Raw genomic sequence first — 57,671 nt, forward strand, 5'->3', positions numbered from 1 at the left:
CAGTACGTAACCTGAAGATTTCTGCAGGTGCCGGCTTCATCGTAGCACTTACCGGCGAGATCATGACCATGCCAGGACTTCCCAAGGTACCGGCTGCTGAGAAGATCGATGTAGACGAAACAGGAAAGATCACCGGATTATTCTAAGGTCAAAATGAAATAATTTGGGAATATTCTAAAGGCAAAGGAGAACAAAAAGATGGGTTTTTCAACCAGTACATGTACTGAATTCGTGGAAGTATTAGCTTCCAAGGCTCCGGTTCCAGGCGGCGGCGGAGCATCAGCCCTTGTGGGAGCTGTTGGTACAGCTCTTGGCAACATGGTAGGCAGTCTTACTGTAGGCAAGAAGAAATATGCAGATGTAGAAGAGGAAATGTGGGAGCTGAAAGGGAAATGTGATCAGCTTCAGAAAGATTTCCTTCGTCTGATCGAGCGTGATGCAGAGGTTTTTGAGCCATTATCAAAAGCTTACGGCATGCCCAAAGAGACAGAAGAAGAGAAGGCTGAGAAAGCAAGAGTTATGGCCATCGTATTAAAGGATGCCTGCTCTGTACCTATGGAGATCATGGAAAAATGCTGTGAGGCACTGGATCTGATCAAAGAGTTTGCAGCAAAAGGTTCCAAGCTGGCGATCAGCGATGCCGGTGTTGCAGCTACCTTCTGTAAGGCAGCTTTAAAAGGGGCAAGCTTGAATGTGTATATCAATACAAAATCCATGGCTGACCGTGCATATGCAGAAGAGCTGAACGCAAAAGCCGATGCAATGCTTGAGAAATATACAAAGCTTGCAGATGAGACTTTTGACAGTGTGCTTGCCAGACTGAAATAATTTATAATTATTTATATAATATAAGGAGATAATCAAAATGGCTAAACAGTTATTAGGTAAAGAAGTAACTGCTGCATTAAATGAGCGTATTAAAGCAGATGTGGCAGCTCTTCAGGCAAAAGGTGTAAATCCTACTCTGTGCATTATCCGTGTAGGTGAGAATCCAAGTGATATTTCCTACGAGAGAGGCGCAACAAAAAGGTGTGAAACTCTTGGAGTTGCATGTGAGAAGATCCTTCTTCCGGAGGATGTGGCTCAGGAAGAATTGCTGAAAGTGATCGATGATGTAAACAAAAATGACAAGATCCATGGCGTTCTGTTATTCCGTCCTCTTCCAAAGCATCTGGATCAGGCAGTGATCGAGAACGCACTTGCACCGGAGAAAGATGTTGACTGTATGACAGATCTTTCCATGTCAGGTGTATTTACAGGCAAGAAGCTTGGCTTCCCGCCATGTACACCACAGGCATGCATGGAGATCCTGGATCATTATGGTATTGACTGCACAGGCAAGAAAGCAGTTGTGATCGGAAGAAGCCTTGTTGTTGGAAAACCGGCAGCTATGATGCTTGTAAAGAAAAATGCAACGGTTACCATTTGTCATACAAGAACCGTAGATATGCCGTCTGTGGCAAGAGAAGCAGATATCATTATCGTTGCAGCAGGCCGTGCAGGTGTTGTTGGCGCTGAGTATGTAAGAGAAGGTCAGACCATTATTGATGTAGGTATTAACGTAAATGCAGAAGGAAAGCTTTGCGGAGACGTTGACTACCCGGCTGTTGAGCCAATCGTAGATGCCATCACACCGGTTCCTGGCGGAGTTGGAAGCGTGACTACTTCTGTACTTGTAGGACATGTTGTAGAAGCAGCAATGAGAAAAACAAAATAAAAGAATAGATCGAAGCCTTTTTGCATAAATATGTAACAAGATACCAGGATTGTGGAAGCGGATAGTACAAAGCAATCCGCAGGTGTTATCTCAGTCGAGAAGACTCCCACCTCTTTCAGGTGGTGAGTAACAGCAAGTTCGTCTCAGTGGGAGTCCAATCTCCGACTGAGATAAACGCTCCGCGAGGATGCGCAGTGATTCTGTAAAGAATATGTCAGCTTACGCTGACCAGAATCACGCGCCAAGTCTCGCGGCTGCTCGACTTGAACTTGGGGGCATTTGCCCCCGGCATTATAACAGTACATGGGACTGTGTGTGAATGATTTGTGCAAGGGGGCTTTTTCTATGGAAAATTTTCAGGTGTACCGGGATATCCAGGCCAGGACCGGCGGAGATATATACATAGGGGTCGTAGGACCTGTCCGCACTGGAAAATCCACATTTATACGAAGGTTTATGGAACTGGTGGCACTTCCCGGAATGGAGGAGAAAAAGCAGGCAGAAGTACGGGATCAGCTGCCATTAAGCGGAATAGGTAAAATGATCACCACTGTGGAGCCTAAATTTATTCCAAAGGACGCAGTGGAAGTTACACTGGAAGGAGATCAGAAGGTAAGGGTACGGCTGATCGACTGTGTAGGATTTCTGGTAAAAGATGCTTCCGGCCATATTGAGGACGGTAAAGAGCGAATGGTAAAAACACCATGGTTTTCAAAGCCGATTCCCTTCCATGAAGCAGCAGAAGAGGGTACCAGAAAGGTGATCCAGCAGCATTCTACCATTGGACTTGTGGTCACTGCTGACGGAAGCTTTGGGGAGATCCCAAGGGAAAACTTCCGGGAAGCAGAAGAAGCTGCCGTTAAAGAATTGAAAAATCAGGGCAAACCGTTCCTGGTGATCCTGAATTCCCAGATGCCATATAAAGAAGAAACCATAAGGCTTGCAAAAGATCTTAAGGAGAAGTATCAGACAGCCGTTGTGCCTGCCAATTGTGAACAGCTGCGGAAAGAAGACATTACCAGAATACTGGAAAAAATACTGTATGAATTTCCAGTTAGTGAGGTGAGTTTTTTTATCCCCAAATGGGTTGAAATGCTGCCATTAGATCATCCGGTAAAAAGCCAGATCCTGGCACAGATCCGGGAGTTGATGAAAAAGATGACTCATATCCGTGATCTGTGTGGAGGCATTCATCTGGATGGGCCTTATGTAAGAGATACATTTCTGGAAGAATGCAGCCTTTCCAACGGAAAGGTATCTATACGGGTAGATGTGGATGATAAATATTACTATCAGATGTTAAGTGAGCTTTGCAAGGTTCCCCTGGAAAGCCAGTATGATTTGGTTAATACCATGAAAGAGCTTTCCGGCATGAGGGAAGAATATGTAAAAGTAAAAGAAGCACTGGAATCAGTACGCAGCTGCGGCTACGGGGTGGTAGTGCCTCAGCTTTCAGAAATCCGTCTGGAAGAACCGGCTGTGATCCGTCAGGGAAACAAATACGGGGTAAAGATCAGGTCTAAAAGCCCATCCATCCATATGATCCGGGCAGAGATCGAAACCGAGATCGCCCCCATCGTAGGAACTGAGCAGCAGGCAAAGGATCTGATCACCTATATTGGCGATAATGCATCCGGTGAAGATGGGATCTGGGAAACAAATATATTCGGCAAATCCATTGAACAACTGGTGCAGGATGGTATTCGCAGTAAGATTTCTTCTATCAGTCAGGAAAGTCAGTTAAAGCTGCAGGACACCATGCAGAAGATCGTCAACGACAGCAAAGGCGGAATTGTCTGCATTATTATATAAAGGCTTTTCTCTGTGTGGCACGCCCCTAGCGGGGGGCGTGTTTTTTTGCCCATGCAGACAGAAATTCCATTTGTTCTCTGTCTGACAGAAGCTGGGAATCCAGGTCATTGCCGGCTGCAAGGCAGCAGCACAGTACCAGGGACTGCAGCAGAAAGAATAGAAAAAGAAACACTAGCATGCATATACCTCCTGAAAAATTCAAGTCGAGCAGCCTGACAGAATCTGACTGTGATAAGCAGGTGACAGTTACAAATATTACTATTCATAGGATTTATTTCTAAGGGTTTCCTTTTCAGCATTTTTTATACATATGATACAGAAACAGGTGATTAAATACAAGAGTAATATAGTACACAATAAATTTACAACCAGTATAGACTTTGAGAAAACCCTGTGCTATAATTCATAAAAGATATGCCATGGTTTGCTGTTTATTGCTTTATGCCAGGCATTCTGTAATCGATAACTAAATTTTCAGGAGGGAAATGAACATGAAAAAGTTCAGCAAGAAACTTGCAGTATTGGTTCTGGTACTGTGCATGGTGTTTGGGACACTGGTACCTGTATCTGCTGCGACCCGTACATCCAAGGCTGACAAGCAGCTTCAGACTGCAGTTACCAAGGTGATGAAGAACCGTAAGATCACATCTTCCACATCCAAGACAGTAGCACTTAACAGAGTGTTTACTTATGTATCAAAGCTTAAATATGGCAGAGCACCCCTTGGATTCAAGCCTGCCACAACTAAGAAATGGGAGATTAATTTTGCAAAGCAGATGCTGAAATCCAGAAGAGGAAGCTGTTATCATTATGCTGCAGCTCTTGCATTCTGTGCAAAGAAAGCAACCGGATATCCGGTACGTATTGGCTTTGGTACCAGCAACTTCATTAAGAAGACCAACTGGCAGCCTCATGCATGGGTTGAAGTGAAGATCGGGCGCACCTGGTATGTTTATGATGCCAATGCAGCAGCTGTAGCATCCAAGCAGAAGATCAATGGTACCAAATGGTCCAAGGTTAAGCTTTCTACAGTGAAGAATAAAAAATACAAACCGACAAATTACATTAACGTGGAGATCTAAAAGATGGTTTTCAGTTCTATGATTTTTTTGTGTATTTTTTTGCCGGTAACCTTTGGTCTGCATCTCCTTCTTCCGGGGATGCGGGCCAAAAATATGTTACTGGTTATTGCCAGTCTCCTTTTCTATGCATATGGAGAGCCGGTTTATGTACTGCTTCTTATAGGGTCATCCTTTTTTAATTATCTGTTTGCCTGGCTTGTAGAGCGGGATCCGGGTCACAAAAAGGTTTGGGTCGTGGCAGCTGTGCTTGCCAATCTTGCAGTTCTTATCATTTTCAAATACACAGGATTTTTAATCAGTTCATTTAATTCTATTACAGGTGCGGCAGTTCCAGTACCGCAGATACGTATGCCTATCGGTATTTCATTTTTTACTTTCCAGGCATTGTCTTATGTGATCGATGTATACCGCGGTACCACAAAGGCACAGAAGAATTTTGGCAAGGTACTTCTCTATGTATCCTTTTTCCCGCAGCTGATCGCAGGACCTATAGTAAAATACCATGACATAGAGGTTGAGGTAAATACAAGGACTCAGACACTGGAGGGAACCTTTACAGGGATCCGCAGGTTTGCAGCAGGTCTTTGTAAAAAGGTTCTGATCGCCAATACCATGGGACTTGTGGCAGATAACCTTTTCGGGGCGGCAGCGTCTCAGATCAATATCCTGGGAGCATGGGCAGGTGCCATTTCCTATATGCTGCAGATTTATTTTGATTTCAGCGGATACAGTGATATGGCTATCGGTCTTGGATGGATGTTTGGTTTTCATTTCAAAGAGAACTTCAATTATCCTTATATCAGCAGCAGCATTAAAGAGTTCTGGAGAAGATGGCATATTTCTCTTTCCGGATGGTTCAAGGAATATTTGTACATACCCCTTGGCGGCAACCGTAAGGGTCGCACCAGGACAGTGATCAACAAGATGATTGTATTTCTGGCTACCGGTATATGGCACGGGGCAGCCATCAACTTCCTTTTCTGGGGTGTTTATCACGGCTTGTTCCTTATGCTGGAAGAGTATGTACCAGCCATTGTGAAAAAGGGTGGTAAGGTAAAAGGCTTTTTCCAGCATATATATGCTCTGCTGGTAGTGTGCATCGGATTTGTATTTTTTAGGGCAGAAACTATGGGACAGGGCGTTTTCTGGCTTAAGCAGATGTTTACAGGATTTTCTTTTTCAACATCCGCTGTAAGCCTTGTACTTCAGCAACTGACACCGGTTTATCTGGTAACACTGGTGTGTGCGGTTATTGCAGCTACCCCTGTAAATGCTTCCCTGAAGAAATGCAGGGGCTATGAGGTGCTTGTTTCCCTGCTTAGCTTTGCAGGACTTCTTCTTTGCATTTTAAGTCTTGCTGGCGGTACCTATAATCCATTTATTTATTTCCGTTTCTAGGAGGACATGACAAATGAAGAAAAGTAAAATATTATACAGTATTCTGTTTTTTGGAATCTGTCTTGTTCCTTCTGTGGGCATGTTTTTTACCCACCAGGAAAGCTCTTCAGAGAACCGTACCCTGGCAGAATTTCCTTCCTTCAAGACAGAGGATGGAAGCATTAATTTTGACTGGCTTTCCCAGGCAGGAGACTACTTCCAGGATCATTTTGCATTCCGTAATGAGCTGGTTACAGCCAATGCTGTGGTAAATGGCAAAGTTCTTGGCGTATCCACCGCGTCCGGTGTGATCCAGGGTACTGACGGATGGCTTTATTATAAGGATTCCCTTTCTGATTATCTGGGCACAGACCCGCTTTCTGAGAGAAGCCTTTTTAATATTGCACATACTCTTTCCATGATGCAGACCTATCTGGAAGGAAGAAATGTGGATTTTCTTTTTACAGTTGCACCAAATAAAAATTCGCTGTATGATGAACATATGCCTTACTATGATAAGGTAAAGGTTTCAGATGAGAAGAATCTGGACAGGCTGGTACCCTGGCTTTCCAGTGAAGGCGTCCATTACGCAGATCTGTACCATATGCTTTTGTCACAGGATGAAACTTTGTATCATAAGAGGGATTCCCATTGGAATAATAAAGGAGCTGCCATGGCTTCAGACCTGCTTTTGGATACTCTTGAAAAGGAGCATGATTCCTGGGACGAGGAGCCATATCAGGTACGTACAGACTTTGAAGGGGATCTGGATACTATGCTGTATCCCTCCATGCCTCAGCTTGAGGATGAGGTTTATTATGACCGTCAGACCACCTATGCGTATGTAGGAGAGGTGGGCAGCAATTTTGATCCTAAGATCACTACTGTCAATCCGGTGAAATCCGATAGTCTGGTGATGTACAGGGATTCTTTTGGAAATGCACTGCTGCCTTTTATGGCAGATGCTTATGCCAATGCATATTTTTCAAGAGGTATCCCATATCAGCTTAGTGATATTGATACCACAGGGGCAGATACAGTTGTTGTGGAGAGGGCAGAAAGATTCCTGCCTGAGATGGCTGCGTCAGCACCGGTGATGGCCGGACCGGCGGTTGTACCGGAAAGCCTGCTGAACCAGGATGCTGAGGACGGAGCCACTGATCTGGCATCTAAGAACGTTGGAACTATGGTACAGATCACAGGAAGGATCAAGCCGGAATATCTGGATACAGATACCCAGATCTATCTGCGGATCAATCAGGCTGGTGTATATGAAGCCTTCCCTGTAGATGTGAAGCTGGAGGACGGCACACTGGATGATGGAGGCTTTTGTCTGTATCTTTATTCTGCATCACTGGCTCCGGGCGAAAACAACCTGGAGGTTGTGACCAAGGACGACCAGGGATATCATATTATTTACAGTCACACATTTGAGCCTGCAGCATAGGGCTTCAAAGGATTAAGCCTGCAAAAAAAGGCTCTAAAGGAGGAACAAATCATGAAGATGAAAAGCGTGAAAGCATTTTTAAGTATTATGACAGCTGCTTCCCTTGCAGTTTCTGCACCGGCAGCCGTATTTGCTGAGGACGCAGCAGCACAGGAAGCGGAGGCACAGGACAGTGATGGAGAAGCAACCGCAGAGGATTTTACGATTGCCTTTGACGGAGGAGAGTTATCAGTAACCAATCAGACAACACAGACCATCAAAGAGGCAAAGCTTGTAGAAGCTGCAGCAGATGACAGCGAAGAAGCAGATAACAGCGAAGAAACTGCAGATGCTTCCAAAGAAGCAAAGATGGATCTTGTGCTTACAGAGGAAGATGGTACAGAGCATACTTTCCAGGATGTAACTGTAGACAAATGGAAAGATGCAGTCCTTGTGAATTCCTATGAATTTCTGTACATCAATTATAAGGATGAAAGCGGCAAGGATCAGGAAGCGGCAGAGACTGCAGACGAGCGTACCTTTGATGAGCCTATCACCATGTACGTATCTGCCAATGTGCATGTACGTAAAGAGGCTGACAAGGAGTCTGAATCCTTAAAGGTTGCAGCACTTGGCGATGAATTTAAAGTGATTGCAGCAGTTCCGGGATGGTTCAAGGTAGAGAATGGGGATGATACAGGCTATGTATTCCACAGCTATCTGACAGAGGACAAGGCAGCGGTAGATGCACTGGTAAAAGCAAAACAGGAAGCAGATGCAGCAGCAGCTCAGGCAGCCGCAGCGGCAGCAGCTCAGGCAGCACAACAGCAGGCAGCCGCAGCGGCAGCACAGCCGGCTCAGAAAACAGAAGTAAGCAGGCAGGCATATGATGACTGCGATGGAAGCGGGCACGGATATTATGAAATCACCTGGTCTGACGGAAGTGTGACATATGAGAACTATTGATTTTCACAGAAGCTTGAAGAGATGTTTTATGGTACTTTGCGGGGCAGTTCTTCTGCCCCTTGGTGCCGGCCAGGTTTATGCTTCAGAAGAAGCTCCCCAGGAAACCGTTTCCCAGGAAACACCTGTAGTAAAGAAGGGCCTTTTAAAAGAAGGCAGATACTACTGCTATTACAAAAAAGGAAAAAAAATCCGGAACCGGTGGGTGAATATTGGCTCTAACCGTTACTTCTTTAATGCGAAGGGTCATGCAGTGACAAACAGCATGAAAAGAGGCCGGTATGTGTATGTATTTAATCTGGAAGGTAAGCTGATGCGCCCTAAGAAGCCATCTGTTGTAAAGGTGGGACAGAACCTGTACTATGTGGACCGCAAGGGTCACGCCATTGTGGGCTGGTTTGTGCTGAACAACCGTCTTTACAGAGGTGATCCTAAAGGCAGGCTGTGTAAGAACCGTGTATATGACGGAATTACCTTTGGGAAGAAAGGCTATGCAGTAAACGATACCAATTCCCAGCTGAAGATGCAGACCATGAAGATCTTGTCCAGGATCACAAATGACAGCATGACCAGTTATCAGAAACTGAATGCCTGCTGGAATTATGTGGTAAATAATGTTTATTATTATGGATGGTATCCGGGCACTGCAGCAGGATGGCAGAGAAGGTGTGCATTAAATACACTGGCTACCAGCAGAGGAAACTGTTATGGTTATGCCTGTGCTTTTGCAGCTCTTGCAAAAGAAGCCGGATTTAGCCCTAAGGTGGTAGCCGGCCGTGTTTCCGGTACAAGAGACGGCGCCGGAGATGGTATGACCCGCCATTGCTGGGTGATCATTAACGGAGCTTATTATGATCCGGAAGCCCATGCAGCAGGCTGGTATCGAGGAGTATACGGCAGCGGCAGCTATAATATTAACCATCAGATCAGCCAGATCGTGGATTTCTGACAGATCAGGTAAGACTTTCAAAAGCATCTGAGAAAATTTTTATAAAGATTTTAAAAAGCATCCAGGGAGTTTTCTTCCTGGGTGTTTTTTTAGATAGTAATGGACATGGATCCCTGCTTGCAGAAAGTGGTTCTAAGATAATCGTTCAAAATTTGGAAGAAAATTCGATTGATTATGTTCGTTTCTTGGAGTAGAATATAAATGAAAAATTTTAACTTGCTGCGAGTGACTTTAGACATCGAAAAAGAGGTTCCGTATGGATTTCATGACGATTAAGCAGGCTTCTGAAAAATGGGGAATCTGCACAAGGAGAGTACAGACATTATGCACGGAAGGGCGAATTGATGGTGCCGAGCGTTTAGGCCATCAGTGGGTCATTCCTATTAACGCCGAAAAGCCGAAGGATGCCAGAATCAAAAGCGGCAGATACATTAAAACAAAATCCGGAAATGGAGAGAACGAAGATGGAAAGAAAACCGTATAGTGCCGGAGCCGTGAAATTTTCGTTCTGGTTCATGGAATTTCGGAAAACCGTGCAGCTTTTGAGTGAGGGTAAGAGCTTTGCAGACATTAAAAAGTTGAATGAAGAGACAAACATTTATGGCGCACCGACAAAACTACGAGCGCAGCAGATTTATTCTACCGTAACAGCCCGTATCAAGACATTAGATGAAAGCTTTTACCCAATCTTTCTGAGCAGTGATCTTGCTACACAAAAATTATTTGTGCTGACTGCGGCTCTTTTGCATGACACGCTGTTCTTTGATTTCGTGTATGAAGTAGTGCGGGAAAAAATGATTCTTGGTTCCGACGAGCTGACGGATGCAGATATCCGGATATTCTTCAAAAATAAGCAGGAACAGAGTGAGAAAGTGGCTTCTCTTCAAGACTATACGCTGCACCGCCTCGGCTCCTGCTATAAAACGCAGCTTTATGAAGCTGGGATTTTAGAAAGCAACCGGGCAAACAGCACAAGAAAAATACTGAAGCCAATTCTTGATATTGCATTTGAGCATTGGCTTTATGACCATGACCTTGGCATCATGGTAAAAACACTGACGGGGGTAAGATGAAATGGACAAGGTGAATTTCTCCGCAGGAGAAAGAGAGGGTGGCCTGGGCCATTTAAGCCAAAGACTGGATGAGATGGAGCTTGCAATCCATAAGCCATCTTTCCGAAAAGGAACAGGCCGTGCAAATGAGGTCAACTATTGGGTGTTTGATTATCCACCGGAAAAGGAACTGGAAGTTCGGGAGCGTGTAGAGTATCTGAAAAATAAGAACGACCGGGGCGATGATGATTTTGAGCTTGTGGTCTTTGACCTGTATGATATCATCATTGACTTTTTGGAAAAGAAAAACTTCATGGAAAAGTGCTATGACTTTGAAAAAAAGCGAGGAATCGAGCGTATCGTCAAGGCAGTGACCAACTCCATGAAGGTAAATGACGATGACAGCCTGATCGTGCAATATATCAAAGAACATACGCCGGAGAATGCTGTTGTGTTCCTGACCGGTATCGGCAAGTGCTATCCGATTTTGCGCTCCCACAAGGTGCTTAACAACTTGCACCAGGCGTTTGTGCGCTGCCCGGTCGTGATGTTCTTTCCGGGAACTTATAATGAGCAGGAGCTGATCCTGTTCAATGAGATTAAAGACGATAACTATTACCGGGCATTCCGACTGGTAAAGTAATGGATGGAGGAAACTGTTATGCAGATCAAGGACATGTTCCGAAAGAAAATTGACCGTGAGATACAGGGCGTTATCATTGTTGGTCAGGGTGAAGAAACGAATGTAGCGCAGGAGCTGGAAGAGTATGTTGTGACCCGTGAGCTTCAGCGTCATTTTGCAGATTTCTTTGCAGCATATAAAAAAGGTATTCAGGGAACCACACCGAAAATGGGTGTCTGGATTTCCGGCTTCTTTGGAAGTGGTAAATCTCATTTCCTGAAAATTTTGTCCTATCTGCTTCAGAATAAACAGGTCGGAGACAAACATGCCATCGACTACTTTATCGAAGATCAGAAGATTACCAATCAAATGGTGCTGGCAGATATGCAGCTGGCAGCAAACACCCCATCGGACGTAATTCTTTTCAACATTGATTCCAAAAGCGATTCTAATGGCAAGGAGAATAAAGATGCCATTGTGAACGTATTCCTGAAGGTTTTCAATGAGATGCAGGGCTTCTGCGGTTCCATGCCGCACCTTGCTGACCTGGAGCGCAGGCTTTCCGAGGAAGGTCGTTTTGAAGAGTTTAAGGAAAAGTTTGAAGAAGAGTATGGCGATCCGTGGGAAAGCTCTCGTCAGGACTTCGATTTCATTCAGGATTCCGTTGTCAATGTTCTTTCTGACATGGATTTCATGAGCGAATCGGCTGCCCGTAACTGGTGTGAGAAAGCAACCGAGAGCTACCAGATCAGCATTGAGGATTTTGCCAAGCGTGTGAAGTCCTATATTGATAAAAAAGGTAACAACCACCATGTTGTTTTCCTTGTAGATGAGATCGGTCAGTACATTGGTGATGATTCCAAGCTGATGTTGAACCTTCAGACAGTGACGGAAGAACTGGGCAAGGAATGCATGGGTAAGGCTTGGGTAATCGTAACGAGCCAGCAGGATATCGACTCCATTACCAAGGTGAAGGGTAACGACTTTTCCAAGATTCAGGGACGTTTCGATACACGCCTTTCTCTGTCCTCTGCCAATGTAGACGCTGTTATCAAAAAGCGTATTCTGGATAAGACTGAGACCGCAGCACAGAGCCTGCGTCTGCTCTATGACCAGAAAGCAACCATTATCAAAAATCTGATTGTCTTCAATGACGGTGTGGAGAAAAAATTGTACGCCAACGCTGAAGATTTTGCAGAGGTTTATCCTTTTGTTCCGTACCAGTTTAATTTGCTTGCAAGTGTACTGACCAGCATCCGTACCCACGGTGCATCCGGCAAGCACCTGTCCGAAGGTGAACGTTCCATGCTGGCTCTGTTCAAAGAGTCTGCCATGCAGCTGATGGACGATGAGATGGGGGCAATCGTGCCGTTCTATCGGTTCTATGATGCATTGGAGAACTTCCTCGACCACAGCCACAGCAGCGTGATTATCCGCGCTTATGATAACAGCTATATCAACCCGGAAAATAAGGAAAAAGATGTCTTTGCGATCAATGTGTTGAAGACCCTTTTCCTGATTAAATATGTTCTGGAGATCGAAGCCAACGTGGACAACATCGTCAGCCTGATGATTACCAACATTGACGATGATCGCATCTCTCTGAAAGCACAGGTGGAAGATGCACTGAAAGTGCTGATGCGCCAGATGCTGATCCAGAAGAATGGCTCCATCTATGTATTCCTGACCGATGAAGAACAGGAAATTAACAACGAAATCGAAAAAGAAAATGTAGAGATGCCGGAGGTCATCACGAAGATTGCGGAGATGATCTATGAGGACATTTTCTCCAGCAAGAAGTATCAGTACCCCAGCTTTGGTGGGCGGTATGCGTTCTCCTTCAATCAGACAGTGGATGACCGCCCCTATAAGGCAAACCAGAATTACGATATCGGCCTCCGTGTGCTGACCCCATGGTATGAGGGCGGCACCGATGATGGTACGCTGCGCCTGCTCTCCGGCCAGGGCAAGGAAGTCCTTGTGGTTCTGCCGAACGATGATGCGTTCCTGACGGAAATGCGGGCATACTTGAAAATTGAGCGGTTCCTGCGCAAGAATACTTCTGTGCAGCTTGCCAAGTATGAGACCATTAAGGAAGCAAAGCGCGTGGAGATGCGGGAACGCAACGGTAACGCCAAGCTTTATCTGACGGAAGCTCTGAAAGAGGCTACCATCTATGTCAATGGCGATGTGCTGCACACTTCCGGCAAGGAAGTGACCAGCCGCATCAACGAGGCAATCGGAAGATTGGTGCAGACGGTTTACCACAAGCTGTCCTACATTGACGCAGCGATGGGCGAAGCAGACATCCGGAAGATGTTCAAGACCAGCAATCAGCTGTCACTGGCACTGGGAGATACCGGAGAATCCAATGTTCACGCGCTGGATGATGTGCTGCAATTCGTGGCGGGCAATTCCCGGATGCACATGAAAACTTCTATGAAAACCATCAAGGATCGCTTTATGAAAGCACCCTATGGCTTTGTAGAAGATGATATCCATTGGCTGGTGGCACGGCTTTTTAAGCGTGGAGACCTGTCCTTTACGGTCAACGGTGAGAGCGTCAATCTGAACAACCGTTCCGAGGAAGAAATCATCGGCTACATCACGAAGAAGCAGTTTGTGGATAAGCTGCTGACGGAAGTGCGCGTCCGTGTGCCGGAAAACCAGAAAAAGGCCGTCCGCACCGTGATGAAAGAGCTGTTCAAGGTGGCACCGCCTGCCGATGACGAAGATACCATCATGAAGAACTTCCAGCACTACTGTGAGAATCGGATCACCGAGATTGAGCGGATGGAACCGAAATATGAGAATTACACCTATCCCGGAAAAGAACTTCTAGAAAAGGGCAAGAAGCGGCTTTCCGCACTAGTACAGATTCAGGCACCGCTTGAATTCTTTAAGACTGTATTTGACGAGCAGGACGATCTGATGGATTTTGGCGAAGACTATGAGCCTATCCGAGATTTCTTTGGCAGTGAACAGCTGACTATCTTCACTCGTGCGCTGGATATGCTGAATATCTACGAGGACAGTAAGACCTACATCGTGGATGCAGAACTGGAAGACGTGGTGGCTAAGATGCGTACCATCGTCCGGATGGCGAAGCCCTACAAGGAGATTCCGAAGCTGCCGGAGCTGCGCGAGAAGTTTATGAACTGCTATATGCGCATTCTGGAAGAGCAGGCAGAGCCGGTCAAGGATTCCATCAATCAGGATCGGAACCGTGTCTTTGAAGTGCTGAACACCAAGCCCTATAAGGATGCAAAGTTTAACCGTTATCTGGAACTCTTTAAGGAGATCATGGACGGTGCGGAGCACTGCAACAATGTCTCCACTCTGCGCAGCTATGCAGATAAGGCGGAGGCACTGAAGCTGCGCCTGCTCAACGAGATGAACGCAGAGGACATTCGCCTTGTGCAGGAAGCAGCAGCAAAGGCCGAGGCAGAGCGCAAGCGTCAGGAAGAAGAGGCGAAAAAGCGCGGCGAGACCGTGAAACCGGAAGAAAAGGTGGCAGAACCACAGCCGGTATATAAGGTGCGCACCACGAAGAATGTTTCCATCAAGACGGTTGCCAAGACTGCTTCGTGGCGGCTGGAGAGCAAGGATGATGTTGATAAATACCTTGCTGCATTGCGCGAAAACCTGCTGAAAGAGATGGACGAAGACACAATCGTCAACATTGAACTGTAAAGGAGGAATCTTTTTGTCAATAAGTCAAATTGAAAGTAAGATAAAGTCATTGCAGTCTGAAATTACACGGTTAAATAAAGCGTATACAGATGAGGCTAAAAAGGAATGCGGATATTTAACATCAGCTAGTAGGACGCAAAAATCAATAACAAAGAATACTTCGCCGAGTATGTTAAAGACAAAGTTGAAATCAATATCATCCGATAGTGAAAAAGCGGAGAAGTCAAGAAAGAAGCAGGCAGAACTGCAAGAGAAAGCGGCGAAAAAGAAGACAGAGTTGGCAAAACAGCAGGCTCTGTTACAGAAGGAACAGGATAAAGTATTTCAGGAAATGACCAAAAGGCAGAATGAGGCTTTGAATAATCAACGGAAATTAGTTGAGGAGACAGAAAAAATGCAGGAGGAGATTGGAACGAAAGAATATGATTTCTTTATTTCCCATGCATGGGAAGATAAAGAAACCGTAGCAAAACCGCTTGCGGATGCTCTTATAGCTAAGGGCGCAAAGGTGTGGTTAGATAAGTACGCCATGCAAGTTGGGGATAGTTTGCGTCAGTCCATTGATGATGGTTTAGTGCATTCACGGTATGGTATTGTTGTACTATCGGAAATTTATTTCAAAAAATTTTGGACAGGAAAAGAATTGAATGGCCTTTTTGCAAAACAGGAAGAGGGAAGAAAAGTGATTCTTCCGGTTTGGCACAATGTGTCAAAAGATACGGTCAAGCAATATAGCCCGATTCTGGCAGATATGGTGGCGTTGAAGACAGCAGACTTTACGATAGATGAGCTGGCAGAGCAGTTTATCCAGCTTATTCAATAAGAGGAATAGAAAATGAACAAGACAGCCATAAAGAATTTTGCGATCTGGGCGCGGAATAAGCTGATTGCAGATGTCAGCTATGATGCTCGCCTGATCGGTATTAGGTCGGAGGGCATTGCAAAGCCGTTGCCGCAGAGCTTCGGCGGCACTCAGTTCTTCGATATCGGCACCGCAGAACCGTATTCGATTTCCGGCGAGGCCGTGCGGCAGCGTGACAAGCTGATAGAGGTCATCCAGCAGAAGGAAAAGGATACCGACTACAAAACCGCATATCAGTATGTGATCGAGGAGGTTGCCTATACATGGTTCAATCGCCTGATCGCGATCCGTTTCATGGAGGTCAACGACTATCTGCCTTCCCATATTCGAGTGCTTTCTTCCGAGAGCGGAAAGCTGGAGCCGGATCTGGTCACAACACCGTTTGACGCAGAGCTTCCCTTCACTGCGGAGGAAGAAGCTCAGATTTTCCAGCTGAAGCAGGACAATAAGCTGGACGAAGTGTTCCGCATCCTGTTCCTGAAACAGTGCAACGCCCTGAACGAGATTTTGCCTGCGCTGTTTGAAAAGACAAAGAACTACACCGAGCTGCTGCTCAGCCTGTCCGTTATCGACCAGGATGGTGTAGTCTATCACCTGATTCACGATATCCCGGAGGATGACTTCAGCATTGAGCGTGGTGGTCAGGTGGAAATCATCGGCTGGTTGTACCAGTATTACAACACTGAGCCGAAGGCCGCTGCCTTTGCCAAGAACGGTAAGATTACCAAAGAGGAAATCCCTGCCGTGACCCAGCTGTTTACCCCGGACTGGATCGTTCGTTACATGGTGGAAAACAGCCTTGGCCGTCTGTGGGTGGAAGGACACCCGGACTGCGGCCTGAAAGAAAACTGGAAATACTATCTGGAAGAAGCACAGCAGGAGCCGGAGGTACAGGCAAAACTCTCGGAAATTCGTAAAGAGTACGCTGCCCTGAACCCGGAAGATATCAAGCTCATTGACCCCTGCATGGGTTCCGGTCATATCCTGGTATATGCTTTTGATGTGCTGATGCAGATTTACGAGAGTGCCGGCTACAGCCAGCGTGATGCTGCAAAGAGCATTCTGGAACACAACATCTACGGTCTGGATATTGATGATCGTGCCTATCAGTTGGCGTACTTTGCCGTGATGATGAAAGCACGGCAGTACAACCGCCGTATCCTCAACGGAGAAAACACCTGCCATGTCTATGCCATTCAGGAGAGCAACAGCATCAACCGTGCGCACCTGAAATATTTTGGTGCAGGGATGGACGATATCGAGAAGAACGCGGCTAAGATGCAGTTGGAAGGTCTGCTGGACACCCTGACCGATGCCAAGGAATACGGCTCCATCCTCAATGTGGAGAACTATAACTGGGATTTGCTGCGCCGGTTTGTGGCAGCGGAGGACACCGACGGCCAGATCAGCATGGACAGCGTGGGTGTGGAAGATACCGCCGAACAGCTGAACCGGCTCATTGACATTGGCGAGACAATGGCACGGAAATATTGGGTTACCTGTACGAATCCGCCCTATGCAGTTACTGCGAATCTTAGTGCAGAAGTCAACAATTACATTAAAGATAATTATTCGGACAGTAAATCGGACTTGTTTGCGGTTTTTATTGAGCGTTGTCATCAGCAAACAGTAAGAAATGGGTTTCAGGCAATGATTACTCAGCATAGTTGGATGTTTCTGTCAAGCTTTGAAAAACTGCGCGAAAAGATGATGCTGACCGAAACTATCAATATGGCACATCTTGGTGCAAGAGCATTTGAAGAGATTGGTGGGGAGGTTGTACAAACCACGACATTCGTTCGGTGGTCTAATAGCCTAAAAAAATACAAGGGAACATACTGTAGATTGACTGATGGCGTTTCTCAGCAAGCTAAAGAAAAAATGTATCTTTCTGGTGAAAACCGTTACCATGTAGAGCAAACTGCTTTTTCAAAAATTCCGGGGAAGCCGGTGGCATATTGGGCAAGTGATAAAATGTTGGCGATGTATGATTCGGGAAGAACGCTTGGCTCTGAGTATAAAACGATAACAGGGTCTTCAACTGGAGAAAATGCAACATTCCTAAAATTATGGCAAGAAGTGTCGTCGAAAAAAATAGGTTTTAATATAAGCTCAATATATAATGGATACGGTTATAAATGGATTCCATGTAACAAAGGTGGATCCTTTAGAAGATGGTATGGCAACCAAGAATATTTAATTAACTGGGAGAATGATGGGATAGAATTAAAGGCCTTTGCAACTAAGAAGAACAACGGAAAACACTGGTCGAGATTTTTGAAAAGCTTGGATTGCTTTTACCATGAGGGAGTTTCATGGTCAAAAGTATCAACAGGAGATTTTTCATGTAGGTATATGCCGGAAGGTTTTATTATGGAGTCTGCGGCATGTGCGATTATGCCAAGCCATGAAGATGTGTTTTTTATGTTGGCGTTAATGAATACTAAAATAACGCAGGCCGTCTTAAAAATGAAAAATCCAACAATAAATATGCAAACAGGGGACATTATTGCTGTTCCCATTGCAGATGTTGGTAATAAGAAAAAGAATATCAATGAACTGACACAAGATAATATTGCAAAATCGAAGGAAGAATGGGACTCTTTCGAGGAATCTTGGGACTTTAAGAAGCATCCATTGCTCCGCAATGTCTCCACGATTTCCGAAGCCTTTATCCAGTGGCAGGCGGAATGTGATGACCGTTTTAACCAGCTGAAAGCCAACGAGGAAGAGTTGAATCGCATTTTTATTGACATTTACGGCTTGCAGGACGAGCTGACCCCAGAAGTGGAAGATAAAGATGTGACCGTGCGCAAGGCGGATTTGCAGCGGGACATCAAGAGCCTGCTCAGCTATGCCGTGGGCTGTATGTTTGGCCGCTACTCGCTGGATGTGGAGGGGCTTGCCTATGCAGGCGGCGAGTGGGACGGCAGCAAATACCAGAGCTATATTCCGGATGCTGATAATGTCATCCCCATCACCGATGAAGAATATCTGGACGATGATATCGTATCGCGCCTGTGTGCATGGCTGAAAGCGGTTTACGGTGCCGATACGCTGGAAGCAAACCTGGATTACATCGCAAAAGCTCTTGGCAATAAGGGCAGCACCAGCCGGGAGATCATCCGCAACTACTTCCTAAACGATTTTTTCAAGGATCACTGCCAGACTTACTCTGTTACCGGTTCCGGCAAGCGTCCGATCTACTGGCTGTTTGACAGTGGCAAGCAGAACGGCTTCAAGGCACTGGTTTACCTGCACCGCTATACGCCGGATACCATTGGTAACCTGCGTATCGACTACCTGCACAAGATGCAGCGCGTATATGAATCCGAGATCAACCGGATGCAGGATATGATGGATCACAGCGAGAATGCCCGCGAGGTGGCAGCAGCCTCTAAGCGCAAAGATAAACTTGCCAAGCAGCTGAAGGAATGCCGAGAATATGATGAGAAGATCAGCCATCTGGCACTTTCACGTATCGAGCTTGACCTCGATGACGGCGTAAAGGTCAACTACCGTAAGCTCCAGACTGCACAGGACGGCAAGTTCTATGAGGTTCTGGCGGACAGCAAGAACATCATGGCGAAGCAACGAGGAAAAGTGTGACCGTGCTTGCACGAGTCGCACCTTGACGAGTGCCGACATCGAGGCGACAGCCGAGATGGTGAAAGAAAAGAAATAAGAGGAACAGGAGGCGTTTGCAATGATTTTGTACCACGGAAGCAATGTTATCGTAGAACAGCCGAAACTTATCCGGCAAAATCGCTATCTGGACTTCGGTTTTGGATTTTACACCACCACTAACCGCGATCAGGCAGTGAACTTCGCTCAAAAGGTCACTGACCGCCGCAAAACAGGAGCCGCTACGCTCAATATTTATTCCGTAGAGGAAGCTGTGGCTTTCAAGGAGTGCAGCTTGCTGCGCTTTGATAGCCCAGATGAAGCATGGTTGGATTTTGTAGCTGAGAACCGTCAGGGAACCTATCAGGGAAAGCAACATGACCTGATTTATGGTGCTGTGGCAAATGATGATGTGTACCGCACCATTACCCTGTATATGACCGGAGTGTTGGATAAGGAACAGACACTGGCGGCACTCAAGATTCGGAAATTGTTCAACCAGCTGGTGTTTGCAACTGAGAAGTCCCTGCAATATTTGCATTTTGAAGGGAGGGAGCTTGTATGAACGAAGATCAGTTCAGCGCAATGCTTGCAATCATTGTGCCGCCCATCATCGAACAGATTACCAAAAACAGCAATGTGGATGATGAAAAAGCGATTTCCCGCTTTTATCAGTCCAAGCTCTATCAGGAACTTTCGGATGAAAAATCAAAATTGTGGCATTACAGCCCGATGACGCTGTATACCATGTATCAAGATGAACTTCTGACAGGCTCCTATGATTACCCGGAGGAGGCGTGAGCGATGAGCAAAGAATCCAATTTTTTGATTTATTGCATGGAGCGGTACCGTCATTTCAAAGGGCTTTCCGGTGCAGATGTGGCAAAGACTTTTGAAGAGTATGGCATCTATGGGTATATCACAAAGTATTTTGAATCACTGCACACAATGGGGGACCATTGCATCGTGCAGGATATTGACGATTATATTAGCAGCATCACAGGCAATAAACGGATCAAGGCGTAACTGCCTGTATGATATTCCCCAAAGGGCGGAATCTATCAAGTAAAGGAAATTGATATGGCAGAATTGAACCTGAAACAAATTATAGACCGCCTGAATGCGGAATTTACCGGGGAGACCCGGAAACTGGTTTTCTGGTACGATGACAAGGCAGAATTTGCCGAGGATATGGAGACGGTGGAGCTTCAGAATGCGAAGATCTACCATCTCCAGCCGGATAACCAGTTCTATACAAAGTATTTTCTGGAGCGTGTGGATAAGACCACGAATTATCTGATTTATGCACCGTTTCCGAAGCCGGATGTAAGGGACAACCATCTGGAAGACACAATGCTGTATTCCAGACGGTTTTTTGCCGACCGTGCTTCCCTCCTGTCGGTTGACCTGGGTATTGAGGAAAAGTACAAGCCGGTTATTGAGAAGCACATCAAATTTTTCGCCAACAAAGAGCGCACTCAGCGGTTCTATGATTTGGAAATCGAAAACTTCAATGAAGAAAATATCCTTGTCGGTCTGCTCAGTGCAGTCTGCAAGGCGCGTACCTGCTCTTTTGAGGAAGTCGTGCGCATCGTGTTGATGGATGGCGAGTTGATGGACAATGCTTTCTTGCAGGAGTTTGAAAAATACGACCTGCTGTCTGCATTCTGGCAGCTCTGTGAGCAGCATTTCGGATACACCGATACAAAACCGAGTTTGGAACGGCTGCTGGTAACATTGTTCGTTACTTATACTGGGCGATATGTGCAGGCAGAGCTTCCGGCAGCATGGAAGAGCTTTGTCTCCTACAAGTCAGGCAATATTATCGCATTCCTCGATAGCCTGATGAACAGCGTTCTGTACAGGGACAAATACGATGCTCTGTCGGCACACGTTGCCAAAGGGCTGAATGTTTTTTCGGCATTTGCAGGAATGCGAGTGGACGATTTGATGGAGTGCGATACTTTCCTTGTCGTGGATCAGGTGCTGGTAAAGTGGCTCATTGGCAGACTTGTTTCGGAAGATATCGGTGCAATCGTAAACGGATTTACCATTCCGGAACTCTGTGAAAAACGGGCTAAAATGCACTTTGGCAGAAAGACTGGAAAGATCTATCAGATGCTTTCCAGTGCATACAGCATGGTGAAGGAAGCGGATTACCATGCTGCAGATGGCTTAAAGCCAATCATCGACCGATATCTTGCTGCGGATTACAATATGGATCAGCAGTATCGGAATTTCTACTATTATTACGACCAGCTGGAGAGCACGGAAAGCTTTGAGCCGCTTCGGGAACTGGTGGAAAATATCTACACGAACGAATATCTGGCTTGCCTGCTCCCTGCCTGGAATGCTGGAATCCAGCAGGATGCCGCATTTTCGGTAATTCCGTTGCAGCGGGATTTTTACAATGCCAATCTGCGATATACCAAAGAACGCACGGTGGTCATCATTTCGGATGCCATGCGTTACGAGGTCGGACAGGAATTGTTTGCCCGAATGCAGGATGACCCCAAATGCACGGCAAAACTTTCTGTGCAGCTGAGTGTTCTTCCGTCTTATACGAGGCTTGGCATGGCAGCGCTTTTGCCGCATAAGACTCTGGAGATGACGGATGACTTTCAGGTACTGGCAGATGGTATCCTTTGCGATAATCTGGCCGGTCGGCAGCAGGTGCTGCAAAGCTATACCCCGGATAGTGTCTGTGTACAGTTCGATGATATCAAAAATTTGAAAGTGGCAGAGCTGCGAGATGTGCTGACAAAACGTCAGATTATCTATGTATATCATAATCAGATTGACGCGCGTGGAGACAAGGCAAATACCGAGGATGAGGTATTTCATGCGTGTGAGGAAGCCGTTCAGGAAATTATGGATCTGATTCATAGAATCTCCGTCAGCGGCAACACCTATCATTTTATCGTTACTGCCGATCATGGCTTTATTTATAAGCGTGATAAGCTGACAGAAAGTGACAAAATCTCCGGGAAAAGCGCGGACAAAGTATTTGTCAATCGCAGATTTATTGTGTCCAAGGCGGCACTGGAAGATGACGGCATCGACCATATGAGCATGGGACGCGTTCTGGGGAATGAGGACAGCAAGGAGGTGTCCTATCCTGTCAGCAGCAATGTCTTTAAGGTGACCGGAGGCGGTGCTAACTATGTGCATGGCGGTTCCTCGCCGCAGGAAATGCTGGTGCCGGTGCTGGAGTTTAAGATGGAACGTGGTCACATGGAGACAAAGAATGCAGAGATTGCTCTGGTCAGCATCGTCCATAAGATTACGAACCTGATCACTTCCATGGATTTTATCCAGTCGGATGCCGTCAGTGATACTGTAAAAGCGGCAAAATACCGTATTTTCTTCCTCTCGGAAGACAATGAGAAAATCTCGAACGAAAACAGTTATGTGGCGGACAGTCGTGAGGAAAATGCGCAGAAGCGTATCTTCCGGATGCGGTTCACATTCAAGAATAAGAAATACGACAAGGACAAGCAGTATTACCTTGTGGTTTACGACGAAGAAAGCGGTCTGGAGCAGTGGAGGCAGCCTGTTATCATGGACATTGCCTTTGCAGATGACTTTGGATTCGGATTCTGATATAGAGGAGGCAGGAATTCCGTATGGAAATGATGGATATGGCGGCAGATGATACCCGTGAAGTACTGCGTCGGAAGCTGCGCAGCAACTTTGACGGTCGGATCGTCCGCAAAGACCTGACAAAGAAAATAAAAGAAGGAGCGAATGTTCCGGTCTATGTGCTGGAGTTCCTGCTGGGTCAGTATTGTAGTTCAGACGATGAGACAATCATTGAGCAGGGCGTTCAGAATGTAAAACGCATTCTGGCAGATAATTTTGTCCGCCCAGATGAGGCTCAGAAAATTCTCTCACAACTGCGTAAGAACGGGAGCCATACCATTATTGATATGGTGACCGTGCATCTGGACATCAAAAAGGATTGCTTTTTTGCAGAGTTCTCTAACCTTGGTCTCACCAATGTGCCGATTACGGATGATTATCCGGAAAAATATGACCGGCTGCTTTGCGGCGGTATCTGGTGCATCGTGCAGCTGGAATATGAATCCGAGGGAGACAGCAGCTTTGGAATCACGGATATAGATGGACAGCCGATTTCTTCTAAACAGAAAAAGCAGAAGGATATCTCTCCCATCAGCATCCATAAGCTGACTCCGATTCAGATGCCCCATATCGACATTGAAGAAGTTCGAGAGGGACGCAAGGCATTCACACAGGAAGAGTGGATGGATGTTATGTTGCGTTCCTGCGGATATGAGCCGGAACAGTTGAACAATCGGGAAAAATGGCTGCTGCTTGCGCGTATGCTGCCGTTGGTGGAGAACAACTTCAATCTCTGTGAGTTGGGGCCGCGCAGCACAGGCAAGTCCCATATCTATAAAGAAATCAGCCCGAACAGTATCCTGGTATCCGGTGGTCAGACGACCGTTGCAAATTTGTTTTACAATATGGGGCGCAAAACCGTAGGTTTGGTAGGCATATGGGACTGCGTGGCCTTTGATGAGGTTGCCGGAATCAAGTTTAAGGACAAAGACGGCATTCAGATTATGAAAGATTATATGGCTTCCGGCTCCTTTGCCCGTGGCAAAGAGGAAAAGGCAGCATCGGCATCTATGGTCTTTGTAGGAAACATTAATCAGAGCGTGGATGTGTTGCTCAAGACTTCCTCTCTGTTTGACCCGTTCCCGCCGGAGATGGGAACGGACACAGCCTTTCTTGACCGTCTGCATTGCTACATTCCAGGCTGGGAGATTCCGAAGTTCCGTCCGGAGCATTTTACAAACGATTACGGCTTTATCACGGATTACTTGGCAGAGTTTATTCGAGAACTGCGGAAAGAACAGTATGGTGATGCGTTGGATAAGTATTTCCGCCTTGGAAAGAACCTGAACCAGCGCGATACGATTGCTGTCCGCAAGATTGTAGGCGGCTATGTGAAATTGCTGTATCCGGATGGGGAGTTCACGAAGGAACAGATTGAAGAAATTCTTGTATTTGCGCTGGAAATGCGCCGTCGCGTCAAGGAGCAGCTGAAAAAACTGGGTGGAATGGAGTTCTATGATGTGAACTTCAGCTATATCGACCTTGATACCTTTGAAGAAAAATTTGTTTCCGTGCCAGAGCAGGGCGGCGGAAAGCTCATCCCCGATGGCATCTGCAATCCTGGACAGGTATATACTGTAAGTCAGGGCAAGTCTGGTATGATCGGCGTATTCCGCCTTGAGAGCCAGATGCTGCCCGGCAACGGAAAATTTGAGCGCACTGGCCTTGGCAGCGACCGTGATTGCAAGGAATCCACGAATACGGCGTTCAATTTCCTGAAAGCAAACGGAAATCGTATCAGTGGCAGCATCAGTACCACGATGCGGGATTACATCATCAACTATCAGGATTTACAGGGCATTGGCATGACCGGAAAGCTGGCATTGCCTACATTGATTGCACTATGCAGCATCGCTCTTGGACGGCCTACGGTCAGTACACTTGCCGTGCTGGGAGAAATCAGTATTAGTGGCACGATTCTGAAGGTGGACGAGCTTGCCAATAGTTTGCAGGTGTGTCTCGATAGCGGAGCAAAGAAAGTGCTGCTTCCGATTACCAGTGCAGCAGACCTTGGCACCGTGCCGCCGGAGCTGGTGGGCAGTTTTAATCTGATTTTCTACAGCAGCGCGGAAGATGCGGTGTTTAAGGCGTTGGGAGTAGAGTAACAGGTCTCTGAATGAAAGAAGGTGTTTTTGCTTATGCCGTATAAGGTGCAATCTTCGGAAAAATTAAGAAAATCAGGTGCTGACTTTGAGACAAAGGCGATGCTTTATCTTTTGAATTTTCGGGAAGATAGTTCGCAAATCAACTATTTTGTCGTGGATTTTTTTAATGATATTACAGGAATGGACAGAATGGCAAGAAAGCTTTGGGATGTCCAGTCAAAGGCATCAAAAACCGGTTCTGCGAAAACAATCGGTCGGGAGCTTGTTACTCTATATAAAAACCATGTGAGCGATTTTGATTTTTTTACATATATTATTTTTTTAGGTGGCGTTCCGGATACTTTCAGGATTGATGCTAAACAGAATGTCTTTCAGTCCACAAATATTACTCCTAAGGCTTTGAAAAGCGTACTTTCAGGTCTGAAAGAAGAATGCACGGAAAAGGAGTATATCGAATCAGATAAGATAACGGATGAATCATTAGAAAAGTTTCTAAAGTTGGTTTGGTTTGTTGTGGATGATAAAGAACCGGCGGATTACATTAAGGCGATTATTAGTAACCATCCCAAAATAGTTCCATCAGATTCTGAACTGATTGCTATTTTTAATGAAATCAGGAATAAACAATCAGAAAAGAAAAATACGATTGTTGAAGGAGTTGTGATAGATCATATTGATGAAGTGCTTTCGTATGGTCGTCACCTGACAACATCAGAAATCAGATTGCTTGTTCTACAAAGAATTATTAATAGTAATCCTCTTGAAAGAGGAGTTCCTACACCGTTTATTGAGATAGTTTCAAAATTTCCTGAAGAGCAGAGGCAATCAATGATTGAACAATGCCAGCGATCTTTATGTATGGCGTTATTCAATAATTCCGCTGCACAGGGGTTTTGGAAATTATTTGAAGAAATATATACTTTGCTAATGAAATACCCGAACAGGAATATTGACTTTATTTTCCAGCAGATTGCTGATGTCGTAATTGATGAATGCCCTAACTTCGATGTGTTATCACTTAAGTATTTTATAGCAAAGATTAAGGAGGGATTACTTCCATGAAAATTATTAAAGTGGGGCTGGGAAATACTGATGAGGCATATATCGAAAGCGAATTTTCTGATGGGATCAATATCATATATAGCGACGAAAACAATAAGGGAAAAACGATAGTGATTCAATCAATGCTGTATACTATCGGAAACAAACCGATTTTTCCGAGCTCATTCAACTATAAGGAATATTATTATTATTTGGAATTTGAAGAAAATAATAAGGTCTATATAGTAGTGAGAAGAGGCGATTCCTACATCGTATCTTGCGCAGGTGATATTAGATTTTTTGAAGATACTGCTGAATTTAAGAATTTCTGGAACAACAATGTGTTTTCGTTGCCTCAAATATCTGTGAATGGCAACAAGAGAATTGCTGACATGGAACTATACGCACAGATGTTCTTTGTTGGGCAAGATGGAAAAGATACATCAACAATTTTTAATTCCGGATTCTATCATAAGGATAACTTCAAGGATATGGTTTGTTTCTATGCGGGGGAGACTGAATCTACGCTCTCGGCTGATGAGATAACTCGATTAAAAAATCAAATTAAGGAATTAGAAGCAAAACGTAAGGAGCAGCTGGAAATCAGTGAATTTTATAAAACATCGACACCGGCGAAAGAATATTTGAGTCGAATTCAAGACAAAGTAGCATTTCAAAATAGAATATGCGAAATGGAAGAAATAACTGGAAAGATATCTGATTTGCGTAAAATGAGAAACAAGCTGGCAACAAAGAGAAGCTTATGGAATGGAACATTAAAAGAGCTTCGTTCCCTTAATCGTAATATTGAGGTAGGAGAACTCCGTTGTATGGACTGTGACTCTACGCATATTGCATATAAAGGCAAAGGAAAAATTACATACTCGTTTGATGTGTCTACCCCTGAAATGAGATCGCAGATAATTGCGTCCATTGAAGAACGGATTAGTGCGTATACTGAAGAAATAGAAAAGTATGATTTTGAAATTTCTTCTATGCAGCAACGAATTGAAGAGATAATGCAAGATGAAGACATTACAATCGAGAACATAGTGGCATATAAAAATGGCTTTAGTAGTATTGCTGAAATTGAAGAAAAGGTACAAAAACTTGATGAAGCCATTGATGACATAAAGCAAAAAGTTAAAGCAGGAAAGAAACAGACAGAGGATTCCAAAAAGGCACAGCAAGATTTTTACGAAGCGATAGTAGAAGAAATGAATCAGGTGAAGGGGAAAATAGATATCGAAAGCAAGCAATTATACGATGATCTGTTTACCAAAAGAGGCTCAGTTGTATCTGGAAGTGAGGAAACAGTATATTACATTGCAAGATTGATTAGCATTGCTAAATTAACGAAGCATTCTTGCCCAATTATAATGGATTCTTTTCGTGCGGAAGATTTGTCAACGGAGAAGGAAGAACGTGTTTTGGCATTGTTATCTGAATTAAAACGCCAGTGCATTTTAACGACGACATTAAAGGCCGAAGAAAAAGATAAATATGTGAAAATGGCTGGAATCAATGCGATTGATTATACAGGTCACCACTCTAATAAAATATTAGGAGCAGAGGAATTGCCGGCGTTTATGAAGTTATTAAGAGGATTAGGTATTAGTCTACAATAATAACCCGCACGGGTATATTTTTGCTGCACGAGAGTTTGTGAAAGGGGGGATTATCGTGACCAAGAAGAAAGCCTCGATGTCACAGGTGCTGGCAGATATAAAGCCTTACATAACGAAAAAGTTCATGGCGGCTCCCTGTGTTAAGGAGCAAGACATTCAGGTTATTTGTCAAATTCTCCTGCCCAGATACAAGTATTACGGACATGAGCATACATATGGCTACGGATTCTGCGGAAATGGAGGATGCAGTGGGAAGTGAAGTCTGGACTAGGCTTCAGGGGGCAAAAATGGATATGGATATAAATGCGATTGTAGAGAGAATTCAAGAGGCAAGTGAGCTGTCATATAATTACTATAAGCCGCTTGTAGATAGCATTATTGCAGAGAAGGCATCTGAAAAGGAAGTGGAATATCTGCTGGATTACATGCTTGATGCATGTCATGATGAAAGAATGCTGAATCTGTTCAAGAAGGTTTGTAGACGATATTATAATCTTTATCCCGAAATGATTGTATCTGCGATACTGGCTTATAAGGAATGGTATGAGGATTGAACGATTCTATTTTAAATCAAAAGACGAGAATGCATTGGATTACTACATGATTGGGGTATGTTTGGTTAAGCATGATGATGAATTATGGGCATTGAACAAGTAGATTCCATTCTGATGCTTATGGATATGCAGATGGCAACAGGGGAACTTTTTGAATATAATAATAAGAAGACCTTTCCGGAGAGGCTTATGACAGGCAGGACATATACTGGAAAAGGGATCGGAGTGGCAGTGCTGGATACCGGGCTTTTCCCCCATGCAGACTTTGACAGCCGTATCCGTTTTTTTTATGATTTCCTTTTTTACCGCAGACAGCCATATGATGATAATGGACATGGAACCCATGTTACCGGGATCCTGGCAGGAGATGGCAGAATGTCCTCTGGCAGGTATACAGGTGCGGCACCTGGCTGCAGCATTATTGCTTTAAAGGTATTAGACAGATATGGGAACGGAAGCAAAGAGGATTTGCTGCAGGCTTTTCAGTGGATCCGAAGCTATAGGGAGGAGTACCGGATCCGGGTGGTGAATATTTCTGTGGGAACTACCTGCTGTACTTCAAATGAACAGGATGCGCTTCTTGATGCAGTGGATCAGCTGTGGGAGGAAGGACTGGTAGTGGTAGCAGCGGCTGGAAACCAGGGTCCAAGGTCAGGCAGCATTACAGCGCCTGGCAGCAACAAAAAGGTGATCACTGTAGGTTCCAGTGACCTGCTGGAAGGAAAAAAAGCAGTTTCCGGACGAGGACCTACAAAAGAATGTGTATGCAAGCCGGATGTGGTTGCGCCGGGAAATCATATCGTATCCTGTATACCTTACACAAAATGGAAACCATTAGAAGGAGGCACCACCGGGATCTACGGATATGGAGTCAAAAGCGGAACCTCTATGTCCACCCCGGTTGTTTCAGGAGCCATTGCCTGCGCTCTGGAAAAGAATCCCACCCTAACAAATGTGGCTATTAAAAGGATGCTGAAAGAAAGTGCAGACGATATGCAGCTGCCAAGGAATATCCAGGGATGGGGTCGCTTCAACCGTGAACGGTTTTTGAATTTGACAAAAAATTATCACTGTAACGTACAAAAGCGTTGACTTAGATCCTCTTTTTGAGTACAATGGAAACGATGTGAATACAATTCATAGAGTATGAATACTATTCGTGTTCATAGAGGAGGAAATTATGGAAAATAGACGAGTGACAATGAATCGGCATACGAATCTGCTTCAGTTAGAGGAACATATGTATCCGCTGGTGGATGTAAAAACACCAAACGTATTCCGAAATCTTTTCCCTTATTCTGAAATACCGAAGATCGCATTTAATGACAGGGTGGTTCCCCATCATATGCCGGATGATATCTGGATCACAGATACCACATTCAGAGATGGACAGCAGTCCAGGGCTCCTTACACTACGGATCAGATCGTAAGGATTTATGATTACCTTCATAAGCTGGGCGGCCCGGAGGGAAGGATCCGTGCTTCCGAATTTTTCCTCTACAGCAAAAAGGACAGGGATGCAGTTGAAAAATGTATGGAACGTGGCTATGAGTTCCCGGAAGTGACCAGCTGGATCCGTGCAAATAAGAAGGATTTCCAGCTTGTGCGTGATATGGGTATGCGAGAGACTGGTATCCTTGTAAGCTGTTCTGATTATCATATATTTTATAAGATGAAGATGACCCGTAAGCAGGCCATGGAGCATTATCTCAGTATTGTGAAGGAATGTTTGGAGATCGGTGTTTCTGTTCGTTGTCATCTGGAGGATATTACAAGAGCAGATATTTACGGTTATGTGATCCCATTCTGTCTGGAGCTTATGAAGCTGCGCCAGCATTATGGTATCCCGGTAAAGGTAAGATGCTGCGATACTATGGGCTACGGAGTCAACTACCCGGGTGCTGTGATCCCCCGTTCTGTACCTGGTATTATTTATGGTATTATGATTCATGCAGGGGTGCCTTCCGAGCTGATCGAGTGGCATGGACATAATGATTTTTATAAGGCTGTAAGCAATTCCACTACCGCATGGCTGTATGGTGCCTGTGGAGTGAATACCTCATTGTTCGGTATTGGAGAGCGGACTGGAAATACTCCGCTGGAGGCTATGGTATTCGAGTATGCACAGCTTAGAGGCAATCTGGGCGGTATGGATACCACAGTGATCACAGAACTGGCTGAATATTATGAGAAAGAGATCGGCTATCATATTCCGGAAAGAACGCCATTTGTAGGCAAGAATTTTAATGTGACAAGAGCAGGTATCCACGCAGATGGTCTTCTGAAGAATGAAGAGATCTATAATGTGTTTGATACAGAGAAATTCCTGAACAGATCTGCTGAGGTAGCAGTATCCAATACTTCAGGAGCAGCTGGGATCGCCCACTGGATCGATACCCATTACCGTTTGAAAGGCGATAAGAAGGTTGACAAGAACAGCGAACTTGTTACAATGATCAAGGCATGGGTAGACAGCCAGTATGAAGACGGCCGTGTTACAGTACTGTCTGATAAGGAGTTGGAGACTGTGATCGCAGAAACCTGTGAGAGACTTGGTATTACATTGAAATAAGAAGAGGAGGAATATCTAAATGGCAAAAATTCAGATGAACACACCCCTTGTAGAGATGGACGGAGATGAGATGACCCGTATTCTCTGGAAGCTTATTAAGGATGAACTTCTGAATCCTTTTATTGACTTGAAGACTGAATATTATGATCTTGGCCTGGAGCACAGAAATGACACAGATGACCAGGTTACTGTAGATGCAGCAGAGGCAACCAAGAAATACGGAGTTGCTGTAAAATGTGCCACCATTACCCCAAATAAGGCAAGAATGGACGAGTATGACCTGAAGAAAATGTACAAAAGCCCTAACGGCACTATTCGTGCCATCCTGGATGGTACCGTATTCCGTGCACCTATTGTTGTAAATGGAATTGAGCCTTGTGTACGCAACTGGAAAAAGCCGATCACCATTGCACGTCATGCATATGGGGATGTATACAAGAATACAGAGATGAGCATTGAGAAACCGGGTGACGCATATCTTGTATTTGAAGGTACAGATGGAGAGACTAAAAAAGAACTGATCCATCACTTTGACAATCCAGGTGTGATCCAGGGAATGCACAACATTGAGGAGTCCATTGCAAGCTTTGCAAGATGCTGCTTTAACTATGCACTGGATACAAAGCAGGATCTGTGGTTTGGAGGCAAGGATACAATCTCCAAGATTTATGACGGGAAATTCAAAGAGATTTTTGCAACGATTTATGAAGAAGAATTTAAAGAAAAATTCCAGGAAGCAGGGATCACTTATTTCTACAGCCTGATCGATGATATTGTAGCCCGTGTGATGAAAGCAGAGGGCGGTTTTATCTGGGCCTGCAAGAACTATGACGGAGATGTGATGAGTGACATGGTATCTTCTGCATTTGGCTCTCTTGCAATGATGACTTCTGTACTTGTTTCCCCTCACGGCTACTATGAGTATGAGGCTGCTCATGGTACGGTGCAGAGACATTACTACAGACATCTGGAAGGAAAAGAAACATCCACCAATTCTGTGGCAACTATTTTTGCATGGACAGGTGCTCTTCGTAAAAGAGGAGAGATGGATGGGATCCAGGAACTGCAGGATTTTGCAGACAAGCTGGACAAGGCTACACTTTCAACTATCGAAAGCGGAAAGATGACAAAGGACCTGGCTTTGATCACTTCCTTGAAGGATGTAACAGTACTGAACAGCAAAGAATTTATCCTTGCCATCCGTGAGAATCTGGAAAAGCTTCTCTGATAAAAAAATATCATCATAACAAAGGAGGAGCCGGCCATCAGGCCAGCTCCTCCCACTTTTCGTATAATTCCTCTAATTCTGCTGCAATGGCAGCTTTTTCTTTACTTAATCTGGTGCATTCTGCTACGTTGGTACAAACTTCAGGAAGAATCATGGTTTCATCAATTTCCTGATCACGGGCTTCCAGTTCTTCAATCCTTTTTTCGGTTTTCTTCAGTTCGTTTTCCCTTTTACGTTCTTTTGCCTGCTGTTCCTTTTGCTGCTGCCAGGAAAGCTTGTTATCTGAAACCTGGACGGCTTCTTCTTCCTGGGTTGTTAAAGGAGCATATTTGGCAGTAAGCTCTTCTTTCTTTTCCAGATAATAATCATAGTCCCCAATATAATTCACAATGGCCTGATTGGTCAGATCCATGATCCGGGTGGCTGTCTGATTGATAAAATAACGGTCATGAGATACGTAAAGGACAGTACCTGTATAACTGTTCAGTGCTTCCTCCAGGATTTCCTTGGAAGCAATATCCAGATGATTGGTAGGCTCGTCCAGGATCAGAAAATTGGCTTCTGAGAGCATCAGCTTTGCAAGGGAAACACGGCCTCTCTCTCCACCGGAAAGAGAGGAAATCACCTTGAATACATCATCCCCTGTGAACAGAAAGGCTGCCAGCATATTGCGGATCTGTGTTTCTGTAAGAGTAGGATAGGTATCGGAGATTTCCTGGAATACTGTTTTTTCCATATGGAGTACATGATGTTCCTGGTCATAGTAACCGATCTGTACCTTGGAACCAAGGGTAAACTTGCCGGAATCGGCAGGAATCACCTGGTTCAGGATCTTAAGTAATGTGGTTTTTCCTGTTCCGTTATTCCCAATAAGGGCTACTCGTTCACCACGCTTGATCTCAAAAGAAATATTCTGGAAAAGGGTCTGTCCCGGAAAAGTTTTGGAAAGCTCTTCCACAGTCAGCACGTCATTGCCGCTGATGAAGCGAGGCTCCAGGGTGAGACGCATCTGATCGTTTATTTCAGCAGGTTTATCCAGACGCTGCATTTTATCCAGCATTTTTTCACGGCTTTCCGCACGGCGGATGGACTTTTCACGGTTAAAGGACTTCAGCTTTGCAATCACTGCTTCCTGATGCTTAATTTCTCGTTGCTGGTTCAGATAGGCCTTATACTGAGCATCACGAAGCTGGGCTTTTTTCAAGGCATAGGCTGAGTAATTGCCACTGTACATCCGTACATATCCGGCTTCGATCTCTACCACTTTTGTTACAACTTTATCAAGAAAGTATCTGTCATGAGATACGATCAGTACAGCTCCAGGGTAGGTGAGCAGATAATTTTCCAGCCAAGCGATGCTTTCCATATCCAGGTGGTTGGTAGGCTCATCAAGAAGCAGGATATCCGGCTGGGACAGAAGAAGCTTGCCAAGAGCGACCCTTGTTTTCTGGCCTCCGGAAAGGGTTTCTATCTGCTTGGTGAAATCCTCTTCTGAAAAGCCCAGGCCTTTCAGTACGCCTGCAATCTGGCTTTTGTAGGCATAGCCATTTTCCAGCTCAAACTGGTGGGTCAGGCGGGAATAGGTCTGCATCAGTTTTTCTAACTGATCTCCCTGGGAATTTTTCATTTCCTGTTCCAGAGTACGAATTCTGTTTTCCATATCTATGATGTGCTGTTTGGTGGAGCTAAGCTCATCATAAATGGTTTGATGACCGTGAATATCCTGATACTGAGCCAGATAGCCGATCTTTTTGTCCCTGGAGATCACTACAGAACCGCTATCTGCAGAAAGCTCGTTCATAATGATCCGCAGCAGGGTGGTTTTACCTGCACCATTGTTGCCGATCAGTGCTGCTTTCTCTTTTTCTTCAATATGAAAACATGCATCTTTGATAATCTCTTCTTCACCAAATGCTTTACATATGTTCTGACATGATAAAATCATAAAGGTTCCTCCAAAAAATAAGAAATCCACAAATCAATCTATTATATAATAAAAAGGCATCGGGTGTCAAAAAATAAATAAAGTAGTCACAAAGTAAGTAACTTAGATTGACAATAAAATATCATTTGAGTATAATTGAGATATAAATTTTAGATATGGGCAGCAGGAGGAAGAGTTGGTGGAAGCAAAGGAGATATCAAAGGCGGTTATTAAAAGGCTGCCCCGGTATTATCGTTATTTGGGAGAGTTGATCGAGGAGAATGTGGAAAGGATTTCCTCCGGTGATCTCAGTAAAAAAATGCATGTGACTGCATCTCAGATCCGTCAGGATCTTAATAATTTCGGCGGTTTTGGGCAGCAGGGCTACGGATATAATGTGCATTATCTGTACATGGAGATCGGCAAGATCCTGGGACTGGATACCATCCATCCTATGATCATCGTTGGAGCAGGTAATCTGGGTCAGGCACTTGCCAATTACAGTGATTTTGAGAAGAGAGGATTTCGTCTGGTGGGGATCTTTGACGTGAATCCGGTTCTGGAGGGGATTTCTGTAAGGGGTATTGGGATACAGATGATAAATACACTTCCTGAGTTCCTTAAGGAAAATCCGGTTGAGATTGCCATACTTACCCTTCCCAAGCATAAAGCAAAAGAAATGGCCAATGTGCTGATCAAAAATGGTGTAAAGGCTATTTGGAATTTTGCACACATTGATCTGGATGCTCCGGAGGATGTGATCGTAGAAAATGTTCATCTTTCCGAGAGCCTGATGACTCTGTCTTATAATTTAAGCCAGTATCGGAAAGAGCATGTAGAAGAAAAAAAGGAAACAGAGAATTAAGGGAAAGAGTTTTTCCCTTTTGGTTAAAGGCTGCTGCCTGCTGCCGCATGATTCGGCGGTTCAGGGCGGCTTTTTCCATTTAAAAAGACAAAGGAGAGTGGGCGTATATGAAAAAGGTAGTAACAAGCAAAGAAATGGCCAGTCTGGACGCGTATACGATTCATGATGTAGGGATTCCCTCCATGGTGCTGATGGAACGGGCTGCTTTGGCTGTGGCAGCTCAGGTCCAGAAGATTTCTGCCGACAGGGAACGGATCCTGGTTGTTTGCGGAAACGGCAACAATGGTGGAGATGGTGTGGCTGTAGCCAGGCTGTTGTATCTGAAAGGATATCATGTAGATTTGTTTCTTACAGGAAATTCCCAGAAATATTCTGCTCAGATGGCTCAGCAGATTCAGATTGCAAGGCATTATCACGTACCTGAGGTGAATAACCCGACATGGCACGAATATACTACTATAGTAGATGCCGTTTTTGGCGTAGGTCTGACCAGGCCGGTGGAGGGAAGATACAAGGAGATCATTCAGAGGATGAATGAGACAGATGCCAAAAAGGTGGCAGTAGATATTCCTTCCGGCCTTGACGGAAGCACAGGCAGAGTGCTTGGAACCGCATTTTGTGCAGATCTTACTGTTACTTTTGCTTTTATGAAGCAGGGAATGTGCTTCTATCCCGGCAGGAGTCTGTCCGGGAAAGTTGTAGTAGCAGATATCGGGATCTATGATTATCCTGGCAATTACGGCAGACCGGTGTGGCAGCTGGAAAGAGAAGATATGAAGCAGCTGCCACAGAGAGTTCCCTGGGGGAATAAGGGGACTTTTGGCAAAGTGCTTTTGGTGGCTGGCTCAAAGGGCATGTGCGGAGCTGCATATTTTGCTGCCTGTGCAGCCTTAAATACAGGAGCCGGTATGGTAAAGGTACAGACAGTGGAAGAAAACCGGATTCCGCTTCAGTCTCTGCTTCCGGAAGCAATGGTGGAAAGTGTATTTTCAGAAGAAGTAAATCAGCAGCTGTTAAGCTGGTGTGATGTACTGGTGATTGGACCAGGTCTTGGATGCCAGGATGAAAGCCGGGAACGGGCCAATTGGTTTCTGACCCATGGGAATCAGGCGGGGAAGCCGGTGATCCTGGATGCAGATGGTTTGAACCTGCTATCCATGAATCCGGGCTGGAAGCAGTATCTGAAAGGAAATACTGTGCTGACCCCGCATATGGGGGAGATGGGCAGGCTTACAGGGCTTTCCATTTCAGAATTGAAGGAAGACCCGGTAGGAGCAGCGTCTGATTATGCAAAAGAAACAGGGGCTGTGTGTGTGTTAAAAGATGCCGGTACAGTTACTGCAGGCTGCAGGGATGAAATATATATTAATATGTCTGGAAATGCGGGAATGGCAGCAGCAGGAAGCGGAGATGTGCTTTCAGGGATGCTGGCTGGTGTGTTCTGCATGTATCTGAACAATATAAAGGTACCGGATCCGGCAAGGATGGCAGCTCTTGGCGTGTTTCTCCATGGACTATGTGGAGACAGGGCGGCAGATGCTGCTGGTACAAGAGGGATGAATGCCCACAATATCCTGGATGCGATCCCACTGGTACTTCGGGATTTTGAAACAGGAAACAGGGAGGAACATTATGGAAAAATTCAGTAGAGTAAAAGCACTGGTGGACCTGGACGCAGTTGCTTATAATTTTGAAGCCATGCATAAAAATATTAAACCAGGCACAAAGATGATCGCTGTGGTAAAAGCGGATGCTTATGGACACGGAGCTGTGCCCATTGCCAGGTTGGTCCAGGACTATGATTATATCTGGGGCTTTGCGGTGGCTACCGAGGAGGAGGCTCTTTCCTTAAGGGAGGCAGGCATCCGCAAGCCAATCCTGGTGCTTGGTCTTGTATTCCCGGAATGTATGGAGGAGCTTGCAAAAAATGATATCAGCATTGCTGTAAGCAGCATCAGCCTGGCAAGAGAATATGCAAAAGCAGGCAGGAAACTTTCCAAAACTGTAAAGATTCATCTGGCAGTAGATACTGGAATGACCAGGATTGGATTTCATGATGGATCTCAAAGCCTGGAAGAAATAAAGAATATCAGCAAGCTTCCTTATCTGGAGATAGAAGGCATGTTTACCCATTTTGCAAGAGCAGATGAGTATGATGTAAGTCCTGCAAAGACTCAGCTGGATCGTTTCCTGGCTTTTGCCAGTCTTTTAGAGGAAAACGGTATACATATTCCTATGAAGCATTGTTCTAACAGTGCAGGGCTGATACGGATGCAGGAGGCCAATCTGGATGCTGTACGTGCAGGGATCACCATTTACGGGGTGTACCCTTCCCAGCAGGTTGAGAAGCATATTGTAGAGCTTAAGCCTGTTATGGAACTGAAAAGCCATGTGTCTTTTGTGAAGAAGATCACAAAGGGAACGGCCGTAAGCTATGGCGGCACCTTTATTGCACCAAAGGATATGCAGCTGGCCACCATCCCGGTAGGATATGCAGATGGATATTCCAGGCAGCTATCCGGAAAAGGCTGGGTGCTGATCCATGGGAAAAAGGCACCTATCTGCGGAAGAGTCTGCATGGATCAGTTTATGGTAGATGTTACAGAGATTCCGGGAGTAAAAACAGGTGATGAAGTAACACTGCTTGGAAAAGACGGGCAGGAGAGAATCGATATAGATACCCTGGGAGATCTGTCCGGACGCTTCTCTTACGAATTCCTCTGCCAGATATCCAGCCGTGTGCCCAGAGTATATATAGGAAAACAGTAAGGATCCAGCAGAAAACTGTTTCTTTAAGCAGACAAAACCACGCATGTATACACGAAAAAAATATGGAAATACTGTAACTATTCAGTAGGAAATAACTGTGAGGGTACTGAACAGTTACGAAATACTCAGTTAAACCATAATAAAGGTGAGTTGGAGTGTGAATTGTGTGGTTATTAAAAGAGGCGATATATTTTATGCAGATTTAAGACCTGTGGTAGGCAGTGAACAGGGCGGGATCCGGCCTGTGCTGATCATACAAAATGATGTGGGAAACAGACACAGCCCTACTGTGATCTGTGCTGCCATTACATCTAAGATGAATAAGGCAAAGCTGCCTACACATATAGAGATTGATGCATCTGCTTATGGAATAGAGAAAGATTCCGTAATCCTTCTGGAGCAGCTTCGCACCATTGATAAACGAAGACTGAAGGATAAGGTATGTCACCTGGATGATGCTCTGCTTGACAAAGTGAACCATGCTCTGGAGATCAGTCTGGAGCTTACTTTTTAACACCTGCGTCAGGGTCTTTGGAGCTTTTTAGGCTGTGACACAAGGCTTCTGAGGCTGTGGTGCAGGTATTGACGAAACCGGTTTTCAGTGTTATATTAAAAAAACAGCTGCAAAAAAGTTTTACAGTTTTGTATTTGGAGGACAAAGATTTATATTTATGGAAGATGGCAGTAGTCTGCCCCTATGGGGCATTATAATTTTATTTTTTCTGTTGTGGCTGAATGGTATTTTTTACGGATTTGCTGCAGCACTCCAGAATCTTAGCGAGAATGATGTAGAGAAGAAAGCAGAAGAGGGAGACCAGAAGTCTATCCGGCTTCTGAAACTGATCCGCCAGCCCTCCCGCTATGTGAATGCCATTCCTCTTATGGTTATGGCTTCCGGAGTAAGTGTGGGAGCGTTCTTTATGCCCTGGGCAGCCCGGGTATTTCATCCGTACATAAAACATGTACCTGTGCTTATTCTTCTTGTTGCAGTAGGGATCCTTCTTCTTGCGTCCCTTGGAATCCTTACATTCCGCAGGGTGGGTACTTATTCTTCTGAAAAATATGCCTACCGTTATCTGGGGATCGTAAGTACTGCCTGCAGCTTTTTGTATCCGTTGACCCTGTTGACTACCAGGCTTGCCAGACTGGTGGCAGCAGCCTTTGGGATCGACCGGAACCAGGAAGAAAAGGCTATGAGCGAAGAGAAGATCATTTCTATTGTAGATGAGGCTCATGAAAAGGGTGTGATTCAGGAATCAGAAGCGGAGATGATCCAGAATATCATTTATTTCAATGAGACAGAAGCTCATGATATCATGACCCACAGGAAGGATGTGACAGCCTTTGACCAGGAAGTGCTGCTGCGGGAGATGGTTGATATTATGCTGGAGGAAGGCTATTCCAGGTATCCCGTATATAAAGAAGAACCGGATAATGTTATAGGAGTGGTGCATTATAAGGATGCACTGAAGTTCATTACCAAGAATCCCTGGGCCAGATTTAAGCCATTAAAGGAGCTGCCCGGGCTTTTAAGGGATGTTACATTGATTCCTGAGACACGCAGTATCGGTGACCTGTTCCAGTTTATGCAGGCAAAGAAGATCCATATGGCAGTGGTTGTAGATGAGTACGGTCAGGCAGCCGGTGTGATCACTATGGAGGATATCCTGGAGGAGATCGTAGGGGATATTCTGGATGAATATGATGAAGACCAGGTTACATTCCGCCTTTTGAAGGACAACAGTATGATCATCCAGGGACTTGCTCCTTTGGAGGATGTGGAAGAGAAGCTGGGAATAGAATTTAAGGCCAGTGAGTTTGAAACATTAAACGGGTATCTTACTTCTGTTCTGGGGCATATCCCTACAGAAAAGGACCTGGACAAAGTGATCCATGTAGGAGGGTACACTTTTAAGATACTTTCCCTTGGCAATAAGACCATCGGCAGAGTAAAGGCCGAGAAGATAAAAAATGAGATAAAAGGAGAAAAGGAAACATGTCAGGACATTCAAAATTCGCAAATATAAAGCACAAAAAAGAAAAAAATGATGCAAAAAAGGGAAAGGTATTTACCATTATTGGCCGTGAGATCGTTATGGCTGTTAAAGCCGGCGGACCGGATCCTAACAACAACAGCAAGCTTCGTGATGTGATCGCAAAGGCAAAAGCAAACAACATGCCTAACGACACCATTGACCGTGGCATCAAGAAAGCAGCAGGAGCTGATTCCGCAGACAATTACGAAAAAGCCATATACGAAGGATATGGACCGAACGGAGTTGCGATTATCGTAGAAACACTGACAGACAACAAGAACCGTACAGCAAGCAACGTAAGAAATGCATTCTCTAAAGGAAACGGAAGTATTGGTACACAGGGCTGCGTATCCTTTATGTTTGACCAGAAGGGTCAGATTATCATTGACAAAGAAGAATGTGAAATGGACGCTGATGAGCTGATGATGACTGCTCTGGATGCTGGTGCAGAGGATTTCAACGAAGAAGAAGACAGTTATGAAGTCCTGACAGCTCCGGATGATTTCAGTGCAGTAAGAGAAGCACTTGAAGCTGCAGGAGTACCTCTTCTTGAGGCACAGGTTGCCATGATTCCTCAGACAACGGTCGAACTGACAGATGAGAAGGCTGTTAAGGATCTTCAGAAGACCCTGGATCTTTTGGATGATGATGATGACGTTACAGACGTATGGCACAACTGGGATGAATAAATAATTAGCTTTTTGCAAAAAATATCTTCTGGATCATGATTCAGGAGGTATTTTTTTATGGAGAAAAAACCAAAAAGCGAAAAGCCGGTGGATAGTCAGGAAAAAAAGGATGAGCTGGATAATCAGAACAGCCAGAATCAGCAGATCAGGGAAATGGGACAGGTGCTTCTTTCTGAAAACCAGGAAGACATCCGTGTGGAGCTTCTTACCATCATTGGTGAGGTGGAAGGACATGAGTCAGCTCCTTCACACAGCAAAACAACCAAGTATGAGCATGTACTTCCAAAGCTGGCCATGATTGAGGATGATCAGAGTATTGAAGGCCTTCTGATCCTTTTGAATACAGTAGGTGGAGATGTGGAGGCGGGGCTTGCCATAGCGGAGATGATCGCATCCCTTAGCAAGCCTACCGTGTCCCTGGTGCTTGGAGGAGGCCATTCCATAGGAGTGCCAATGGCAGTATCTGCAGATTATTCCTTTGTGGTACCCAGTGCTACTATGGTGATCCACCCGGTACGTTCCAGCGGTATGTTTATCGGGGTAGCTCAGACCTATCGTAATATGGAAAAGATCCAGGATCGGATCACCGGGTTTATTTCCCGGCATTCCGGCATTTCAAAGGAAAGGCTGGAGGAGCTGATGCTGGATACTACACAGCTGGTAAAGGATGTGGGAACCATGCTGGAGGGTGAGGAAGCAGTAAAGGAAGGGTTGATTGATGAAGTGGGCGGCATAAACAGTGCATTACAAAAATTGTACAGTATGATACACACAAAAAAGAAAAAAAGAAAAGAAAATCTGTAATTTTTTGTGAATTTCTGTTGTACTAATTCCTTTTCCTGTGCTATAGTTATACGGATAGAGTAGAAAAGGAACTGTTGCATAAATGCACATCCATGAATAAATATGCATCTGATCTTACAGGCATACTTATTCAGGGTGGGTGTGTCCCGCACCAGCCCCTGTAAATATTTATACCAGGAGGGAATTATGTATAAGATTCTGAGAGCAGAAAAACTGTCTTCCAATGTTTTCCTTATGGATGTGGAAGCACCTCGGGTAGCAAAGCATTGCCTGCCGGGGCAGTTTGTGATCGTTAAGATGGACGAAGTAGGCGAGAGGATTCCGCTTACCATCTGCGACTATGATTCTGAGAAGGGAACTGTGACTATCGTATTCCAGCCCATTGGAGCATCTACCACAAAGATGTCAGAGCTGAAAGCAGGAGACGCTTTTGAAGATTTTGTAGGACCACTTGGCCAGCCGTCTGAGTTTGTCCATGAGGACATTGAAGAACTTAAGAAAAAACGTATTGTATTTGTTGCCGGTGGTGTTGGTACAGCACCTGTTTATCCACAGGTTAAATGGCTCCATGAGCATGGTATCACTGCGGATGCTATCGTAGGAGCAAAGACAAAAGATCTTCTTATCCTTGAAGACGAAATGAAGAAGGTATGTAACCTTTACATAACAACAGATGATGGATCCTATGTACGCAAAGGTATGGGTACAGACGTACTCCGTGACCTTGTGCAGAACCAGGGCAAACAGTATGATGTATGTGTTGCCATCGGACCTATGATCATGATGAAATTCGTATGTCTTCTTACAAAAGAACTGAATATTCCTACTGTTGTCAGCATGAACCCGATCATGGTAGACGGTACCGGTATGTGCGGAGCCTGTCGTCTGATCGTTGATGGCGAAGTGAAGTTTGCATGTGTGGACGGACCTGAGTTTGACGGCCACAAGGTTGATTTTGACCTTGCCATGAAGAGAATGCAGATGTATAAGACAGAAGAAGGCCGTGCCCTTCTGAAGCTGAAAGAGGGAGATACCCATCACGGCGGATGCGGCCATTGCGGAGGTGACAAATAATGGGAGACGTATTAAAGAAAGTACCAGTCAGAGAGCAGCAGCCTAAGGTTCGTGCAACCAACTTTGACGAAGTATGCCTGGGTTATAATAAAGAAGAAGCAATGGAAGAGGCAGAGCGCTGCCTGAATTGTAAAAAAGCAAAATGCGTTGAGGGATGCCCTGTATCCATTAACATTCCTGCATTTGTACATGAAGTTAAAGAAGGCAATTTTGAAAAAGCATATCAGATCATCAGTGAGTCCAGTGCCCTCCCTGCAGTGTGCGGCCGTGTATGTCCGCAGGAGACACAGTGCGAGGGTCAGTGTATCCGCGGCAAAAAGGGTGAAGCTGTTTCCATTGGTAAGCTGGAGCGTTTTGTTGCTGACTGGGCAAAAGAGAATGGTATTAAGCCGGCAGCTGCAAAAGAGAAAAATGGTCATAAGGTAGCAGTGATCGGTTCTGGTCCATCCGGACTTACCTGTGCTGGAGACCTTGCAAAGCTTGGCTATGATGTAACTATCTTCGAGGCTCTTCACAAAGCAGGCGGTGTTCTTGTTTATGGTATTCCTGAGTTCCGTCTTCCTAAGGACAAAGTAGTTGCTGCAGAGGTTGAGAATGTTAAATCTCTTGGCGTTAAGATCGAGACAAATGTAATCATCGGCAAATCCGTTACCATCGATGAACTGTTACAGGATGAAGGCTTTGAGGCTGTATTTATCGGATCCGGTGCTGGTCTTCCTATGTTCATGGGTATTCCGGGAGAGCAGGCCAACGGCGTATTCTCTGCAAATGAGTTCCTGACCCGTAACAACCTTATGAAAGCATTCCGTGAGGATTATGATACACCTATCGCACATGGCAAGAAGGTTGCTGTTGTAGGCGGTGGTAATGTTGCAATGGATGCAGCCAGAACAGCACTTCGTCTTGGAGCTGAGGTACATATTATTTACAGACGTTCTGAGGCAGAGCTTCCTGCCAGAGCAGAGGAAGTACATCATGCAAAAGAGGAAGGCGTAAACTTCAATCTTCTTTGCAATCCTGTTGAGATCCTTACAGATGACAAAGACTGGGTAACCGGTATTAAATGCATCCGTATGGAATTGGGTGAGCCTGATGCATCCGGCAGAAGACGTCCGGTAGAGATCCCTGGCTCTGAGTTTACAATTGATGTAGACACAGTGATCATGTCTCTTGGAACAAGCCCGAACCCGCTGATCTCTTCCACTACCATTGGTCTGGATATTAATAAGAGAAAATGTATTATCGCTGACGAGGAGTTCGGCAAGACCTCCAAAGAGGGCGTATATGCAGGCGGTGATGCTGTAACAGGCGCTGCAACCGTTATCCTTGCTATGGGTGCAGGTAAGGCAGGCGCAAGAGGAATTGACGAATATATCAAGTCCAAATATGCCAAATAAATAATAATCAATCGATAATAATCAATAAAAAGAAAGCCGGTGGAAGGTAGATCCTTTCATCGGCTTTTGCAGTGCGCCTTGCGGCGCACGTTTCTTTATAAGTGATGATTTACGTGAAAAACAGATCATTCCTGCACCAGAACACAGGCACAGTACCCATCCGTAGGCTGATAACAGTAAACATTCATGGACTTCTCCGGATCAGCTCCAATATCACGGATCACATGCTGTCCGCCATTTAAGGCAACATCTGCATAAGTGATCAGCCATTTCTTATCGCCATTGGAAAAAATCTCATAAAATGAGTGGCCGATCATTGCCTCAGATGAAAAACTTGTAAGGGTAGACATGGCCTTGTTGCAGTAGCGGAAAATAAAATCAATCCCCTTTCCTGCCTTGTCAAATACCAGCTCGATCACACAGTAGGGCAGGGGAAGATCGTCTAAAAGGCTGCATTTTTCCAAAAGTCCCATAGGGGGATAAAAGTTACCTTCTGCATCTGCTACATGCAGTGCAAGAGCAGCGCGCCGGTTCTTGTGTTCACTGAGATAACGCTTTCTGCCCTGGATGGTCTTGCCGTCTGTCATGGTATATACTCCTGAATTAGAGATATCTAAGATCTGCTTGACTGCAACGATCACGCCTTTCTGAATGCTGACAAAATCCTTCTCCGGGAGCATTGTCATGATCTCTTTCATAGGAATGCTGGTAGAAATCTTCTGATTATCCATAAAATATATAACACTTCTTTTGTCTTCTCGTACAATGTATTTGATAGTATCCGGTATAATATTACGGGAACGAAAAAGATACTGAACTCTGCTCATAATTGCCTCCACACATATTGTCATAAGTTGCATTAAGCATAACATAATATGCATAAAAATACAATCAAAAGACTTAAAATAAAATAATAAAATGAAAATGCAGCGAGAAATGTAAATAAACAGCATTAATGCTATGCATATAATCTTTGTCTATGAAGACGGAATGAGAATAAAACACATTTAAAATAAAAAGAAACACAAAAAACACCCTTGCAGGCATAATTCTGCAAGGGTGTTGATTCAATGACTTGTTTTAAGATTTATTTAAATAATAATATCATCAATCAGTTTAGTATGATTCAGTATAGCATTTGAATTCGGCAAAATCAAGGGGAGTGATGTTAATGACTTGTTTTTGACGATGAATGACTTGTTTTCTTGCCTACTGAAAGTTGTGTATTGCGAAATTAAGTTCGATATGCTATTATCACGTTAGCAGTATATAATATATATAAGCACACGCTAACAATATGAAAGAGGTACGAACAAATGAAGAAGAAAATAGCACTCCTTGGAGCTGTGGCATTGCTTGTCAGTTCTTTTGATCAGGGGCTGCTTCTGGCAGCAGAACAGGAAACAGATACACAGCTGGTTGATGTACAGGATGAAGAGATTTTTACAGATGATTCAGAAGCATCCGCATCTGTTGATACAATACAGTTTTCTGATCAGGATGAGCCGTCTGTAAAAGAGCAGCCTGACGGCCCTGAAGAAACAGTATTTGAAGATAGTGATTCAGATCTTTTCAGTTCAGGGGAAGCTTCTTTGGAGTTGAAAACACCACCCAATTTTACTGGTATTGTAGATGGTTCCGGATATAATGACAGTCAGGTATTATATGCTGGAGAATCCGGATATGTGGATGGGATCAGCAAGATACTTGTAAATGGCAAGGAATGGAGAAAAACAGATTCTAAACTTGGTCTTTTTTCGTCTGAAGCTTATTATCTGGTTCCGTCCGAAAATAAAATATATTTTGATGGAAGTGGAAGCGGCATGCTGAAAAGCGGTGATCTGATCACCATTTCCAATCTGCAGTATAAAGATCTTGTGCTCCAGGTAAAAGGGCAGGGAAATACTTTTGGGGTAGTTGTTTATGATGCACAGGCGGGTAATGACAAGGAAGGTCCTTCAGATGGAGAAAATACTTTGTTTGTCAGATTGGTAGGCAGCTTTGAAGGAGCACTGACAGGACAGCAGAAATACGATGCGATCAGTGGCGCATCTACCTCAGTTTCCTCCAATAAAAACAGTAATGTGGAGGTTCAGGCTGCCATCCTTCCAGATGGAAATGAGCCTGCAGAAGATGACTGGAAGCCTCTTAGCACTGTTGTAAGTGTTAATTCTAAAAGAACAAAGGTTAATATTGATACAGATTTCTGCGGAATGTCTGGTGTGTATTCTATCTGGGACAGTTCTCTTTCCTTAAGCGGTGTACCGGATAAAGTAGGTACCTATCCGGTAAGTGTAACAGTTACAGATGAAACAGGCAGAACTGCAGTAAGTAATGAATTATATTTTAAAATATTTGCAAGAAATGAAAAGCTGGAGGATTATCTGAAACTGGAAAACGCAGTACAGACAGCTGATGGAAAATATATGTATGATATGGAGCCATGGGCTATTCCAAATTTCGGAGGAACAAATGAAACTGTAACGGTACCAACACAGATCAAGGCATGGTACGGCTCCCATACAAGTGGTACATATGGAGAACTGGGATATTCAGTGGAAAAGGATCCTGTACAGACACTGATCGTTCCCAATGGATGTACATTGACCATGGTAAATATGAAAATCCTAAGCAGTGTGAAGATTCTGGTTGAAAATGGTGGCATGCTGAATCTTCGGGATTCTTCTCTTCATGGACAGGTAGAAGTGATGGATGGAGGAAGGCTTTCTGTTAACTACGATGATTATTCCGGGAAATTCCTTACAGGAACTTCTATTAATGGACAGATCATCCTTGATACAGGCGGAATCCTGGAAAACTCCATCATCTATTCAAATACAAACTTTCTCGCTAACGGCAGCTGGATACGTCAGAATATTTCACCTGTAATACAGGTAAATGGGAATGGGGTGATCCGGGGAGAGGTTTATGTACGTGGAGATGACGCTCCAACAGGAACAGATCCCGCTACAAAGAAAAGCTACAGCGGACAGCCTGCCATAAAGGTATCCTCCGGAAGTCTGAACATTGAGAAGAATAGTGTGTTGGCTGTATTTGGCGGCGGAAAGATCGCTACCACTTCGGTAGGTGGAAATGCGCTGATCCTGGAAAATAGTCAGGTAACAGGAGAAGGCAAGCTGATCGCTGTAGGAGGAACAGGCCACAGTGATCAGGGTGGCCATGGAGTTGCGGGAAACGGCACCATTAATACGAAAGAAGCATATCTGGAAGGCGGCGCAAGCCAGATGCCGGGAAACAGCAGTGTTACAGCAGGTGCAGCTTATACAGAAGGGATTTTGGTGGGTAATGGTGTCCGCCTAAAAGCTGTGCAGGGAAAAAGAATCACTACTAATTATGACAGTGTAGGGGAAACCTATTGGCGTGATACTACCCAGAAGCCGGATCTGAAGCTTTATGAGATCACAGATACACCACAGCCTACCAGTGCACCACAGCCTACCAGTGTGCCACAGCCTACCAGTGCGCCACAGCCTACCAGTGCGCCACAGCCTACCAGTGTGCCACAGCCTACTACAGTCCCGCAGCCATCTGATAAATCACAATCAGCTATTGCGCCAGATAAAGGCCAGACTAATGAAGGAATACAGGGGCAGGAAGGAACTTCCGGGGCAAACTTTAAGCCTGTGATCCGTGTAAATGTAAAAACTGTTCCGTTAAAAGTAGGGCAGTCCACAAACAAGGTAAAGGTTACATATGCAAAAGGAGATTCTGTAAAATCTTGGAAATCCAGCAATAAAAAAGTTGTTACAGTCAATAAAAAGGGCATTCTGAAAGCAGGGAAAAAGACCGGGAAAGCAACAGTAACCGTAACATTGAATAGTGGACTTCAGGCAAAGATTCAGGTGAAAGTGCAGGAAAATCCAGTGCAAACAGCAAGTATCCGCATATCGAAAAAGAATCTACTTATAAAGAAAGGTTTTAGACACAAACTAACACCTGTGATCTTGCCGATTACTTCCAGGGAAACAGTAAAATATATCTCCTCGTCCACATCAGTGGTAAGAGTAAGCAAATCTGGAGTGATCACAGCCAGAAAAACAGGAAAAGCAAGGATTACTATACGTTCTGGAAAGAAAAAAGCAGTGATTTATGTGACAGTGAAAAAGTAAACGATAATTATGATTGTGGCGGTGATAACCAGTACCCCATTCCGTTATTTTTTATATAATATGCTAAAATTAATTTATTGCTGTGAAGAGGAAAAATAACAGCTAAAAATTTGCCTAATTTTTCAAGATTTAATTGCACTTCTTTTATACATTTGTTATAATAAAACGGAAAAGAAGAATTTTAATAAAGAATCGTGATGAGAATCTGTATGGAGACTGCAGTTTGCAGACCTGTATGTCTTGGAAGATTTGGACATGAGAAAGGGAGTAACCATGAATTTAGGAATCATCGCACATAATAGTAAAAAAGTTTTGATCGAAGATTTTTGCATCGCCTACAAGAATATCCTGGCAAAGCATGAAGTATATGCTACAGGCACTACAGGCCGCAGGATCGAGGAGGCTACCAGCCTTCATGTACACAAATTCCTGGCAGGAAGCATTGGCGGTGACAAGCAGTTTATGGAGATGGTAGAGCGCCAGGATCTGGATATGGTCATTCTGTTCTACAATCCTGTTATGATCGATCCAAAGGAACCGGATATCACAGCTATTGTGAGACGCTGCGACCAGTACAATATCCCTGTTGCTACCAATATCGCTACAGCAGAGCTTCTGATCCTTGGACTTGCAAGAGGCGATCTGGATTGGAGACTGAATCTGAAATGAGAGTGATCGCAGGAAAGGCAAGACGTTTAAACTTAAAAACAGTACCTGGGATGGAGACCCGTCCTACTACAGACCGTATCAAAGAGACTCTTTTCAATATGCTGCAGCCTGAGATCCCGGATTGCCGTTTTCTTGATCTGTTCAGCGGCAGTGGAGCCATTGGCATAGAAGCACTGAGCCGTGGCGCAGCATTTGCAGTCTTTGTTGAAAAGAACCCTAAGGCTTGTGCATGCATCAGGGAAAATCTTTCATTTACAAAACTTGCAGATAGTGGTAAACTGCTTTCCATGGATGTGCTGCAGGCATTACGCTCCCTGGAAGGCGGAGAGAGTTTTGACTGCATTTTTATGGATCCGCCTTACAGACAGGATCTGGAGCAGCAGGTTCTGGCTTATCTTGCAGATAGCAGTCTTGTAGATGAGCATACGCTGATCATTGTGGAGGCTGATCTGGATACTGATTTTGATTATCTTGATTCCATGGGATTTGCACAGCTGCGTTCCAAGGAATATAAGACCAATAAGCATGTATTCATAACCAGAAAAGAGAACTGAACACATCTGTAAATCCTGAAGAGAGTGAGAGAACATCATACATGGTAGTTGCAGTTTATCCGGGAAGCTTTGACCCGGCAACTTATGGGCATCTGGATGTGATTCAGAGAGCCAGTGTTTCCTTTGACAAAGTGATCGTGGGAGTTTTGCATAATTCTGCAAAAAGTCCGTTGTTTTCTGTAGAAGAACGTGTTAATATACTAGAAAAGGCTACGGAACATATCTCAAATGTTGTTATTAAGCCTTTTAACGGACTTTCCGTTAATTTTGCCAGAGAAAATAAGGCACAGGTCATCGTTCGCGGGCTTCGGGCTGTTACGGATTTTGAGTATGAGCTTCAGATGGCACAGACCAATCGTGTGCTTGCACCGGATGTGGATACAGTATTTCTGACCACCAGTCTGGAGTATGCATATTTAAGTTCTACGATTATGAAGGAAGTGGCCATGTTCGACGGGGATATCAGCAAGTTTGCCCCTCCTCAGATCACAGAGGCAGTAAGAGCGAAGATGTACCAGTTAAGAAATAGAGAAAAATAAGGAGAGTGTACTATGAGCAGCAGAATTGAACAGATCATTGAAGAGATTGAAGAGTATGTAGACAGTTGTAAATACCAGCCTCTTTCTACAACCAAGATCGTTGTCAATAAAGAGGAGATCGAAGAACTTCTTCGTGAACTCAGACTGAAGACTCCGGATGAGATCAAACGTTACCAGAAGATCATCAGCAATAAAGATGCTATTCTGGAGGATGCACAGTCTAAGGCAGATGCACTGATTGCAGATGCACAGGCAAAAGCACAGGAGCTTGTTACCCAGCATGAGATCATGCAGAAGGCATATGCTCAGGCTAACGAGACCATTAATGCAGCGAACCGCCAGGCACAGGAGATCCTGGATTCTGCTACACAGGACGCTAACAGCATTCGTTTAAGTGCCATTACTTATACAGATGATATGATGGCTAATATCGGTTCTGTACTGAATCAGACCCTGGAAGATGCAGGCGGCAAATATAAAGGATTTCTCGAAGCTCTTCAGAGTTGTCTGGATGTGGTTAATCACAACCGTCAGGAGCTTGCTCCTCAGACAGCACAGGCAGCAGCTATCTCCAATTCCTATCAGGCACCTGAGCAGGAGTCAGAGACACTGGATGACCTTGGAGAAGATCAGTAAATTAAATGGATACGTTTCTTTGCCCACTGTGTCATGTCCCTATCAGGAGGATACAGAGGGTGAGGATTGTACTGAGACATTTGGCAGAGGCGTAAGGGAAGAAAGAAAGTCTTCCATCCAGTACGCTTTTTGTCTGTGCGGCTACGCATAGTCCTCCAAAAGAGGATAAAGTCATTGCTGCCAGGTATATGGTACGTTCAGGCAGGTTTGAGGATGCAATCCTGTTAAGGCCTGTAGTCAGTTCCATGATACATAGCAGGATTTCTTTGAAAGTATCAGGGATAAGAGGACACTGGCTGATGCAAGGGGACAGCACAGAGAAAAGCAGGATATAGCCGCCCAGCCTGGTTATGGTTTCAAATCCATTCATAATACAGACATCCAGAAGGGCTCCGGTGGAGCATGCCTGGGATGTCTTTTTTTCTGCTATTGCATCAGGATCAGGCCACATGTGATCGGTTGCAGTACAGCCTTTGTATACAAAGAATCTGAAAAACAGCATGCAGCAAAGATCTGCCAGAAACAAGGGAATAAGCAGATCTCTCGCAGGGTAACGTCCTTTCAAACAGGTTTGCCCCAGAAAGGTGAGCAAAAAGACCAGACTTGGATTGCTGCAGAAGGTAAGAAGATATTCCCCCTCCTGTCTGCAGATCTTTCCTGAATATGTAAGGTCAGAGGCCAGCTTGGCGCCTACAGGGAATCCCAGCAGCTTTCCGAAAAGGAAGGCATACATTCCCCAGGGGGACAGTCCGAACAGAATTTTGCACAAGCGAATGCCAGGTTTCGGGATTTGACATGAGATCTTTATATTCATCAGCAATCCTGTAAGGATCAGAAAAGGCAGCAAAGTGGGCAACAGAGTATTAAACCACAGGGAAAGTCCATCTCTTGCAGCAAGAATGGCAGTTTCAGGATTTGCCAGCAGGAAAACAAGCAGGAAGCAGATTCCTGCAAAAAACAGTTTTTTTTTCAAGCCCTTACTCCCTTTTTCTTTTAGTATATGGGGGCCGGGGAATGATCATTCATAAATTAAGGAGGTAAGAAAACTATGGCAGTATTAGAGAATTGCAGTCCATCCAGAGTTTTTCATTATTTTGAGGAGATTTGCGGTATTCCACACGGATCCGGGAATACACAGGCCATCAGCGATTATCTTGTTGATTTTGCAAAGGATCACAGCCTTGAATACGTACAGGATCACCTGGGCAATGTGGTGATATACAAAAATGGTACAGCAGGCTATGAACAGTCACCTACAGTGATCCTTCAGGGACATATGGATATGGTGTGTGAGAAACGTGCAGATGTAGCACATGATTTTTTGAAAGACGGTTTGAATCTTTCTGTAACAGAAGATGGATATGTAACTGCTAATGGCACTACCCTTGGTGGAGATGACGGGATTGCTGTAGCCTATGGTCTTGCCCTTCTGGAAAGCCAGGACATTCCCCATCCTCCATTAGAGGTACTGATCACAGTGGATGAGGAAATCGGACTTCTGGGGGCTTTTGATTTCGATTGCAGCGTGCTGAAAGGCCGTAGATTGATCAATCTTGATTCAGAGGCAGAAGGCAGCCTGTGGGTCAGCTGTGCCGGCGGCATGGGAGGATACAGTAGGATTCCTGTAAAGCGGGTAGCAGGTGAAGGAGAAGGTATCAGGGTCCGCATTTTTGGACTTGCTGGCGGACATTCCGGAGCTGAGATTGATAAAAACAGAGCCAATTCCAATATTCTGATGGGAAGAATGCTTTATGAGATGAAGAAGCAGGCAGATTTTGCCATTATTTCCCTGGATGGTGGCACAAAGGACAATGCCATTACAAGAGAATCAGAATTTCAGGTTCTGGCAGCATCGGAAGATGTTCTGAAGATCCAGCAGCTTGCGCAGAGATTTCAGGCTGATCTTCGTAAAGAATACGCAGGCACGGATGAAGGGATTACCATTTCTGCGGAACTTCTTGGCCACATGGAAAAAGAAGTGCTTCATCCGGTCAGTGGTGAAAAGGTAATTTTTTTCCTGATGAACATGCCTTATGGTATCCGCAAGATGAGCGGTTCCATTCCTGGACTTGTAGAAACCTCTTCCAACCCTGGGATCGTTGCCCTTCACAAAGACGAATTTGAATCTGTAAGCAGTGTACGCAGTTCTGTAGGCTCTGCAAAGGATGCATTGTCTGACAAGCTGGAGTATCTGACTGAATTCCTTGGAGGTGAATATGAGATCCAGGGGGCTTATCCTGCCTGGGAGTACAGGGAGGATTCCCCATTAAGAGATAAGATGGTTGCTGCCTATAAAGCACTCTATAAAGAAGAACCAAAGGTTGTAGCTATTCATGCAGGTCTGGAGTGTGGACTCTTCTATGAAAAGATGGAGGGGCTGGACTGTGTATCCATCGGACCGAATATGAAGGATATCCATACTTGTGAGGAGCTTCTTGATATAGCTTCCGTTGAACGTGTATGGAAGTATCTTCTGAAAGCACTGGAAGATCTGAAGGATTGAAAATCAAAGAATCTTAAATCAAAGAATCTCAAATCAGAGAGTTTTAAATCAGAGATTCTGAAAACCTGAGATTCTGAAAAATGCATAAAGCTTTGCCTGTGGGCATACTCTGATAAAGATGGTTTTTCGGAGGTGCAAGGGTGAAGCAAAGACCATGCAGATCATGGATCCTCCTTTTATTTCTGATGCTGTGGATGATGGCACTGATGCTAGTGCTGGAAGAACGAAGCCGTGTGTCCGGGGTCAATGAAAACAGCATCTATCAAGAAGCTTTTCGCAGGCAGAAGATGCCCGCAGGGCTTTATCGGCAGATCATGGAAACAAATTCCGAAGATATGTGGGAGGTATTTACCGCCACTATGATTAGTGGTTCCTTTGCACCGGACAGGATCTATGCAGATTATCAGCCTTTTCTGAAATACAAAAAGAAGGCATACCTGCAGCTGTGCCGAAGTTATCAGGCCATATGGGCAGATCTTAAATGCTTTCCTGTAGCAGGAAAGGATATCTGTTTTGAAGATACCTACGGTGCATCCAGGGAGTATGGTGGATCGCATACCCATGATGGAACGGATTTGTTCGGCTCTGTTACAGAGCCGGGATACTATCCTGTAGTTTCTGCTACGGATGGTGTGGTAGAAAGGACAGGGTGGCTGCCTCTTGGCGGATATCGTATGGGGATCCGTTCTCCTCACGGTGGTTATTTTTATTATGCTCATTTGTCAGAATATGACCACAGCTTCAGAGAAGGAGAACTGGTTCATGCCGGAGATATTTTAGGTTATATGGGGAATACCGGCTATGGGTCCAAAGGTACAAAAGGCAGATTTCCGGTACATCTTCATATGGGAATCTATATAAAGACGCCTAAAGCACAGGAGATGAGTGTAGATCCGTATCATATTCTGAAAATGCTTCAGGAAAGTACAGGCAGATTTGATCTGTAAGATAAGGAAGCAAGGGTATGGCAGTATCATCTGATATAGCCTCCGGCAGGGAGTGCCGAGGTATTCTTAAATTAAGGAGCGGTTTGAATGGAAATACAGTTATGGAGAAGCATTTTATGTCCTTATGAACTGGCTGTCAAAGAACTGACTGTAAAATTCCAGCATATTATAGAAGAACACAGGGAAAATGACAGATATTCCCCTATTGAACAGGTAAGCGGCAGGGTAAAAAGTGTGACCAGCATCCTGGAAAAGATGCAGCGGAAGCAAATCCCTATGGAGCGGATGGAAGAGGAAGTAGAAGACATCGCAGGGGTTCGTATCATCTGTCAGTTTGAAGAGGACATTGAGACGGTGGCGGCCCTGATCCAAAGCCGGACAGATATGACGGTGAAAAGTGAAAAGAATTATCTGAAGCATATTAAGCAAAGCGGATACCGCAGCTATCATCTGATCATTTATTATACTGTGGAGACGTTAGACGGTCCCAAAAGGCTGCAGGCAGAGATACAGATTCGTACTATGGCCATGAATTTCTGGGCAACCATAGAGCATTCCCTGCAGTATAAGTACAAAGGGGATATGCCGCCCCATGTTACGGAGCGGCTTAGCAATGCAGCAGAAGCAATTATTTCCCTTGACAGGGAGATGTCACTGGTGCGAAGCGAGATCATGGATGCACAGAATTCTTCCCAGGTACAGTCTAATCTGGTAAAAGATATCCTGAATAATATTGAGAATCTTTACAGGTTGTCCAATCAGCGTGAAGTCCTCAAAATACAGTCAGAATTTCTTCGTGTGTTTAAGACAAAGGATCTGCGTCAGCTGGAACGTTTTCACAGACAGCTGGATATTATTGCGGAAGGGTATCGTGCCCAGGCCGTATATTTTCAGAATTAAATCACACATAAAGCATATAAGGAGCATCAGATGCAGGATTTTTTACCGGTAACAAGAGAAGAAATGAAAAAAAGAGGGTGGGAACAGGTAGATTTCGTCTATGTAAGTGGCGATGCCTACGTGGACCATCCTTCTTTTGGTGCGGCCATTATCGGACGGCTTCTGGAAAGCAGAGGATATAGGGTGGGGATGATCCCCCAGCCCGACTGGCGCAAGAAAGAAAGTATCCAGGTATTTGGACGTCCCCGGCTTGGATTTCTTGTTACAGCCGGAAACATGGATTCTATGGTCAATCATTATACAGTTTCCAAAAAGCACAGACAAAAGGATGCTTATTCTCCGGGAGGACAGATGGGTCTTCGACCTGACCGGGCAGTGGTAGTATACAGCAACCTGATCCGTCAAAGCTATAAAGACAGTCCTGTGATCCTGGGCGGGATCGAGGCCAGCCTTCGCCGGATGGCTCATTATGATTACTGGGAGAATAAAGTTAAGCACAGTATTCTTATTGACTCTGGGGCAGATTTGATCTCTTATGGTATGGGAGAGCATTCCATCCTGGAGATCGCAGAAGCACTGGATAGCGGGATTCCCATTGAAGAGATCACCTATATTGCAGGCACTGTTTACCGGACAAAGGATCTTTTACGAGCCTATGAGCCTATTATTCTTCCATCTTTTGAAGAGGTTAAAGAAAATAAGGCAGTGTATGCGGAAAGCTTTGCCACCCAGTATAGGAATACAGATCCTTTTACTGCAAAGGCAATGGCAGAAAGCTACGGGAACCGTGGCTATGTGATTCAAAACCCGCCGGCAATGCCTTTATCTACCCAGGAAATGGATGATGTGTATGATCTTCCCTTTACAGGGGAATACCATCCTATGTATAAGAAAAAAGGCGGTATTCCTGCACTGGAGGAAATCAAATTCAGCCTTACCAGCAACAGAGGATGTTTTGGAGGCTGTAATTTCTGTGCCCTTACTTTTCACCAGGGCAGGATCCTTCAGACAAGAAGCCACGATTCCATTATCCGGGAAGCTGTAAAGATGACAAAAGCACCGGATTTTAAAGGTTATATCCATGATGTTGGCGGGCCTACTGCAGATTTTCGTCATCCGTCCTGCAAAAAGCAGCTGACAAAAGGGGTGTGCCAGAACAGGCAGTGTCTTTTCCCTACGCCCTGCAAGAATCTGCAGGCAGATCATAAGGATTATGTGCTTCTTCTCCGGAAGCTTCGGGACATTCCCGGAGTAAAAAAAGTGTTTGTCAGGTCTGGAGTGCGTTTTGATTATGTGCTGGCAGATCCGGATAAAACATTTTTACGGGAGCTGGTAAAATATCATGTAAGCGGACAGCTGCGTGTGGCACCGGAGCATGTGTCGGATCAAGTGCTTCACTACATGGGTAAGCCTTCTCATCAGGTGTACCTGCGCTTCCTGGAAGAATTTGATAAAGCAGATAAACAGGCACAAAAGGATCAGTATGCCATACCTTACTTCATGTCCTCCCATCCTGGGTGTACCATGAAAGAGGCAGTGAAGCTGGCAGAGTATGTAAGGGATCTGGGATATACTCCGGAGCAGGTGCAGGATTTTTATCCTACACCATCTACCCTTTCCACCTGTATGTATTATACAGGGATCCATCCCATTACAAAGGAAAAGGTATATGTACCGAAAAATCCCCATGAAAAAGCCATCCAGCGTGCACTGATGCAGTACAAAAATCCGGCCAACAGGGAGTTGGTGCTGGAGGGACTGAAAATGGCAGGCCGTATGGATCTGGTAGGGTTTGGCCCCAAATGCCTGATAAGGCCTGAAAACAGCAACAGAAAAAAGGAGCAGTTTCATGAAAAAAACAAAAAAACGAAAAAAAATCGAAAAAGGTGAATTTGGCTATTTTAAAAGCGAGAAGAAACGGAGACTGATCCTTACAGCCATTCTTCTTGGCGTGCCTCTTTTTATTTTTGCAACCATGTGGGCATATCATGGAACAAGAAATACCATCTGGACAGTGATCGCAGCAGTAGGATGCCTGCCTGGCTGTAAATCTATGGTAGGACTGATCATGATCTGGATGCGTAAGCCTATGGATTCTGCTCTTTATAAAAAGATTCGAAAACACCAGGGAGATCTGGAAATGGCCTACGAAATGTATATGACTTTTTACGAAAAAAGCGGATATCTGGATGCTTTTGCTGTATGCGGCAACACAGTGGTAGGCTACACCAGTGATCCGGCTGTAGATACTGCTTATATGGAAGAGCATGCCCAGAATATTGTAAGAGGTAATGGATATAAAGTAGATGTAAAGATCCTGAAGGATATCCGGCCATTTCTGGAAAGACTTGATTCCATGAATCTTCATCAGGATTCATTGAGGGAAGGGATCAAATTTCGTCCGGACAGCAAGTATCCGGATCTGAACAGAGATCAGTTGGTAAAGCATACATTGCTTGCACTTTGTCTGTAGGAGCTGCCATGAAGGAATTTAGGATCAGGGAAAATGAAGCAGGGCAAAGATTTGACAAATATTTGGCCAAGCTGTTGGAAGAAGCACCAAAAAGCTTTTTTTATAAAATGATGCGGAAAAAGAACATTACCCTTAATGGAAAAAAAGCCCAGGGCAATGAAATGCTTTGTACCGGAGATATGGTAAAGCTGTTTTTAAGTGATGAAACTTTTGAGAAATTTTCATCCGCAAAACAGGCATCTCATGCAAGAGCCAAGCTTCAGATCATATACGAGGATCAGGATGTATTGTTTATCAATAAACCGGCAGGCATGCTTTCGCAGCCAGCAGGGGATGGTACGCCTTCCCTTGTGGAGTATCTTACAGGCTACCTTTTGGATACAGGGGCATTGAATGCTGCTGATCTGGTTACTTTCAGGCCAGGGGTGTGTAATCGGCTGGACCGGAATACCAGCGGATTGGTGGCGGCAGGTAAAAGCCTTACAGGACTGCAGGACTTATCAGCAATGTTCCATAACAGGAATATGGAAAAGTTTTACCTTTGTCTGGTAGTTGGTGTAATAAAAAATGAAAAATATATTAAAGGATATTTGCATAAAGACGAAAAATGTAATAAAGTAATAATATCTGCTGACAGAACAGAGGATTCCCAGCCAATAAAGACCAGGTACAGACCTGTATGTGACAATGGGAAGTATACGCTTCTGGAAGTAGAACTGATCACAGGACGGACCCATCAGATCCGTGCCCATCTTGCCAGTGAGGGACATCCTGTGGCAGGTGATCAGAAATATGGGGATAAGAAGGCTAACC

General features: G+C 44.7%; 50 protein-coding genes (1 of these 50 running past the window's edge). 46 read left to right on the top strand and 4 right to left on the bottom strand.

What is annotated here, in order from left to right; genetic code table 11:
- The 4 genes from G5B11_RS06500 to spoIVA all read left to right on the top strand — a co-directional run.
- Window positions 1-146 (top strand): formate--tetrahydrofolate ligase (locus tag G5B11_RS06500; protein ID WP_173727283.1); only part of this gene is annotated, 146 nt, incomplete at its 5' end.
- A gap of 52 nt (window positions 147-198) precedes the next feature.
- On the top strand, window positions 199-828 hold the full coding sequence (locus G5B11_RS06505) for a cyclodeaminase/cyclohydrolase family protein (protein WP_158420436.1): 630 nt from the start codon (window positions 199-201) through the stop codon (window positions 826-828).
- Between the two features lie 37 nt (window positions 829-865).
- On the top strand, window positions 866-1,717 hold the full coding sequence (locus G5B11_RS06510) for a bifunctional 5,10-methylenetetrahydrofolate dehydrogenase/5,10-methenyltetrahydrofolate cyclohydrolase (protein WP_158420435.1): 852 nt from the start codon (window positions 866-868) through the stop codon (window positions 1,715-1,717).
- Window positions 1,718-2,062: 345 nt separating this feature from the next.
- On the top strand, window positions 2,063-3,529 hold the full coding sequence (gene spoIVA, locus G5B11_RS06515) for a stage IV sporulation protein A (RefSeq protein ID WP_173727284.1): 1,467 nt from the start codon (window positions 2,063-2,065) through the stop codon (window positions 3,527-3,529).
- A gap of 25 nt (window positions 3,530-3,554) precedes the next feature.
- On the opposite strand, the gene G5B11_RS06520 is transcribed toward spoIVA, so the two are convergent.
- Window positions 3,555-3,707, bottom strand: a complete 153-nt coding sequence (locus G5B11_RS06520) for a hypothetical protein (protein WP_173727285.1) — start codon at window positions 3,705-3,707, stop codon at window positions 3,555-3,557.
- Window positions 3,708-4,020: 313 nt separating this feature from the next.
- Here G5B11_RS06520 and G5B11_RS06525 point away from each other — a divergent pair, with 313 nt between their 5' ends.
- From G5B11_RS06525 to G5B11_RS06630, 22 genes are all read left to right on the top strand, one after another.
- Window positions 4,021-4,611: a transglutaminase domain-containing protein gene (locus tag G5B11_RS06525; protein WP_173727286.1), complete on the top strand. Its 591-nt coding sequence runs from the start codon at window positions 4,021-4,023 to the stop codon at window positions 4,609-4,611.
- 93 nt (window positions 4,612-4,704) lie between these two features.
- Entirely contained in the window at window positions 4,705-6,009 is a 1,305-nt protein-coding gene (locus G5B11_RS06530; protein WP_330603086.1) for an MBOAT family O-acyltransferase, read from the top strand.
- A gap of 13 nt (window positions 6,010-6,022) precedes the next feature.
- A complete protein-coding gene (locus G5B11_RS06535) occupies window positions 6,023-7,435 on the top strand; it encodes an alginate O-acetyltransferase AlgX-related protein (protein WP_173727288.1) in 1,413 nt (470 codons plus the stop codon).
- Window positions 7,436-7,486: 51 nt separating this feature from the next.
- Window positions 7,487-8,380 (top strand): SH3 domain-containing protein, encoded by an 894-nt coding sequence (locus G5B11_RS06540; RefSeq protein WP_173727289.1) that lies wholly within the window; start codon window positions 7,487-7,489, stop codon window positions 8,378-8,380.
- On the top strand, window positions 8,367-9,326 hold the full coding sequence (locus G5B11_RS06545) for a transglutaminase-like domain-containing protein (protein ID WP_173727290.1): 960 nt from the start codon (window positions 8,367-8,369) through the stop codon (window positions 9,324-9,326). Before G5B11_RS06540 ends, G5B11_RS06545 begins: the two co-directional genes overlap by 14 nt.
- A gap of 256 nt (window positions 9,327-9,582) precedes the next feature.
- Window positions 9,583-9,810, top strand: coding sequence for a helix-turn-helix domain-containing protein (locus G5B11_RS06550; RefSeq protein ID WP_002576387.1), 228 nt, complete (start codon window positions 9,583-9,585; stop codon window positions 9,808-9,810).
- Window positions 9,791-10,399 (top strand): DUF1819 family protein, encoded by a 609-nt coding sequence (locus tag G5B11_RS06555; protein WP_173727291.1) that lies wholly within the window; start codon window positions 9,791-9,793, stop codon window positions 10,397-10,399. Before G5B11_RS06550 ends, G5B11_RS06555 begins: the two co-directional genes overlap by 20 nt.
- Window position 10,400: 1 nt before the next feature.
- Window positions 10,401-11,021 (top strand): DUF1788 domain-containing protein, encoded by a 621-nt coding sequence (locus tag G5B11_RS06560; RefSeq protein ID WP_173727292.1) that lies wholly within the window; start codon window positions 10,401-10,403, stop codon window positions 11,019-11,021.
- An 18-nt stretch (window positions 11,022-11,039) separates the two neighbouring features.
- A complete protein-coding gene (brxC, locus tag G5B11_RS06565) occupies window positions 11,040-14,693 on the top strand; it encodes a BREX system P-loop protein BrxC (RefSeq protein WP_173727293.1) in 3,654 nt (1,217 codons plus the stop codon).
- Window positions 14,683-15,516 carry a toll/interleukin-1 receptor domain-containing protein gene (locus tag G5B11_RS06570; RefSeq protein ID WP_244092936.1) on the top strand — a complete coding sequence of 278 codons (834 nt, stop codon included), beginning with the start codon at window positions 14,683-14,685 and terminating at the stop codon, window positions 15,514-15,516. Before brxC ends, G5B11_RS06570 begins: the two co-directional genes overlap by 11 nt.
- 12 nt (window positions 15,517-15,528) lie before the next feature.
- Window positions 15,529-19,164, top strand: coding sequence for a BREX-1 system adenine-specific DNA-methyltransferase PglX (pglX, locus tag G5B11_RS06575; RefSeq protein ID WP_173727294.1), 3,636 nt, complete (start codon window positions 15,529-15,531; stop codon window positions 19,162-19,164).
- 97 nt (window positions 19,165-19,261) lie between these two features.
- On the top strand, window positions 19,262-19,744 hold the full coding sequence (locus G5B11_RS06580) for a DUF3990 domain-containing protein (protein WP_013274275.1): 483 nt from the start codon (window positions 19,262-19,264) through the stop codon (window positions 19,742-19,744).
- Window positions 19,741-19,980: a hypothetical protein gene (locus G5B11_RS06585; protein WP_005539002.1), complete on the top strand. Its 240-nt coding sequence runs from the start codon at window positions 19,741-19,743 to the stop codon at window positions 19,978-19,980. The genes G5B11_RS06580 and G5B11_RS06585 overlap by 4 nt, the downstream gene beginning before the upstream one ends.
- Before the next feature lie 3 nt (window positions 19,981-19,983).
- Window positions 19,984-20,205, top strand: coding sequence for a DUF3791 domain-containing protein (locus G5B11_RS06590; protein WP_013274273.1), 222 nt, complete (start codon window positions 19,984-19,986; stop codon window positions 20,203-20,205).
- Between the two features lie 54 nt (window positions 20,206-20,259).
- Window positions 20,260-22,782, top strand: a complete 2,523-nt coding sequence (gene pglZ / locus G5B11_RS06595; RefSeq protein ID WP_173727295.1) for a BREX-1 system phosphatase PglZ type A — start codon at window positions 20,260-20,262, stop codon at window positions 22,780-22,782.
- A 23-nt stretch (window positions 22,783-22,805) separates the two neighbouring features.
- Window positions 22,806-24,926, top strand: coding sequence for a protease Lon-related BREX system protein BrxL (brxL, locus tag G5B11_RS06600; RefSeq protein WP_173727296.1), 2,121 nt, complete (start codon window positions 22,806-22,808; stop codon window positions 24,924-24,926).
- A 33-nt stretch (window positions 24,927-24,959) separates the two neighbouring features.
- Window positions 24,960-25,988, top strand: coding sequence for a hypothetical protein (locus tag G5B11_RS06605; RefSeq protein WP_173727297.1), 1,029 nt, complete (start codon window positions 24,960-24,962; stop codon window positions 25,986-25,988).
- A complete protein-coding gene (locus G5B11_RS06610; RefSeq protein WP_173727298.1) occupies window positions 25,985-27,595 on the top strand; it encodes a hypothetical protein in 1,611 nt (536 codons plus the stop codon). Before G5B11_RS06605 ends, G5B11_RS06610 begins: the two co-directional genes overlap by 4 nt.
- A gap of 215 nt (window positions 27,596-27,810) precedes the next feature.
- Window positions 27,811-28,149 carry a hypothetical protein gene (locus G5B11_RS06615; RefSeq protein ID WP_202188984.1) on the top strand — a complete coding sequence of 113 codons (339 nt, stop codon included), beginning with the start codon at window positions 27,811-27,813 and terminating at the stop codon, window positions 28,147-28,149.
- 189 nt (window positions 28,150-28,338) lie between these two features.
- Window positions 28,339-29,241, top strand: a complete 903-nt coding sequence (locus G5B11_RS06620; protein WP_173727332.1) for a S8 family peptidase — start codon at window positions 28,339-28,341, stop codon at window positions 29,239-29,241.
- Window positions 29,242-29,329: 88 nt separating this feature from the next.
- Entirely contained in the window at window positions 29,330-30,721 is a 1,392-nt protein-coding gene (locus G5B11_RS06625) for a 2-isopropylmalate synthase (protein ID WP_173727299.1), read from the top strand.
- Window positions 30,722-30,740: 19 nt separating this feature from the next.
- The gene (locus G5B11_RS06630) at window positions 30,741-31,949 is read left to right on the top strand and encodes an NADP-dependent isocitrate dehydrogenase (RefSeq protein ID WP_173727300.1); all 1,209 of its coding nucleotides are present in this window, start codon (window positions 30,741-30,743) and stop codon (window positions 31,947-31,949) included.
- Window positions 31,950-31,986: 37 nt separating this feature from the next.
- Here the strand turns inward: G5B11_RS06630 and G5B11_RS06635 are convergent, their stop codons facing one another.
- The gene (locus G5B11_RS06635; protein WP_173727301.1) at window positions 31,987-33,894 is read right to left on the bottom strand and encodes an ABC-F family ATP-binding cassette domain-containing protein; all 1,908 of its coding nucleotides are present in this window, start codon (window positions 33,892-33,894) and stop codon (window positions 31,987-31,989) included.
- Window positions 33,895-34,072: 178 nt separating this feature from the next.
- On the opposite strand from G5B11_RS06635, the gene G5B11_RS06640 reads away from it, so the two are divergent.
- The 9 genes from G5B11_RS06640 (at window position 34,073) to gltA (ending at window position 43,507) form a co-directional block, all read left to right on the top strand.
- The gene (locus G5B11_RS06640; protein ID WP_158420425.1) at window positions 34,073-34,738 is read left to right on the top strand and encodes a redox-sensing transcriptional repressor Rex; all 666 of its coding nucleotides are present in this window, start codon (window positions 34,073-34,075) and stop codon (window positions 34,736-34,738) included.
- Between the two features lie 107 nt (window positions 34,739-34,845).
- Window positions 34,846-36,387 (top strand): NAD(P)H-hydrate dehydratase, encoded by a 1,542-nt coding sequence (locus G5B11_RS06645; RefSeq protein ID WP_173727302.1) that lies wholly within the window; start codon window positions 34,846-34,848, stop codon window positions 36,385-36,387.
- On the top strand, window positions 36,371-37,507 hold the full coding sequence (alr, locus tag G5B11_RS06650) for an alanine racemase (RefSeq protein ID WP_173727303.1): 1,137 nt from the start codon (window positions 36,371-36,373) through the stop codon (window positions 37,505-37,507). The genes G5B11_RS06645 and alr overlap by 17 nt, the downstream gene beginning before the upstream one ends.
- Window positions 37,508-37,673: 166 nt before the next feature.
- Window positions 37,674-38,021 carry a type II toxin-antitoxin system PemK/MazF family toxin gene (locus tag G5B11_RS06655; RefSeq protein WP_158420422.1) on the top strand — a complete coding sequence of 116 codons (348 nt, stop codon included), beginning with the start codon at window positions 37,674-37,676 and terminating at the stop codon, window positions 38,019-38,021.
- A 157-nt stretch (window positions 38,022-38,178) separates the two neighbouring features.
- Complete coding sequence (locus G5B11_RS06660; RefSeq protein ID WP_173727304.1) at window positions 38,179-39,534, top strand: hemolysin family protein; 1,356 nt, start codon at window positions 38,179-38,181, stop codon at window positions 39,532-39,534.
- Window positions 39,504-40,232, top strand: a complete 729-nt coding sequence (locus G5B11_RS06665; protein WP_158420420.1) for a YebC/PmpR family DNA-binding transcriptional regulator — start codon at window positions 39,504-39,506, stop codon at window positions 40,230-40,232. Before G5B11_RS06660 ends, G5B11_RS06665 begins: the two co-directional genes overlap by 31 nt.
- Window positions 40,233-40,289: 57 nt before the next feature.
- Window positions 40,290-41,036 (top strand): ClpP family protease, encoded by a 747-nt coding sequence (locus tag G5B11_RS06670; RefSeq protein WP_173727305.1) that lies wholly within the window; start codon window positions 40,290-40,292, stop codon window positions 41,034-41,036.
- A gap of 186 nt (window positions 41,037-41,222) precedes the next feature.
- Window positions 41,223-42,110 carry a sulfide/dihydroorotate dehydrogenase-like FAD/NAD-binding protein gene (locus tag G5B11_RS06675; RefSeq protein WP_173727306.1) on the top strand — a complete coding sequence of 296 codons (888 nt, stop codon included), beginning with the start codon at window positions 41,223-41,225 and terminating at the stop codon, window positions 42,108-42,110.
- Complete coding sequence (gltA, locus tag G5B11_RS06680; RefSeq protein WP_158420417.1) at window positions 42,110-43,507, top strand: NADPH-dependent glutamate synthase; 1,398 nt, start codon at window positions 42,110-42,112, stop codon at window positions 43,505-43,507. The genes G5B11_RS06675 and gltA overlap by 1 nt, the downstream gene beginning before the upstream one ends.
- A 125-nt stretch (window positions 43,508-43,632) precedes the next feature.
- On the opposite strand, the gene G5B11_RS06685 is transcribed toward gltA, so the two are convergent.
- The gene (locus G5B11_RS06685; protein WP_173727307.1) at window positions 43,633-44,334 is read right to left on the bottom strand and encodes a LytTR family transcriptional regulator DNA-binding domain-containing protein; all 702 of its coding nucleotides are present in this window, start codon (window positions 44,332-44,334) and stop codon (window positions 43,633-43,635) included.
- A gap of 489 nt (window positions 44,335-44,823) precedes the next feature.
- Here G5B11_RS06685 and G5B11_RS06690 point away from each other — a divergent pair, with 489 nt between their 5' ends.
- The 5 genes from G5B11_RS06690 to G5B11_RS06710 all read left to right on the top strand — a co-directional run bounded on the left by G5B11_RS06690 (window position 44,824) and on the right by G5B11_RS06710 (window position 50,035).
- Window positions 44,824-47,637, top strand: coding sequence for an Ig-like domain-containing protein (locus tag G5B11_RS06690; RefSeq protein WP_173727308.1), 2,814 nt, complete (start codon window positions 44,824-44,826; stop codon window positions 47,635-47,637).
- Window positions 47,638-47,910: 273 nt separating this feature from the next.
- Window positions 47,911-48,306 carry a methylglyoxal synthase gene (locus tag G5B11_RS06695; protein WP_158420414.1) on the top strand — a complete coding sequence of 132 codons (396 nt, stop codon included), beginning with the start codon at window positions 47,911-47,913 and terminating at the stop codon, window positions 48,304-48,306.
- Entirely contained in the window at window positions 48,303-48,860 is a 558-nt protein-coding gene (gene rsmD, locus G5B11_RS06700) for a 16S rRNA (guanine(966)-N(2))-methyltransferase RsmD (protein WP_158420413.1), read from the top strand. The genes G5B11_RS06695 and rsmD overlap by 4 nt, the downstream gene beginning before the upstream one ends.
- A 41-nt stretch (window positions 48,861-48,901) precedes the next feature.
- Window positions 48,902-49,399 carry a pantetheine-phosphate adenylyltransferase gene (gene coaD / locus G5B11_RS06705; protein WP_173727309.1) on the top strand — a complete coding sequence of 166 codons (498 nt, stop codon included), beginning with the start codon at window positions 48,902-48,904 and terminating at the stop codon, window positions 49,397-49,399.
- Window positions 49,400-49,411: 12 nt separating this feature from the next.
- On the top strand, window positions 49,412-50,035 hold the full coding sequence (locus G5B11_RS06710; protein WP_158420411.1) for an ATPase: 624 nt from the start codon (window positions 49,412-49,414) through the stop codon (window positions 50,033-50,035).
- A 31-nt stretch (window positions 50,036-50,066) separates the two neighbouring features.
- Here G5B11_RS06710 and G5B11_RS06715 read toward each other — a convergent pair whose 3' ends face one another.
- Complete coding sequence (locus tag G5B11_RS06715; RefSeq protein WP_173727310.1) at window positions 50,067-51,008, bottom strand: hypothetical protein; 942 nt, start codon at window positions 51,006-51,008, stop codon at window positions 50,067-50,069.
- A gap of 75 nt (window positions 51,009-51,083) precedes the next feature.
- Between G5B11_RS06715 and G5B11_RS06720 the strand changes: the two genes are divergently transcribed.
- The 6 genes from G5B11_RS06720 to G5B11_RS06745 all read left to right on the top strand — a co-directional run.
- Window positions 51,084-52,538 (top strand): aminoacyl-histidine dipeptidase, encoded by a 1,455-nt coding sequence (locus G5B11_RS06720; protein ID WP_173727311.1) that lies wholly within the window; start codon window positions 51,084-51,086, stop codon window positions 52,536-52,538.
- A 140-nt stretch (window positions 52,539-52,678) separates the two neighbouring features.
- Window positions 52,679-53,485, top strand: coding sequence for a M23 family metallopeptidase (locus G5B11_RS06725; RefSeq protein ID WP_330603088.1), 807 nt, complete (start codon window positions 52,679-52,681; stop codon window positions 53,483-53,485).
- Between the two features lie 87 nt (window positions 53,486-53,572).
- Entirely contained in the window at window positions 53,573-54,385 is an 813-nt protein-coding gene (locus G5B11_RS06730) for a GTP pyrophosphokinase (RefSeq protein ID WP_158420408.1), read from the top strand.
- A gap of 30 nt (window positions 54,386-54,415) precedes the next feature.
- Window positions 54,416-56,275 (top strand): YgiQ family radical SAM protein, encoded by a 1,860-nt coding sequence (locus G5B11_RS06735; RefSeq protein WP_173727312.1) that lies wholly within the window; start codon window positions 54,416-54,418, stop codon window positions 56,273-56,275.
- A complete protein-coding gene (locus G5B11_RS06740; RefSeq protein ID WP_173727313.1) occupies window positions 56,235-56,858 on the top strand; it encodes a hypothetical protein in 624 nt (207 codons plus the stop codon). The genes G5B11_RS06735 and G5B11_RS06740 overlap by 41 nt, the downstream gene beginning before the upstream one ends.
- An 8-nt stretch (window positions 56,859-56,866) precedes the next feature.
- Window positions 56,867-57,671, top strand: the 5' portion of a protein-coding gene (locus G5B11_RS06745; protein WP_173727314.1) for an RluA family pseudouridine synthase. It continues 188 nt past the right edge of the window; 805 of the gene's 993 nt are visible here — the first part of the coding sequence; its start codon is at window positions 56,867-56,869; the stop codon falls past the right edge of the window.

The sequence above is a fragment of the Blautia glucerasea genome (assembly GCF_013304385.1).
GTDB lineage: Bacteria > Bacillota > Clostridia > Lachnospirales > Lachnospiraceae > Blautia_A > Blautia_A ammoniilytica.

Coding starts and splice junctions, on each gene's coding strand:
- G5B11_RS06605 (WP_173727297.1), top strand. CDS start 24,960: ATGCCGTATAAGGTGCAATCTTCGGAAAAATTAAGAAAATCAGGTGCT.
- G5B11_RS06670 (WP_173727305.1), top strand. CDS start 40,290: ATGGAGAAAAAACCAAAAAGCGAAAAGCCGGTGGATAGTCAGGAAAAA.
- G5B11_RS06525 (WP_173727286.1), top strand. CDS start 4,021: ATGAAAAAGTTCAGCAAGAAACTTGCAGTATTGGTTCTGGTACTGTGC.
- G5B11_RS06510 (WP_158420435.1), top strand. CDS start 866: ATGGCTAAACAGTTATTAGGTAAAGAAGTAACTGCTGCATTAAATGAG.
- gltA (WP_158420417.1), top strand. CDS start 42,110: ATGGGAGACGTATTAAAGAAAGTACCAGTCAGAGAGCAGCAGCCTAAG.
- G5B11_RS06720 (WP_173727311.1), top strand. CDS start 51,084: ATGGCAGTATTAGAGAATTGCAGTCCATCCAGAGTTTTTCATTATTTT.
- G5B11_RS06615 (WP_202188984.1), top strand. CDS start 27,811: ATGGCTACGGATTCTGCGGAAATGGAGGATGCAGTGGGAAGTGAAGTC.
- G5B11_RS06530 (WP_330603086.1), top strand. CDS start 4,705: ATGTTACTGGTTATTGCCAGTCTCCTTTTCTATGCATATGGAGAGCCG.
- G5B11_RS06645 (WP_173727302.1), top strand. CDS start 34,846: ATGAAAAAGGTAGTAACAAGCAAAGAAATGGCCAGTCTGGACGCGTAT.
- rsmD (WP_158420413.1), top strand. CDS start 48,303: ATGAGAGTGATCGCAGGAAAGGCAAGACGTTTAAACTTAAAAACAGTA.
- G5B11_RS06520 (WP_173727285.1), bottom strand. CDS start 3,707: ATGCTAGTGTTTCTTTTTCTATTCTTTCTGCTGCAGTCCCTGGTACTG.
- G5B11_RS06505 (WP_158420436.1), top strand. CDS start 199: ATGGGTTTTTCAACCAGTACATGTACTGAATTCGTGGAAGTATTAGCT.
- G5B11_RS06675 (WP_173727306.1), top strand. CDS start 41,223: ATGTATAAGATTCTGAGAGCAGAAAAACTGTCTTCCAATGTTTTCCTT.
- alr (WP_173727303.1), top strand. CDS start 36,371: ATGGAAAAATTCAGTAGAGTAAAAGCACTGGTGGACCTGGACGCAGTT.
- pglX (WP_173727294.1), top strand. CDS start 15,529: ATGAACAAGACAGCCATAAAGAATTTTGCGATCTGGGCGCGGAATAAG.
- G5B11_RS06585 (WP_005539002.1), top strand. CDS start 19,741: ATGAACGAAGATCAGTTCAGCGCAATGCTTGCAATCATTGTGCCGCCC.
- G5B11_RS06590 (WP_013274273.1), top strand. CDS start 19,984: ATGAGCAAAGAATCCAATTTTTTGATTTATTGCATGGAGCGGTACCGT.
- brxL (WP_173727296.1), top strand. CDS start 22,806: ATGGAAATGATGGATATGGCGGCAGATGATACCCGTGAAGTACTGCGT.
- G5B11_RS06630 (WP_173727300.1), top strand. CDS start 30,741: ATGGCAAAAATTCAGATGAACACACCCCTTGTAGAGATGGACGGAGAT.
- G5B11_RS06580 (WP_013274275.1), top strand. CDS start 19,262: ATGATTTTGTACCACGGAAGCAATGTTATCGTAGAACAGCCGAAACTT.
- G5B11_RS06710 (WP_158420411.1), top strand. CDS start 49,412: ATGAGCAGCAGAATTGAACAGATCATTGAAGAGATTGAAGAGTATGTA.
- G5B11_RS06620 (WP_173727332.1), top strand. CDS start 28,339: ATGACAGGCAGGACATATACTGGAAAAGGGATCGGAGTGGCAGTGCTG.
- spoIVA (WP_173727284.1), top strand. CDS start 2,063: ATGGAAAATTTTCAGGTGTACCGGGATATCCAGGCCAGGACCGGCGGA.
- G5B11_RS06730 (WP_158420408.1), top strand. CDS start 53,573: ATGGAAATACAGTTATGGAGAAGCATTTTATGTCCTTATGAACTGGCT.
- brxC (WP_173727293.1), top strand. CDS start 11,040: ATGCAGATCAAGGACATGTTCCGAAAGAAAATTGACCGTGAGATACAG.
- pglZ (WP_173727295.1), top strand. CDS start 20,260: ATGGCAGAATTGAACCTGAAACAAATTATAGACCGCCTGAATGCGGAA.
- G5B11_RS06695 (WP_158420414.1), top strand. CDS start 47,911: ATGAATTTAGGAATCATCGCACATAATAGTAAAAAAGTTTTGATCGAA.
- G5B11_RS06740 (WP_173727313.1), top strand. CDS start 56,235: ATGAAAAAAACAAAAAAACGAAAAAAAATCGAAAAAGGTGAATTTGGC.
- G5B11_RS06545 (WP_173727290.1), top strand. CDS start 8,367: ATGAGAACTATTGATTTTCACAGAAGCTTGAAGAGATGTTTTATGGTA.
- G5B11_RS06660 (WP_173727304.1), top strand. CDS start 38,179: ATGGAAGATGGCAGTAGTCTGCCCCTATGGGGCATTATAATTTTATTT.
- G5B11_RS06610 (WP_173727298.1), top strand. CDS start 25,985: ATGAAAATTATTAAAGTGGGGCTGGGAAATACTGATGAGGCATATATC.
- coaD (WP_173727309.1), top strand. CDS start 48,902: ATGGTAGTTGCAGTTTATCCGGGAAGCTTTGACCCGGCAACTTATGGG.
- G5B11_RS06550 (WP_002576387.1), top strand. CDS start 9,583: ATGGATTTCATGACGATTAAGCAGGCTTCTGAAAAATGGGGAATCTGC.
- G5B11_RS06625 (WP_173727299.1), top strand. CDS start 29,330: ATGGAAAATAGACGAGTGACAATGAATCGGCATACGAATCTGCTTCAG.
- G5B11_RS06535 (WP_173727288.1), top strand. CDS start 6,023: ATGAAGAAAAGTAAAATATTATACAGTATTCTGTTTTTTGGAATCTGT.
- G5B11_RS06555 (WP_173727291.1), top strand. CDS start 9,791: ATGGAAAGAAAACCGTATAGTGCCGGAGCCGTGAAATTTTCGTTCTGG.
- G5B11_RS06540 (WP_173727289.1), top strand. CDS start 7,487: ATGAAGATGAAAAGCGTGAAAGCATTTTTAAGTATTATGACAGCTGCT.
- G5B11_RS06735 (WP_173727312.1), top strand. CDS start 54,416: ATGCAGGATTTTTTACCGGTAACAAGAGAAGAAATGAAAAAAAGAGGG.
- G5B11_RS06665 (WP_158420420.1), top strand. CDS start 39,504: ATGTCAGGACATTCAAAATTCGCAAATATAAAGCACAAAAAAGAAAAA.
- G5B11_RS06560 (WP_173727292.1), top strand. CDS start 10,401: ATGGACAAGGTGAATTTCTCCGCAGGAGAAAGAGAGGGTGGCCTGGGC.
- G5B11_RS06635 (WP_173727301.1), bottom strand. CDS start 33,894: ATGATTTTATCATGTCAGAACATATGTAAAGCATTTGGTGAAGAAGAG.
- G5B11_RS06685 (WP_173727307.1), bottom strand. CDS start 44,334: ATGAGCAGAGTTCAGTATCTTTTTCGTTCCCGTAATATTATACCGGAT.
- G5B11_RS06690 (WP_173727308.1), top strand. CDS start 44,824: ATGAAGAAGAAAATAGCACTCCTTGGAGCTGTGGCATTGCTTGTCAGT.